General features: G+C 59.8%; 44 protein-coding genes and 1 pseudogene (1 of these 45 only partly in view). 25 read left to right on the forward strand and 20 right to left on the reverse strand.

The window, feature by feature from the left end; translation table 11 throughout:
- Nucleotides 1–1,101, forward strand: a pseudogene (locus MKZ87_RS05500) (hypothetical protein); the annotation flags it as partial.
- 234 nt (nt 1,102–1,335) lie between these two features.
- Here MKZ87_RS05500 and MKZ87_RS05505 read toward each other — a convergent pair.
- The 3 genes from MKZ87_RS05505 to MKZ87_RS05515 form a co-directional block, all read right to left on the reverse strand.
- On the reverse strand, nt 1,336–3,570 hold the full coding sequence (locus tag MKZ87_RS05505) for an autotransporter outer membrane beta-barrel domain-containing protein (protein ID WP_266200386.1): 2,235 nt from the start codon (nt 3,568–3,570) through the stop codon (nt 1,336–1,338).
- A gap of 242 nt (nt 3,571–3,812) precedes the next feature.
- Nucleotides 3,813–5,741: a hypothetical protein gene (locus MKZ87_RS05510; RefSeq protein ID WP_176247744.1), complete on the reverse strand. Its 1,929-nt coding sequence runs from the start codon at nt 5,739–5,741 to the stop codon at nt 3,813–3,815.
- Between the two features lie 166 nt (nt 5,742–5,907).
- Nucleotides 5,908–7,836, reverse strand: a complete 1,929-nt coding sequence (locus MKZ87_RS05515) for a hypothetical protein (RefSeq protein WP_227234797.1) — start codon at nt 7,834–7,836, stop codon at nt 5,908–5,910.
- Nucleotides 7,837–8,379: 543 nt separating this feature from the next.
- Here MKZ87_RS05515 and MKZ87_RS05520 point away from each other — a divergent pair.
- Nucleotides 8,380–11,715: an Ig-like domain-containing protein gene (locus tag MKZ87_RS05520; protein WP_266200387.1), complete on the forward strand. Its 3,336-nt coding sequence runs from the start codon at nt 8,380–8,382 to the stop codon at nt 11,713–11,715.
- Nucleotides 11,716–12,177: 462 nt separating this feature from the next.
- The gene (locus tag MKZ87_RS05525) at nt 12,178–12,555 is read left to right on the forward strand and encodes a DUF6124 family protein (RefSeq protein WP_085700676.1); all 378 of its coding nucleotides are present in this window, start codon (nt 12,178–12,180) and stop codon (nt 12,553–12,555) included.
- A gap of 208 nt (nt 12,556–12,763) precedes the next feature.
- On the opposite strand, the gene MKZ87_RS05530 is transcribed toward MKZ87_RS05525, so the two are convergent.
- The gene (locus tag MKZ87_RS05530) at nt 12,764–20,671 is read right to left on the reverse strand and encodes a retention module-containing protein (protein WP_266200388.1); all 7,908 of its coding nucleotides are present in this window, start codon (nt 20,669–20,671) and stop codon (nt 12,764–12,766) included.
- 531 nt (nt 20,672–21,202) lie between these two features.
- Here MKZ87_RS05530 and MKZ87_RS05535 point away from each other — a divergent pair.
- From MKZ87_RS05535 to MKZ87_RS05545, 3 genes are all read left to right on the forward strand, one after another.
- The gene (locus MKZ87_RS05535; RefSeq protein ID WP_085700673.1) at nt 21,203–22,561 is read left to right on the forward strand and encodes a TolC family outer membrane protein; all 1,359 of its coding nucleotides are present in this window, start codon (nt 21,203–21,205) and stop codon (nt 22,559–22,561) included.
- A gap of 224 nt (nt 22,562–22,785) precedes the next feature.
- On the forward strand, nt 22,786–24,945 hold the full coding sequence (locus MKZ87_RS05540) for a type I secretion system permease/ATPase (RefSeq protein ID WP_266200389.1): 2,160 nt from the start codon (nt 22,786–22,788) through the stop codon (nt 24,943–24,945).
- A gap of 10 nt (nt 24,946–24,955) precedes the next feature.
- Entirely contained in the window at nt 24,956–26,317 is a 1,362-nt protein-coding gene (locus MKZ87_RS05545) for an HlyD family type I secretion periplasmic adaptor subunit (protein WP_227234785.1), read from the forward strand.
- A gap of 141 nt (nt 26,318–26,458) precedes the next feature.
- On the opposite strand, the gene MKZ87_RS05550 is transcribed toward MKZ87_RS05545, so the two are convergent.
- Both MKZ87_RS05550 and MKZ87_RS05555 read right to left on the reverse strand, forming a co-directional pair.
- Nucleotides 26,459–27,052: a tRNA-uridine aminocarboxypropyltransferase gene (locus MKZ87_RS05550; protein WP_085703784.1), complete on the reverse strand. Its 594-nt coding sequence runs from the start codon at nt 27,050–27,052 to the stop codon at nt 26,459–26,461.
- Nucleotides 27,053–27,056: 4 nt separating this feature from the next.
- Nucleotides 27,057–27,950, reverse strand: coding sequence for a LysR family transcriptional regulator (locus MKZ87_RS05555; RefSeq protein WP_007956593.1), 894 nt, complete (start codon nt 27,948–27,950; stop codon nt 27,057–27,059).
- A 312-nt stretch (nt 27,951–28,262) separates the two neighbouring features.
- Here MKZ87_RS05555 and speB point away from each other — a divergent pair, with 312 nt between their 5' ends.
- The 6 genes from speB (at nt 28,263) to MKZ87_RS05585 (ending at nt 33,774) form a co-directional block, all read left to right on the forward strand.
- Nucleotides 28,263–29,213, forward strand: a complete 951-nt coding sequence (gene speB, locus MKZ87_RS05560) for an agmatinase (RefSeq protein ID WP_007956591.1) — start codon at nt 28,263–28,265, stop codon at nt 29,211–29,213.
- A 10-nt stretch (nt 29,214–29,223) separates the two neighbouring features.
- Nucleotides 29,224–29,646, forward strand: a complete 423-nt coding sequence (locus MKZ87_RS05565) for a YybH family protein (RefSeq protein WP_085683062.1) — start codon at nt 29,224–29,226, stop codon at nt 29,644–29,646.
- A gap of 54 nt (nt 29,647–29,700) precedes the next feature.
- On the forward strand, nt 29,701–31,212 hold the full coding sequence (locus MKZ87_RS05570; RefSeq protein ID WP_011332981.1) for a purine-cytosine permease family protein: 1,512 nt from the start codon (nt 29,701–29,703) through the stop codon (nt 31,210–31,212).
- Between the two features lie 79 nt (nt 31,213–31,291).
- On the forward strand, nt 31,292–32,671 hold the full coding sequence (locus MKZ87_RS05575) for a sodium:solute symporter (protein ID WP_085700669.1): 1,380 nt from the start codon (nt 31,292–31,294) through the stop codon (nt 32,669–32,671).
- Nucleotides 32,672–32,755: 84 nt separating this feature from the next.
- The gene (locus MKZ87_RS05580) at nt 32,756–33,481 is read left to right on the forward strand and encodes an MBL fold metallo-hydrolase (RefSeq protein WP_085703785.1); all 726 of its coding nucleotides are present in this window, start codon (nt 32,756–32,758) and stop codon (nt 33,479–33,481) included.
- Between the two features lie 44 nt (nt 33,482–33,525).
- Complete coding sequence (locus MKZ87_RS05585; protein WP_007956577.1) at nt 33,526–33,774, forward strand: hypothetical protein; 249 nt, start codon at nt 33,526–33,528, stop codon at nt 33,772–33,774.
- A 95-nt stretch (nt 33,775–33,869) separates the two neighbouring features.
- On the opposite strand, the gene MKZ87_RS05590 is transcribed toward MKZ87_RS05585, so the two are convergent.
- Together MKZ87_RS05590 and ptrR are read right to left on the reverse strand one after the other, a co-directional pair.
- A complete protein-coding gene (locus MKZ87_RS05590; protein ID WP_003184145.1) occupies nt 33,870–33,998 on the reverse strand; it encodes a PA1414 family protein in 129 nt (42 codons plus the stop codon).
- Between the two features lie 142 nt (nt 33,999–34,140).
- The gene (gene ptrR / locus MKZ87_RS05595; protein WP_085703786.1) at nt 34,141–35,034 is read right to left on the reverse strand and encodes a putrescine utilization regulator PtrR; all 894 of its coding nucleotides are present in this window, start codon (nt 35,032–35,034) and stop codon (nt 34,141–34,143) included.
- A 104-nt stretch (nt 35,035–35,138) separates the two neighbouring features.
- Between ptrR and MKZ87_RS05600 the strand changes: the two genes are divergently transcribed.
- Nucleotides 35,139–36,320 carry an MFS transporter gene (locus MKZ87_RS05600; RefSeq protein WP_085703787.1) on the forward strand — a complete coding sequence of 394 codons (1,182 nt, stop codon included), beginning with the start codon at nt 35,139–35,141 and terminating at the stop codon, nt 36,318–36,320.
- Here the strand turns inward: MKZ87_RS05600 and MKZ87_RS05605 are convergent.
- The 3 genes from MKZ87_RS05605 to MKZ87_RS05615 form a co-directional block, all read right to left on the reverse strand.
- Nucleotides 36,265–37,197, reverse strand: a complete 933-nt coding sequence (locus tag MKZ87_RS05605; RefSeq protein ID WP_085703788.1) for a DMT family transporter — start codon at nt 37,195–37,197, stop codon at nt 36,265–36,267. The two genes, MKZ87_RS05600 and MKZ87_RS05605, sit on opposite strands and share 56 nt — an antisense overlap.
- A 217-nt stretch (nt 37,198–37,414) precedes the next feature.
- Nucleotides 37,415–37,819, reverse strand: coding sequence for a DUF2177 family protein (locus tag MKZ87_RS05610; protein WP_085703847.1), 405 nt, complete (start codon nt 37,817–37,819; stop codon nt 37,415–37,417).
- 45 nt (nt 37,820–37,864) lie between these two features.
- Nucleotides 37,865–38,701: a S1 RNA-binding domain-containing protein gene (locus MKZ87_RS05615; protein ID WP_085700664.1), complete on the reverse strand. Its 837-nt coding sequence runs from the start codon at nt 38,699–38,701 to the stop codon at nt 37,865–37,867.
- A gap of 351 nt (nt 38,702–39,052) precedes the next feature.
- On the opposite strand from MKZ87_RS05615, the gene MKZ87_RS05620 reads away from it, so the two are divergent.
- The 3 genes from MKZ87_RS05620 (at nt 39,053) to MKZ87_RS05630 (ending at nt 41,120) form a co-directional block, all read left to right on the forward strand.
- On the forward strand, nt 39,053–39,241 hold the full coding sequence (locus MKZ87_RS05620) for a hypothetical protein (RefSeq protein WP_016985943.1): 189 nt from the start codon (nt 39,053–39,055) through the stop codon (nt 39,239–39,241).
- Nucleotides 39,242–39,456: 215 nt separating this feature from the next.
- Nucleotides 39,457–40,173 carry a TorF family putative porin gene (locus MKZ87_RS05625; RefSeq protein WP_085703789.1) on the forward strand — a complete coding sequence of 239 codons (717 nt, stop codon included), beginning with the start codon at nt 39,457–39,459 and terminating at the stop codon, nt 40,171–40,173.
- Nucleotides 40,174–40,250: 77 nt separating this feature from the next.
- Nucleotides 40,251–41,120, forward strand: a complete 870-nt coding sequence (locus MKZ87_RS05630) for a DUF6279 family lipoprotein (RefSeq protein ID WP_085700662.1) — start codon at nt 40,251–40,253, stop codon at nt 41,118–41,120.
- A 54-nt stretch (nt 41,121–41,174) separates the two neighbouring features.
- Here MKZ87_RS05630 and MKZ87_RS05635 read toward each other — a convergent pair whose 3' ends face one another.
- Nucleotides 41,175–41,567 (reverse strand): transcriptional regulator, encoded by a 393-nt coding sequence (locus tag MKZ87_RS05635; protein WP_085700661.1) that lies wholly within the window; start codon nt 41,565–41,567, stop codon nt 41,175–41,177.
- A 176-nt stretch (nt 41,568–41,743) separates the two neighbouring features.
- On the opposite strand from MKZ87_RS05635, the gene MKZ87_RS05640 reads away from it, so the two are divergent.
- The 4 genes from MKZ87_RS05640 to MKZ87_RS05655 all read left to right on the forward strand — a co-directional run bounded on the left by MKZ87_RS05640 (nt 41,744) and on the right by MKZ87_RS05655 (nt 44,280).
- Nucleotides 41,744–42,478 (forward strand): DUF899 domain-containing protein, encoded by a 735-nt coding sequence (locus tag MKZ87_RS05640; RefSeq protein WP_085703790.1) that lies wholly within the window; start codon nt 41,744–41,746, stop codon nt 42,476–42,478.
- Nucleotides 42,479–42,558: 80 nt separating this feature from the next.
- Nucleotides 42,559–42,834, forward strand: coding sequence for a hypothetical protein (locus tag MKZ87_RS05645; protein ID WP_085703791.1), 276 nt, complete (start codon nt 42,559–42,561; stop codon nt 42,832–42,834).
- 249 nt (nt 42,835–43,083) lie between these two features.
- A complete protein-coding gene (locus tag MKZ87_RS05650) occupies nt 43,084–43,668 on the forward strand; it encodes a papain-like cysteine protease family protein (RefSeq protein ID WP_085700658.1) in 585 nt (194 codons plus the stop codon).
- Between the two features lie 12 nt (nt 43,669–43,680).
- Nucleotides 43,681–44,280 carry a hypothetical protein gene (locus MKZ87_RS05655; RefSeq protein WP_085700657.1) on the forward strand — a complete coding sequence of 200 codons (600 nt, stop codon included), beginning with the start codon at nt 43,681–43,683 and terminating at the stop codon, nt 44,278–44,280.
- Between the two features lie 61 nt (nt 44,281–44,341).
- Here the strand turns inward: MKZ87_RS05655 and MKZ87_RS05660 are convergent, their stop codons facing one another.
- Complete coding sequence (locus MKZ87_RS05660; RefSeq protein ID WP_085700656.1) at nt 44,342–45,682, reverse strand: DEAD/DEAH box helicase; 1,341 nt, start codon at nt 45,680–45,682, stop codon at nt 44,342–44,344.
- 191 nt (nt 45,683–45,873) lie between these two features.
- On the opposite strand from MKZ87_RS05660, the gene MKZ87_RS05665 reads away from it, so the two are divergent.
- On the forward strand, nt 45,874–47,172 hold the full coding sequence (locus MKZ87_RS05665; RefSeq protein ID WP_266200390.1) for a mechanosensitive ion channel family protein: 1,299 nt from the start codon (nt 45,874–45,876) through the stop codon (nt 47,170–47,172).
- 150 nt (nt 47,173–47,322) lie between these two features.
- Here MKZ87_RS05665 and MKZ87_RS05670 read toward each other — a convergent pair whose 3' ends face one another.
- Nucleotides 47,323–47,964, reverse strand: a complete 642-nt coding sequence (locus MKZ87_RS05670; protein WP_007956548.1) for a hydrolase — start codon at nt 47,962–47,964, stop codon at nt 47,323–47,325.
- 170 nt (nt 47,965–48,134) lie between these two features.
- Between MKZ87_RS05670 and MKZ87_RS05675 the strand changes: the two genes are divergently transcribed.
- Complete coding sequence (locus MKZ87_RS05675) at nt 48,135–49,022, forward strand: LysR family transcriptional regulator (protein ID WP_085703793.1); 888 nt, start codon at nt 48,135–48,137, stop codon at nt 49,020–49,022.
- Here the strand turns inward: MKZ87_RS05675 and MKZ87_RS05680 are convergent.
- From MKZ87_RS05680 to MKZ87_RS05705, 6 genes are all read right to left on the reverse strand, one after another.
- Nucleotides 48,985–50,583: a bacteriocin immunity protein gene (locus MKZ87_RS05680; protein WP_227234766.1), complete on the reverse strand. Its 1,599-nt coding sequence runs from the start codon at nt 50,581–50,583 to the stop codon at nt 48,985–48,987. The two genes, MKZ87_RS05675 and MKZ87_RS05680, sit on opposite strands and share 38 nt — an antisense overlap.
- Nucleotides 50,584–50,604: 21 nt before the next feature.
- Nucleotides 50,605–50,880 carry a bacteriocin immunity protein gene (locus MKZ87_RS05685; protein WP_085703794.1) on the reverse strand — a complete coding sequence of 92 codons (276 nt, stop codon included), beginning with the start codon at nt 50,878–50,880 and terminating at the stop codon, nt 50,605–50,607.
- Nucleotides 50,870–53,536: an S-type pyocin domain-containing protein gene (locus MKZ87_RS05690; RefSeq protein ID WP_266200391.1), complete on the reverse strand. Its 2,667-nt coding sequence runs from the start codon at nt 53,534–53,536 to the stop codon at nt 50,870–50,872. Before MKZ87_RS05690 ends, MKZ87_RS05685 begins: the two co-directional genes overlap by 11 nt.
- Before the next feature lie 98 nt (nt 53,537–53,634).
- Nucleotides 53,635–54,501, reverse strand: a complete 867-nt coding sequence (locus tag MKZ87_RS05695) for a carboxylate/amino acid/amine transporter (RefSeq protein ID WP_085703796.1) — start codon at nt 54,499–54,501, stop codon at nt 53,635–53,637.
- 280 nt (nt 54,502–54,781) lie between these two features.
- Nucleotides 54,782–55,381, reverse strand: a complete 600-nt coding sequence (locus tag MKZ87_RS05700; RefSeq protein WP_007956545.1) for an FMN-dependent NADH-azoreductase — start codon at nt 55,379–55,381, stop codon at nt 54,782–54,784.
- Between the two features lie 160 nt (nt 55,382–55,541).
- Nucleotides 55,542–55,856, reverse strand: coding sequence for a 3-phosphoglycerate kinase (locus MKZ87_RS05705; RefSeq protein WP_085700650.1), 315 nt, complete (start codon nt 55,854–55,856; stop codon nt 55,542–55,544).
- A 49-nt stretch (nt 55,857–55,905) separates the two neighbouring features.
- Between MKZ87_RS05705 and MKZ87_RS05710 the strand changes: the two genes are divergently transcribed.
- The 3 genes in view from MKZ87_RS05710 to MKZ87_RS05720 are tightly spaced (at most 14 nt apart) and all read left to right on the forward strand, a layout consistent with a single transcriptional unit that may run on beyond the window.
- The gene (locus MKZ87_RS05710) at nt 55,906–56,829 is read left to right on the forward strand and encodes a LysR family transcriptional regulator (RefSeq protein ID WP_085700649.1); all 924 of its coding nucleotides are present in this window, start codon (nt 55,906–55,908) and stop codon (nt 56,827–56,829) included.
- 14 nt (nt 56,830–56,843) lie between these two features.
- Nucleotides 56,844–57,647 (forward strand): alpha/beta fold hydrolase, encoded by an 804-nt coding sequence (locus MKZ87_RS05715; protein WP_085700648.1) that lies wholly within the window; start codon nt 56,844–56,846, stop codon nt 57,645–57,647.
- 3 nt (nt 57,648–57,650) lie between these two features.
- A protein-coding gene (locus MKZ87_RS05720; RefSeq protein WP_085700647.1) for a peptidylprolyl isomerase crosses the window boundary here: on the forward strand, nt 57,651–57,671 show its 5' portion. 543 nt of this gene lie beyond the right edge of the window; only the first 21 of its 564 coding nucleotides appear in the window; it begins with the start codon at nt 57,651–57,653; its stop codon lies off the right edge, out of view.

Below are 57,671 nucleotides of genomic sequence, written 5' to 3' on the forward strand. Positions count from 1 at the left end.
CCGCACAACGGCACCACCTTCGACACCAGCGTCACCGTCACCGGCAAGGCCAGCCCCGGCCAGACCGTGCAGCTCTACGACGGCAACACGCCCGTCGCGCCTGTCACCAATGTCGATGCCAACGGCGACTGGAGCAAAACCTTCACCGGCCTCAGCGTCGCGCCACACAACATCAAGGCCAGGGCACTGTACGGCACGCAACCGGAGTCGGCGGTTCGGACCTTTACCGTCGCGGTCGCCTCAGCTCCGTCCATCACCAACGTCACCGACTCCAAGGGCAGCGTGCCGCACAACGGCACCACCTTCGACACCAGCGTCACCGTCACCGGCAAGGCCAGCCCCGGCCAGACCGTGCAGCTCTATGACGGCACCACCGCCGTCGCGCCCGTGACCAATGTCGACGCCAACGGCGACTGGAGCAAAACCTTCACCGGCCTGAGCGTCGCGCCACACAACATCAAGGCCAGGGCATTGTATGGGTCACAACTGGAGTCGGCGGTTCGTATCTTCACCGTACGCCAACGACTTACCGTGGATCCTTCCACCCTCATCCTGAACGGGCGCAATTACACCATCGCTGGCACAGGTTTGAATTGGGTGACTACGGGTAATGACCCTGCAGGTACCGCAGGGCGGAAAACCGTGTCAGGCGGTCAGCCCCCCTACACGTTTAAATCGTCTTCCCCAACAATCGCGTCCGTTGACAACACCGGCTTAGTCAGAAGCGAAGGTAATGGGATTGCCACCATTATCGTCGAGGACAGCGCTCAAAACTCTGTCACCTTCTCCGTTCAGACATCTAATGTGAGACAGATACTGGTCAATCATCAGCAACACTCAGCCGCTCAAGCGGCTGCGTGGATCTCAAGTATGGGCGCAACTCAGATTGATTCAGGTGCTGGCTGGCAATCTTTCTCCACCGTAGTTCGCACGAAATATACTCGCGGCCCGGGATTCGTGACCGAACACTATTTCACAGGAGGTAAAAATGGAAACAACTCGTATCACGTATCTGCAGTTGCTCATAACACCCATCCAGAGGGTTGGATCTATTTGACTTTTTCTGCAATAGCCACCCTCAAGGTCATCTGTGAAAAATAGCTCAGTTGAACTCATTCAAGATTCACGAGATTCAAATTGAGCGAGTGATGAGCGCCCGCTACGAAAGGTCTTTCTGGAAAAGGGCCCCCGCACCTGTGGCTAACGCAATTCAGGTTGCACAATTGTGGTTCATTACGCGCCCGCATCCGCTGAAGTAAAGCGTATAAAAACCAAGCGAAAAAAAGCCGCTACCCCCTCAAGGGGTAGCAGCTTTCTGATACTCAAGACCGTGACTTACCAGCTATACCTCACCCCAACATTCCCCCCCCAAGGCTGTTCGATATGCTCGCCATTGGCGTAATCCAGATCGACATGCACCTGCCATTTGTCCGACAACGCCACCGCCACACCCGTACCGAACTCCGCCCGTGAACCCGACAGGTCGTTGTTGAACACGTTGTTGTTGATCTTCACCTCATTGTTGTTCGCAAACTCATGAGCAATGGCCGCGCGCGCATAAGGTTGCGCCACAGCACCGTTGCCGATATCAAAATTGCGCCCGAACGTGGCGCCAGCCTTGCCCAGGAATGAGCGAGTGCGATCGCCATCGGCCTGCATGTCGTTGTCCAGGCTGAAGCGTTTGCCCTGGATCTGCGCGGCTGAAAACTGCGCGAAAGGTTCGATGAAGTAATCGTTGCTCAACTTGATGTGACGACCAGCCTCAACCGATGCACTGAAACCCCAGTTATCGTAATCGCCCTTGGCACGCGTGCCGTCACTCATTCCAACCTTGGCCTCATTGCGAAAGCGGTTGAATTTCAGCACGCCATCAACGTAGTAGCCGGTGTCGCGGTCCATCCACGTCACGTAAGGCCCGAAGTAGTAACTCTTGACCGTGCCCGAGGTGCCGTGTTCAAGACTCAGGTCCGATTGACTGTAACCACCCATCACGCCCACCAGAACATCGCTGTCATTCACCCGGGCATCAGCTCCGAGGGAAAGCCCTTGCTGGTTCTGCCTGTACGCCACACCGGAGCTTTCTGACACGTTGTACTGATTGCCATAGGTGCGTGCCCAGGCGCCCGACTGGCCACCGTTGAAGCGCAACTCACCCATGCGGCTGCGCAGTGAACTGGCTTCTCCGTACAACAGGGTGATCGGAGAGTTGAACAGGGCCAGCACCGCACTGGCACCAGGGCTGATCACCTGGGTGGTCGGATCGAGGAACCATTCAGTGCCGCCGGTTCCAACCGGTCGCTGGGCCAGGTCATAGGACCAGGTGCCGAGATCCACTCGCCCGCCTGTCAAAGCAAATTGCGCATCGCCAGCGGCGGTGTGCACCAGGGTCAGTTGCTGTGGATTGACTGCGTCCAGACCGGACGCCGCCACCAGCAAACCGAACTGCCCGGTCGCCACACCGGTGACGTTGAGGAAGTCATGCTGCCCCGTGGCGAAGTTGCCCTTCATGGCGAAAGTGCTGGAACCATCGGGCGAGCCGGCCAGCGTACCGACGTTCAACTGGTAAAAGGTATTCGGCACATCCTGCGCACCAAAGCGAACCGTCCCGCCATTCATCGCGAGCGTTCCTACGGTGTCGTTGCCCGTCAGGGTCCAGATCGAACCACTGTTGACGGTCACGGCATTGACCTTGTCGAGACGGCCGGTGAACTGCGAACTGTTCTGCAGGGTGACGTTGGCGGTCGAACCGTTTTCGACCAGCACATCGCCGGTCATCCGGCCTTGATCGAAGGTCAGGTTGCCGGTGCTGTTGCCGGCGATGTTGATGTTGCCCTGCAACTCGCTGTTGGCGACGGTCATGGCGGCGGTGGAGGCGCCCTGGACGTCGAGCAGATTGTTGTTCCCGGCGAACAGGCTGGCGCCGTTCGACAAATTGATGGTGGCATTGGTCCCGCGATCAACCAGAACTGCAGATCCGTTGATGCCTTGAACAGTGGCGTTATCCAGCGAGAGCGTACGGGCGCCGACATTGGCCGTATCGTTGACCATGCGCACGCCTGTCGCCTGACCGGTGATGACCGTCCCGGCGGAGGCGTTCAACGCGCCGCCAAGAAGATTCGCACCAATGCCATTGCTGCCAGTACCGGTCACTTGCGTATTGGCCAGCGACAAAGTGCTGAGCCCCGTGACTTGCGCGCCGAAAACATCACCACGGATCTGACTGTTGGAAACATCCACAGTAGAGCCGCCAGCGGCAATCGAAGAACGGTTGACGGCCAGACCGATGTCGTCGCTGGTCACATTGGCCTGGTTGATGGTGCCCCGGCTGCTGGTGACCAGAATGCCTTCGACGCCAGGATTGCTGACGACCGTGGCGCCATTGATGGTCAGTGTCGATCCGGATCGAATGGTAATTGACTGGGTGGTGGCACCATTGACATTCAACACTGCGTTGTTACGCACCAGATAATCGATCGGCGTTGTCGTCGAATCGATATTCAGCGTCGTGTTATCGACAATGGTGGCTGCCAGTATGCCGCCGCTGGAAATGGAAATGGCTGGCATGACCATCAGAATACTCAACGCGTCTTTTACAGAAAGACGTTCAAGCCGCCCGCCAAATATTCTCATGACTTACCCACCTCTGATATACCCGTGCAAAAGTGCGAAATGCATTTTCGTAAAGAAATAGAGCGCGAAAACTAATCGGATTCCTCAAAAAAAAATGTAGGACAAGTCCGATAAACAAGGAAGAAAAATCCCTGACACTGATTTTATAAAAACGGGAGGCAACAGCCTCCCGTTTTTTTCTTTCAAATACTACAAGGTGTCGCATCACCATGCCTCATGAGCACCCTGACCAGGTGTCGCACTGACGGTGTAGGCCGCCCATCAATCACGGCTTCATAACTCACCGCCCCCCATGCATTTCCTGTATCAAGAAACTGCTGATACGGAAAGCGTATGGTAAAACCATTTTGCACATCCGAAGAATCCGGCTTATATGTAACCTTATCGTTATTACCCGGTATCTCAGTATTACCAGCGGAATCACTGTAGCCCTGATAAGTAAAAGTCAACGTCTGACCTTCCAGTTGCGGTTCTCCCCCCGGAATAAAAACCTCGATACATTTTATAAGCTCTGGATGGCTTTGCAATGAAGGGCAATTCAAATAACCAAAATCCGGATCGAGATGCTGGAAGGTTGCCTGAGGCACACTCCCCGGTCTGATGAACACATCTACATCCCGCGGCAGTGAGCGCTCTTCGTTATCGTTCACATCAGGATTGGTGACCTTATAAGTCACTGGAACTTCAGTGCCGTTCCCACCAGCATCTACAACTGACCAATCAATTGTCCAATCCAGGTCAGTCTCCGTACCATCCAACTGAAGAACACCGCCTTCAGCGTCTGTAACTTCAACTCCGTTCCAGATCAGAGTGGCAATATCCTTATCCTTGATACCCAGGTAAGCGGCCACTGTTACGTCAACATCCTGATCCTTGTCCAGCACCGTCAAAACGTTTATCGGATTGCCGCCCGCCCCTTGAACATCGACTGGAAGAAAATCGGGATTTGGGTCATCTGGACCTTCGCCGTCCCCTGGCCGGCGCAGATCGACTAGTACAGCGTCGTTTTTGGGGGGATTACTGGCAGGATGTCGAACCGTTCCACGTTTTATTTGATAGCTGACCTCAATGGTTTTTTCTCCGAGATCACCGTTATGCCAGTACGAATAAGGAATCTCTACATAAGTAGGGAAGCCAGCGATTTTTTGTGCTGGCACTACAACGCCATCGACGGTGACCTCAAGTTCATCACCCTCCACAAAATTGTCGTACTCAGCTTCGATCCCTACTCCAGGGCGCATCCGAGCGTCGGCGAGGTCGATCTTCTTCGGTGCCATGTCGTTATCAAACAGCGGAATACTTGGAGGTAGCAGATTTGCTGGAGGGTCCGTCAATGTTACGTTCACTCGTTTGAAAGGCGAATTTAGACTTCGGTTGCCTTTCCGATCCGTACGATAGTAAAAAATCGCTCTCTCACCCTCTTCATTTCCGACCATTGCGGTCGTCAGATTAAAGGTAACGGGATCAAGAGAATCGACAACAGTAAAATCTCCTACGTGTACCGGTGTCGGAAATGTCGAGCCAAAATAACATTCATACTTGTCCCCTATTTTTATATCGGCGACCCTTGGCATGGTAATCAGGACAAAACCGTTGGCATCCAGATAAGGCTTGGTAATCCCGTTGGCCTCCACCTCCGGAGGAAGAGAAACAAGACCGCTGACATCAGGTGGCGCAGTGTCGATATTGATGAGCAGATCCGGAATATCTTTAGTGTTCCCGCCATGATTGAGTACATAGCTCAACAAGTGCGGACCCGAGACATTCGTAAGCCCTGCTGGCAATACCATTGGAATTTCAAGAATTACAGGATCAAGAGGGGTTCGGTAGGTATACCGGGTGCCTTGCCGAGTGCCATTCCAAGTCAGATCTATAAACCCGTCAACGGGAGGATCATCGTCAGACCCGTCGAACCTGAGGACATTCACTTTCAATGCAAAACCCTGATACTGTTTGTGCAATTGATTCGGTTCATCGTCCATCTCATCAGGCAGCAGAGGATTATCATCATCCAGCTCAGGCGCTTCATAGCCCGCTTTCGGTGAATTTCGGAGAATACTCAAATAACGCTCACGACTTTGTACCGGGGTCAACTTAATGACATTTTTCATTTTGCTCATCCTTTCAATGACTTGATTAAATGACAAAGGGTATTGCATCCCCGTGCCAGAACACCTGGAACCAACCGCAAATCAAAAAACACTGCATTGGCACGACTGTGCGCATCAGCAGTTATTACACGCACAAACTTCCTGAAACACTTGCCCTTCGGGGAAATCACTCATTACAAAGATCCTTATCCGGTCCACAGACTTCCCCGCTGGGCATGGTTCTATTGATGATTACAAAATCCGGCCTCGACTCTCCCCGCCCACCATTGCTCTTTCTCAAAAAATAACGACAGAGCGCCGATCCGTTATTGACCATGGGCGCAATCAACTTTTGATAGTCCGTCACCAGCACGTCAAAACCATTGCGTGCCTCATCAATACTCAGCGTTTTCGGGAAAGAGTCTGCAGCGCCCGCAATAGGAGAAGTACCGTTGGGGCCCAGACACCCTTGCCAATGCAGCTCGACAACGTCGTTCTCGTCGAACGCGTCATTCCCTTTGACATGAACTTTTACATGCACCCACAACCGCGGGTTGGCGCAGCAATTGAGTAGCCCTTGTCGCCCGCCATCCGGGAAGGTCGGCTCGGGCAGATTCCTGATGATGATGATTGCCACGTTCACCAGGGTCGTCGGGGCCAACTGCTGATTCACACCGTTATCGGTGACGTAGCGCACGGGTAGTACGGGGTTTTCCTTGTCCAGGTCGATAAACGCCCAGGGGATGCTGAAGAAAATGATCTTCCCGGCCGTGTCCCCAGGCTGAACCTCGTACTCCGCGACGGGTGTGCTGATGGCTCCCCAATACAGAAAGACCTTTTCCCCCGGTACGGGATCGTCATGAAGCGCCAGTTGCCCTTCGGCAGGCAATTCGTAGTCATCGGGCAGCAGCTTGTTCAGCTCTTTTGAAACGGCGCCGTAAATCTCGACCTTTGCCAGCCTGGTGTTCAACAGTGCAGGTGCGTCGGGATGGTCTTGACCTGCGACTGTAAAGTTGTAGGGCACGGTTGTTTCAGGTGACGGCAGCGTCGGTATCCCGCCCCGGCTGACGCGGTAGTCGACATGCGCGTCCATGGGCCCGAGCCCGTCAGCCGTCAGCGTTGCCCAGGGCACGGTCGCGGTGAGTGGAAATGCCGCAGGATCGACATCAAGCGGTGCAAGATCATGACCGTTCCACCGGATCAGAAGTTCGTCGGAAGCATCCGGGTTGTCATAAGGGTCGATTTCGACCGTAACAGCCTTCTGGTTCGTGGCCCCTTCGCGGGCATGCTCGCGGTCGATCAATCCCCGGATCGACAAGGGCACACGAGGCGGCTTGAGGTTGCCGGGGCCGGGTCTCAGATCGACAAACACCGGCAACAGCGTGGCGCGCGGCCCGATGTTGCCGGCCCAGTCACGCAACTTGTAATAAAAATATCGTGGGCCGTGCCCTCTGGCCCGAATGTCCGCTTCATAAATCGTGATGATCAACTGTTTCTGATCGATGTCCGGCTGGCTGAACTCTTGCTCGCGAATTTCCTGCTCCGAATCCGGCGGATTGTCGCTGTCGGTCAGGAAATAGATCGCACGATCCCGTGCCTTGGCATCCACATAAAACGGGACTTGAAACCTGACCTCGCCAAAACGGGTGAGATAGTCGTCGGTAATGACGTCACCGGGAACGTTCAGCAATATCAGGGCTCCGGGGCTTTGCCCATCATCCGGAGGCAGCCGATCTACCGTCACTCGAGTATCAAAGGAATTTTTCTTGTTCCCACCGTAATTCAACTCGTAGGACAAGGCGTAAATGCCATGCGCCAGCTTGTCCCGCGGGACTTTCAAGACCTTCTCACCCGGCGTATCGAATGTATCTTTGTACACCGGAGTGAAAGAGCCGCCCTCCAGCACCCAACTGATGGTAATGATGTAAGGGATGGGATCAGCGAAGGGGGGCGGTATCCAGTCGGGGACAATCACCTGCAGATCATCGCTTAAAGCACTGCGCGGCAGCAGCCCATCAGGACTTTCATCGCCGTTCTCATCCTTGAGGATGATCGGAACCCTGGGTTTTTCCAGTTCGGGATCTACAGAGTCGATCTGGTTTGGAGTCATCGGCATTACGGACGCCCTCTCACGAAATGGCCACGCCTCTTGAACATCTGCACGTTATCTGCAGGTTCATGATTCGTTGCTCTGACGTGATTTAACGGCGTTGCACATTCGCCGGCTACTGTCAGAAATTACAGGTTTTACTACCGTTCGTCGGGGATTGGGCTTGCAGTCAATTCGGCAGAGCGGCATAAACAGAAATGTTTAACAAACATACTCAGTGGCTGACCGACTCAGGCTACCCAGCCTCGCGCCGATGCCTACGCATCCTCCAGAATCCGCCGGTTTAGCGATGAGGCGTGGCGGCTCCGTCCAATCACGGAGATTCGCCATGATCAAACCCACGCCAAACCCGCCGGAAGTCGATTCGATTCGCCCTACGAAACCCTCGATTCAAAGAAACTCCATGGGACGGCGGGTTTTATCATTTCAGCCTTCAGGTCAACCGTTCGTCTTAAACCCGCCCGCACCTGTAATTTCTGACAGTAGCCAGCCTCGGTTCAGCGCCATTCAATACCTCCATCGCCCCGCCATTCGATCGGAGTTCGCGCCATGACTGTCAACATTCCCGCTGGTTCATCACCCCTGCTGCTCAAAGCGCTCGACATTCCCGGGAGAACCGGCCCCGTGTCGCAATCGCCGGATGTCTGGGGCCTCAACCTTGCGGCCGTGCGGGACAACTTCCCCAAACAGGGCCTGTTGTGCCGCGCCGGGCCGTGGGGGGCCATGTACCGGGGCGACCGGTTGGTGATTTATTTGGACGGCCAGCCGGTGTTCAACAAAACCGTCGACGATCATGAGGTCGGCACGGCGCTGTCGATGTTTGTGCCCGCCGCGCGCTTCAGTGATGGCTCGTCCACGCTGTCCTACGCCGTCACCCGGCAGGGTGGAACGGCCGAGCCCTCCGAAGTGATGCAGGTGCTGATCAAGCTCACCCGCCCCGGTGGCCATGACACCGACGAAGGGCCGGGGCACTCGAAACTGAAAATGACGATCCCCAGGGAAATTCTCGATGGCGGCATCGACAAGGACAACATCGCCGCCGGTGTGCCGATCACCATTGGTCCCTCCGACGACGGCCCGCAGCCTTACGCCAATGCAACGGCCGGCGATTTGGTTCAGGTGACCTGGGGCGGGGTGTTCGTCATCCACGGGCCGCTGACTCAGGAGGAGGCCGACGGTACAGCGCCGCTTGTCGTGCAGATCACCGAGGCAACCATTCGCGAGGCGGGTGACTCCGCAGATGCCGGTCTCGCCGTGGCCTTCGAGCTCTACGACATGGTCGATAACCGCTCCGAAGACTGGAGTTACGAGCAGCGTGTCAGGGTGGAGTCCGATACCGACAGACTGGCCGCCCCCATCTGCAAGGAAGCGGTGAATAACGAGCTGGATGCCGACAAGCTGGGGGATGCCTGTGGCACGGCGCAGATCCTTGCCGTGGACAGCAACAAGTTCAAGGTGGGTGACACCCCCATCGTCCGGCTCAAGGGCACACCGGTTGAAGGGGCACCGATCGACATGGAAATCACCGGCGAGGCGCTGGCCAGTGTCCCCAGCATCCCCGAGATCCCGATACCCAATGCCGCGCTGCGGCAGTTGGCCAAGACCCAGATCAGCCTGTCCTTTCGCCTGAAAAAAGCCGACGGTTCCGCCGACCTGCTGTCCAAGACCCAGTTCATCAATGTCATCGGCGAGATCCAGCGGTTACAGGCCCCGGTCGCCCTCGACGCGGCACAGGGCGCGCTCGATCCGGACTTGGCACAGGCGCGCATCGAGATTCCATTCGACAGCGCCTTTGCGGCCGGCCAGGCGATCAAGCTGATCTGGCTCGGCACCCGGCCTGACCTGAGCACCTACCTGCCTGACCTGCCGCTGCGCCCGATTACCAATGGCGATATCACGGCCGGTGTGCCCTTGCTGATCAACGTCCCGGGCCTTCATCTGAAACAGATCGAAGGCGGCACGCTGGATCTGTATTACCAGTTGCTGATCGACGACGCGGTGCTGGGAACGATGAACCGCGTCAACGCCACCCACGCCATCCGCGACTCGATTCACGCCGAGATCCTGAACGTCGGCGAACCGAGGAAAGAGCTGCCGGAGCCGAAAGTGGACGGCGTGGTGGACGGCGTATTGCCGGCGGACACGGCCGGCACCACGTTGACCGTTGAATACCTGAACACCGTCAAGGATGACGAGGTGACCGGTGTGTGGCTGGGCTCGAAAACCGGTCGGTATGACGACTCGCTCAAGCTGTCCTCGTTTACTGCCGGTCAACCGGTGCCGTTCCCCATCAACGCCGAGTTGATCAAGGACAATGAAGGGGGAACTGTCGAGGCGTTCTACTCCATCAAATGGGCGGATGGACGGCCGACCAGTTATTCCGATGAGAAGGCATTCAGTGTGGGTGTGGCGCTGGACCTGACGGCACCGCGCATCAAGGAAGCGCCGAATGACCTCAGCCTGATCCCGAATAACGCCAAGGATGCCCTGACCGCCATTGTGGATTACGCCGGCATGCAGCTCGGTGACAAAATCATTGCCACCTGGACCGGTGCGGCGGGCACACCAGCAGGAGGCTCACACACGGCGCCGGAAAAAACCGTCACCGTGCTCGGGGCGCAGGAGATACCGCTGGCCAAGAGCGTGGTGGCTTTCAACCTGAACAAAGCGGTGACGGTCAGATACACGGTGAAACGCGGCAGCGGTGAGCCGTTACCGTCGGATGTCCTCCCCTTGGCGGTAAAGGCACTGGAGTTGAATCAGTCGAACGTGCCGAAGATCCTTCAGGCGGCCAACGGCGGCGACGGACCAGAGCTGGATCTGAGTGTGATCAAAACTGCCGCCACTTTTCGCGCCCCCAACTGGCCACTGATTGCCCTGAATCAATATGTGTGGCTGTGGATCAAAGGCACACTGACCGATGGCAACAAGTACGAAAAACTCCTCTGGACACCGCCAGGATCTCAAACCAATCCAAACTGGATCACGAGTCACTACGATTACAACACTCCCGCAGCGATCTTGAACGAACTTCAGGGGCTCAAGCATGACACGCCGTTCACCCTCGAACTCAAGGCAGCGTTGGGGGGGAGTCTGACCGAAGCCGAAGCGGTGTCCTTCCCGCTGCGAACCTATACGGTCAAGGCTATCCAGGATGTAAAACCGGTCATCACCCGAGCGGAGGATTCCGAAGGCGTCGAAATCCCCGACGGCGGCGTCACCGTCAAAACCAGCGTGATCCTGACCGGCACCGCCGCCAGTAATCAGAAAGTCGAGGTATTCGATGGCACGACATCCAAAGGGCAGCCTCCCGCCGATCCGACGACCGGGATCTGGACGCTGACAGTGACCGACCTGACCGTAGCGCCTCACAGCTTCACCGCCAAGGCGTTGTATGGTTCCGGCCAGACGTCGGCAGCGCGGACTTTCAACATCGTCGGCTTGGTCTTAGGTCACGAAAATTGGATTAGTTCCCTTGGTTATAACTTCGAACTTGCCGTTCCCAAGACTTTCCCTAGTGGACTCACCGTAACTGTATTGCGCAACGTTACCTACAGAATTTATCGCGTGCAGATCTATATATCCGCCCCTTTACTACTGGTTGTATGTACGTCTCATACATTATTTACCTTTGGAAGGGTTTCGCAGGGCATCAGTTTGAAGTATTCGGCCCTGCATCGTGATCGGCCTACGGTTCGACTACGGGCGCTGGATAACTCTATCGTTTATGAAGGGGCTCTTCCTATTACGGGTGATGGTTCTAAAACGTTCTCCCACATATTGTCAGCCGGCCATTTTGCGAGCATGGAGATTGAAGCGGGTATGGAAGAATCTAGTGGTGGGGACGCTGGTTTCGTCATAGATGAAATCATCTGGACTGCCTAACTTAAATAAAAATTGGAATAAATGGGGACGCATTTATTTACCAGTCCTCACTATAAAAACCCGCGCTCCTCTTTAATTGGGAGCGCGGGTTTCGTTGTTTTCGGTCTTCAAAAACACTCGTTGAAGAGTGTTTAAGGTTATGTCCGCAAAGCCACACAACCTTGCGCCTTTGCCTACGCATCCGCCAGAATCCGCCGGCTTGTGCGCCTTGGGGGCGGGTTCTATTGTTTGGCGGTCGCTGAAAAGCAGCGATCGGGTTTAGCAGCCCGGATCTACTCTAGACGCACAATGCCGTTCGTTCGTGATCAGGCTCACGCCTGTCCGTTCACGTTATGGCGGCTTTGCGTGGGGCACTTCGGTGCGCCGGGTTCTAGAGTCCTGGTCTGCTAACCCGCGTACGGCCGCCACCTCTTTCGTTTAGCAGCGAAGCGTGGCGCCTCCACTACTCTAGAGGCTTTATCCATGATCAAACCCACGCCAAACCCGCCGGAAGTCGATTCGACTTCCCCCTACGAAACCCTCGATTCCAAGAAATTCCACGAAGCCGCCGAACGCGCCCTCGATCATTACCTCAATCCGCTGCTCCCCCGCAAACCGCTGCTCAAACCCAACACTCGCTACCTCATCGCCCCCGGCATCGACAGCGAAGAACTGCTGGCCGACGCCTGCGAAACCCTGACCTCGGCCAAGGTCATGGCCAATGACTTCGCCGGGCTGGTGGACGGCTCGCATCGGCATGTGCTGCTGGGAATTGCGCAGCTGATCATGCTGGGTGAGCTGGCGGTGAACCGGGTGCTGGATAATCTGGAGGTGAAAGCTGAGGCGCCCGCTGTAGCCTGATCGCCTGATCGTTCCCACGTCGAGGCGTCGAACCGTCCGCGTGGGAATGCAGCCCGGGACGCTCTGCGTCCCAAAGAGCGGACGCAGAGCGTCCATTGAGGCATTCCCACGCGGAGCGTGGGAACGATCGAGCCTCTGTCGCCTGAGCAAAGAAAAACCCGCCGTCCCGTTTGATCGGGACGGCGGGTTTTGTCGTTTCAGCTCCGGCTTACACCGTATCCACCTTCAACGAATGATCATTCAACATGCCGTTGATGATGGTCGCCGTGTCGTGCCCGCTGGCGATCAGCCCGCCCGCCCCCGGCGTCACGCCGTAATGGCTGGCGAGGTTGACGCCGGCCAGGTCGATGGTCTGGTTCGGCGTGGCGCCGGCCATGGCGCTGACATTGATGCTGGTCATGACAGAGGCGCCGCTGCCGGTGACGGTGAAGTGCAGGTAGTCATCCAGTGATGCCGACGTGCCGTTTTCACCTTGCAGCAGTTGCGACAGGTCGAGCTTGTCGGTGCCGGGGGTGAAGTCGGTGACGAGGTCATGGCCGCTGTTGCCCTTGAGCCACTGGAAGGTGTCGGCGCCCGGCCCGCCGGTCAGGGTGTTGTTGCCCATCCCGCCGATCAGCAGGTCATCGCCCCCGCCGCCGTTGAGGATGTCGTTGCCCAGGCCACCGTTGATGACGTTGTTATTGTTGTCGCCGGTCAGGGTGTCGTTGAAGTTCGAGCCGACCAGATTTTCGATGCCGGTCAGGGTGTCCGTCCCGGCGCCAATGGTGTTTTGCGCACCGAGCAGGCCGAGGTTGACCGTCACCCCGGCGGTCGCATGGGCGTAGCTGGCGGTGTCGATGCCGCTGCCACCGTCGAGCAGGTCGTTGCCCGGGCCGCTGTAGAGCAAGTCGTTGCCGGCGCCGCCGTGCAGTTCGTTATTGCCGGAGCCTGCGGTCAGCACGTCGTTGCCGTCGCCGGCATTGATGATGTTGTCGCCGGTGCCGGCCACCAGTACGTCATCGCCCGAGGTGCCGGTGAGGGTGTAGCCGTCCTGGTAGCTGATGGTCACGTTCGCCGTATCGCTGCCGCCATGGTTGTCGTTGGCGGTGTAGGTGCCGTGGTAGTCCGGGGTGATGTCGTGGGCCCCGGCGTAGTTGAGGGTCATGGTCAGCTGGTAGTTCTCCGCCGCATTGGCGTTGCTGCCCGTGGTGTTGGTGATGTTGGTGATGTGGATCTGATAGACGCCGTCGGACGTCGCGGTCAGGGTCTGGCCGTCCGCGAGGGCGATGTACGCGCCGCCGTTGATCGAGTACTCCATGGTGATGTGACCGGCCGCCAGGTTGTGGTCCAGGTTGAGGGTTTCGCCCTGGCGCAGGTTGACGGTGATGCGGTCTTCATCGTTGGCGTTGGTGTTGGTCACCGCACCGAGGTAACCGCTGACCACCAGCACGGCGGTCATGGTCGCGGCGTTGGCGCTGAACGCATTGCGCACGTTGGCCAGGTTCTGGTTGGCGGCGGTGTTGGCATTGGTGCCGGTGAAGCTGATCGCGCCAGTGCCGGTGAAGTCTGCCGATTTGGAGATCCAGCCGGTGTTGAACGAGGTTGGCGTGGCGTTGAGGGTGTCGCCGTTCGGATCGGTGTCGTTGGCCAGCAGCAGTTCGCCCGGCACCACGATATTGCCCGACAGCACGTTGGTGATGATGTGGTCGTCCACCGCCACCGGAGGCGCGTTGGGGATCACTTTCACGGTCAGGGTCGAGCTGGCGAGGTCGCCGTCGTTGTCGCTGAGGGTGAAGCCGATGTTCTCGGTGATCACCGTGGTGGTGGTTTTCTGCGAGGTGTAGCTGTAGTCGCCGGTATCGAGGTTGACCACCAGCGTGCCGCTGTTGTTGGTGGCGATGCTCAGGGTGTTGTTTACCGTGTTGAAGGTGCCGTGGTTGGCGCCGCCGCTGGCGACCAGTGAACCCTGGCCGCCGTTGGCTTTCGGGTCATAGGTGTAGGTGGTGCCGTCGACCACGATGGACTTGATGAACCCGCCATCCGCGCCGAACGTGCCGCCCTCGCCCAGCAGCGAACCGGTGACCGGCGCACCCTCGACAGTGCCGGAGAGCACCGAGTTGAGCTGGTTGAGATCGGTGACCACCACCGCATTGGTGTTGGTGTGCGTGATGCCGTCGTAGGCCAGCGGATCGAGGTTGGCGTTACTCACGCCGCTGCCCAGGCCGATCGCGTAGTTCTTGATGTTGTTGGCATCGAGGAACGCCTTGAGCGTCGCCTCGTCGGCGGTGCCGATGTCACCCTCGTTGGGTTTGCCGTCGGAGAAGAAATAGCCGACGTTCTGCGCCCCGGTGAGTTTGCCGGAGGTGTTGAACGCGTTGTACATGGTCGCCACGGCCGCATCGTAGTTGGTGCCGCCGCCAGCGCTCAGGCCGGCCAGAAGGGTCTTGGCCGTGGCGACATCGACCCACACCGAAGTGCGGTCGGTGGCGTTGCTGCTGAAGGTGACGAGCTGCACTTTCACATCACCCAGATCGTCGTACTTGTCGAGCAAGGCACTGATCGCCTGCTTGGCCAGGTCCAGCCGCGACAGGCCCGGCACGCCGGAGGCGTCGGCCATGCTGCCGGAGATGTCGAGGACGATGAGGATGTTGGAGTCGATCTCCACCGCCGCCACCGAACGATCCGACGCTACCGCTTTGGGCACGTCGTCGACGATGTTGACCACGAGGGTGCTGGTGGTGCTGTTGCCCAGCGCATCGGTGGCTTTGTAGGTGAAGCTTTCGCTCAGGGTGTTCGGCCCGTCGTTGGCGTTCGGCGTGGTTTTCGGCGCCGAGGTCAGGGTGTAGGTGTAGGTGCCGTCGGCGTTGAGCTGGATCTGCCCGTAAGTGCCGGTGGCGCTGCCGACCAGGGTGTAGGTGATCGCCCCGCTGCCGCCGCTGACCGAACCGACCAATGTGCCGCTGGCAGTTTCGCCGGTATTGGAAGGATCGCTGCCGGTGACCGTGCCGGGGGCCAGATCCTGGCCGTCCTTGGTCAGATCGAGGGCTTTTTCGTAGACGGTCACGTCCTGATCGGTCGAGGCCACGAGTTTGCTGTCGGCGACGTTGACGGTGATGGTGGTGGTGCTTTCGTCGCCGTCACTGTCGCGGATGGTGTAGGTGAACGTGTCGGTGGCGCCCGGCGGGCTCACCGAGTTCGGGTTGCTGTGATAGACCGCGTTGCCGGCCGCATCGAGGGTCAGGTAACCGTAGCTGCCGTTGATGTTGCTGTTGAGCCCGCCGATGGCCGAGGTCGCAGTGTCACTGCCGGCACGCACGCCGACCACGACGGCCGCACCATCGGCACCGCTGACATCATTGCCCAACACGCTGATGTTGACCGTGCCGCCCTCCGCCACCGAGCCGGTGTCGGCCTTGGCGGTCGGCAAGTCATCGATGATGTTGACGTTGATTTGCCCGGTCGCAGTGCTGCCATCGGTGTCCGTCGCCACCACATTGAAGTTCTCGGTGAGGCTGTTGGCGCCGTTGGCGTTCGGGTGGGTTTCGTTATCGACCAGGGTGTAGCTGTAACTCACCACGCCGGTAGCCGGGTTGTAACCGGTGATGGTCAGCGTGCTGCCCAGCGGAGTGACGGTCGATTGCGGGAAGCCGGCCGCCACGCCGTTGGTTATCACGGCGATGCCGCCCACGGTCAGGGTTTGCAGACCGTCGAGGGCGGTGACGGTGAAGGTGCCGCTCTGGGTCAGCGCCGGGGTGTCGGGACTGGTGCCGTCGCTGAGGTTTTTCTCGTAAACGGTCAGCTCGCCGCCATACACGTCGAGGCCGTTGAGGACCACCGGATCGTCGTTGTTGTGGATGTTCAGCACCAGATTCGCAGTGCTGGTGTCGCCGTCGGCATCGGTCAGGGTGTAGGTGAAGGTCTCGGTGCCATTGCCACCGCCGTGCAGGTTTTTGAAGTCCGCATCGTTGGTGTCGAGGGTGTAGGTGTACGTGCCGTTGGCGTTCAGCACCAGGGTGCCGTAAGTGCCGATGAAGGTGCCGGGGGTGATCGGGCCGGCATTCGGACCGGTCGCCACCACGTCGGCGCCTTGCACGTCGTTGGTCAGCACGTTGCCGTTGAGGGTCAACTGGGTTTCCGACGCGGTGCTGGCGTTGCTGTCGTTGATCGCCTTCGGCACGTCATCGACGATGTTGACCACGATGGTGCTGGTGACGACGTTGCCCAGCGAATCGGTCGCCTGGTAGGTGAAGGTTTCGGTCAGGGTGTTGGCGCCGTCATCGGCGTGCGGGGTGGTGCTGGCCGGTGAGGTCAGGGTGTAGGTGTACGTGCCGTTGGGGTTGAGCACGATTTGCCCGTAGTTGCCGGTGGCGCTGCCGACCAGCGCATAGCTGATCGCACCGACTGCGCCGGTGACCGAGCCGACCAGCGTGCCGGACGCGGTTTCCCCGGTGCTGGCCGGATCACTGCCGGTGACCGTGCCGGCGGCCAGATCCTGGCCGTCCTTGGTCAGGTCGAGGGCTTTTTCGTACACGGTGACGTCGTTGTCGCTGACCGCTTTGAGGCAGCTGTTGTAGACGTCGATGGTGATAGTGGTGGTGCTTTCATCGCCATCGGAATCGCGCACGGTGTACACGAATACGTCCACCGCACCCGGGCCGCTCACGGCATTCGGGTTGCTGTGATAGACCGCGTTGCCGTTGGCGTCGAGGGTCAGGTAGCCGTAGGTGCCGTTGATGTTGCTGTTGAGGCCGCCGATGGCTGAGGTCGAGGTGTCGGATCCGGCGCGCACGCCGACCACGGCACCGCTGACAGCCGGGCCGTCGGCGCCGCCGATGTCGTTGTCCAGCACGTTGCCGCTGACGGTGCCGCCCTCCTGCACTGACGTTGCGTCAGGCTTGGCGGTCGGCAGGTCATCGATGATGTTGACGTTGATCTGCCCGGTGGCGGTGCTGCCATCGGTGTCGGTCGCCACCACGTTGAAGTTCTCGGTGATGCTGTTGGCGCCGTTGGCGTTCGGGTGGGTTTCGTTATCGACCAGGGTGTAGCTGTAGCTGACAACGCCGGTGGCCGGGTCGTATCCGGTGATGGTCAGCGTGCTGCCCAGCGGCGTGACCGCCGATTGCGGGAACCCGGCCGCGACGCCGTTGGTGATCACGGCAATGCCGCCCACGGTCAGGGTCTGCAGACCGTCGAGCGCGGTGACGGTGAAGGTGCCGCTCTGGGTCAGGGCCGGAATGTTGGGGCTGGTGCCGTCGCTAAGGTTTTTCTCGTAGACGGTGAGTTCGCCACCGTTGACGTCGAGGCCGTTGAGGTAGACCTGATCGTCGTTGTTGTGGATCTGCAGGACGAGGTTCGCAGTACTGGTATCGCCGTCGGCGTCAGTGATGGTGTAGGTGAAGGTCTCGGTGCCATTGCCGCCGCCGTGCAGGTTTTTGAAGTCCGCATCATTGGTGTTGAGGGTGTAGGTGTAGGTGCCGTTGGCGTTCAGCACCAATGTGCCGTAAGTCCCGGTGAATGTACCCGCCGTGATCGGGCCGGCATTGGGGCCGGTCGGCACGCGGTCGGCGCCTTGCACGTCGTTGGTCAGGACGTTGCCAGTCAATGTGAGGTTGGTTTCCGAGGCAGTCCCGGCGTTGCTGTCGTCCACACCTTTTGGCAGGTCGTCGACGATGTTCACGTCCAGCGTGGCGTTGGCGGTGGTGCCGTTGTCATCGACCACGGTCACGGCGAACTGCTCGTTCAGCACGTTGGCACCGTTGGCGTTTGGATGCGCTTCGTTGTCGACCAGGGTGTAGCTGTAGCTGACGACGCCGGTTGCAGCGTTGAAACCGGTGATGGTCAGCGTGCTGCCCAACGGCGTGACGATGGATTGCGGAAAACCTGCGGCTACGCCATTGGTGACCACGGCGATGCCGCCGATGGTCAGCGTGGTGACGCCGTCCAGCGCGGTGATGGTGAAGGAGCCGCTCTGGGTCAGGGCCGCCGAATCCGGCGCACTGCCGTCGCCGAGGTTTTTTTCGTAGACGGTGAGTTCGCCACCATTCACGTCGAGGCCATTGATGATCACCGGATCGTCGTTGTTGTGGATCTGCAGGACGAGGTTCGCGGTGCTGGTATCGCCGTCGGCGTCGGTGATGGTGTAGGTGAAAGTCTCGGTGCCATTGCCACCGCCGTGCAGGTTTTTGAAGTCCGCATCGTTGGTGTTGAGGGTGTAGGTGTAGGTGCCGTTGGCATTCAGCACCAGCGTGCCGTAAGTCCCGGTGAATGTACCCGCCGTGATCGGGCCGGCATTGGGGCCGGTCGGCACGCGGTCGGCGCCTTGCACGTCGTTGGTCAGCACGTTGCCAGTCAATGTGAGGTTGGTTTCCGAGGCAGTCCCGGCGTTGCTGTCGTCCACGCCTTTTGGCAGGTCGTCGACGATGTTCACGTCCAGCGTGGCGTTGGCGGTGGTGCCGTTGTCATCGACCACGGTCACGGCGAACTGCTCGTTCAGCACGTTGGCACCGTTGGCGTTTGGATGCGCTTCGTTGTCGACCAGGGTGTAGCTGTAGCTGACGACGCCGGTGGCCGCGTTGAAACCGGTGATGGTCAGCGTGCTGCCCAACGGCGTGACGATGGATTGCGGAAAACCTGCGGCTACGCCATTGGTGACCACGGCGATGCCGCCGATGGTCAGCGTGGTGACGCCGTCCAGCGCGGTGATGGTGAAGGAGCCGCTCTGGGTCAGGGCCGCCGAATCCGGCGCACTGCCGTCGCCGAGGTTTTTTTCGTAGACGGTGAGTTCGCCACCGTTGACGTCGAGGCCATTGATGATCACCGGATCGTCGTTGTTGTGGATCTGCAGGACGAGGTTCGCAGTACTGGTATCGCCGTCGGCATCGGTCAGGGTGTAAGTGAAAGTCTCGGTGCCATTGCCACCGCCGTGCAGGTTTTTGAAGTCCGCATCGTTGGTATTCAGCGTGTAGGTGTAGGTCCCGTTGGCGTTCAGCACCAATGTGCCGTAAGTCCCGATGAATGTACCGGGGGTGATCGGACCGGCGTTCTCGCCGACTGGTACGCGGTCGGCACCTTGCACGTCGTTGGTCAGCACATTGCCGGTCAGCGTCAGTTGAGTCTCTGTTGCCGTGCCATTTTGGTCATCGAACGCTTTCGGCACGTCATCGGTGATGTTGACGTCCAGCGTGCCGGTCGCGGTGTCGCCATTGCTGTCGCCGGCGATCACGGTGAATTGTTCGCTGAGGTTATTGGCACCGTCGCCCGCCGCGTGGGTTTCGTTGCCGTTGAGGGTGTAGCTGTAGCTGACCGTGCCGGTGGCCGGATTGTAGCCGGTGATGGTCAGGGTGTTGCCCAGTTGCGTGGTGATCGATTGCGGGAAACCGATCGGCACGCCACCGACAATCACGTTGATGCCACCGATGCTCAGGCTGCTCAGGCCATCCGGCGCCGACACCGTGAAGCTGCCGGTCTGGGTCAGCGCGCCAGGGTTGGCAGCGGAACCGTCGGGCAGATTGGCTTCGTTGAGGGTCAATTCGCCGCCGGGTACGGACAGGCCGCCGAGGGTCACCGGGTTGTTGACCGGCGGTGGTGGCGGAACAATCGGGGCGGCCTGGCCGTCACCATTGTCGATCACGGCGTTATGCCGCTCTTCGGGAAACTCCGGAATGCCGTTGAACCCGGCCGTCGGGAAACCGATGACCGGATCGACCCGGCCCGCCACTTCGGTCAGCAACACAAAACTGTGGCCGCCGCCCAGCGCACCCGGCACGCCACCGGTGGCTCCGGGGCCGGCCGCCGTCGCTTCGGCGGTTTGAGTCGGGTCATCGCCGGCGGCAATGGCTTTCTGAATCTGTTCGACGTCGGTCAGTTGCGACTCGCTCGGGGTCACCGCTTCCGGGGCATTGACGTGGGCGGCCTGATCGGCCAGCAACTGGCCGCTCATGGTCAGGCTGCTGTCGCGACCGAGGGTCAGTTCCTGGCCATTTTGCAGATGGACGGCAACCGCCCCTTCTGCCCCGGTGATCAATTGATCGCCTGCAAACAGACGATCACCTTCGACCAATGGGCGCCGACTGCCGTCTGCCGATTGAGCGAAAACCTGACCAATGACTTTAGTGACGATCCCGATGAGCGTTGCCATGTGCATTCCTCCGCTGCCGACCACCGTCGGCGCTGGTTCGCGAAGCAGCCCATGGCTCAAGCGGGTTGTCGGGGCGACGCTCGCACCTCGACAGTTCGTTTCGCAGGTTGCACAAATCCAGAAACGCCAATGCCATCAAGCAGTTGGAGTCTCTGTTAAATGCTGCATTCCCACTAGCGCTACGTAACGGTGGTGAATCACCCGAGTGACAAAAAACTGTCGCTCATCAGCCGCTACGCGTCCCTCCCCTTTAGCAGTACTTCGCCGTATGTCGCAAAGTGAGTGGAACTTTCCTCAAGCCTTTCTGTGCTCCCTAACGCGCATAAAACAAAGGCTTTCGAGTGGAACAATGTGCTGGATTTGGCGAACCGCATAAGTTTTTTTTGGCATAACCCATATGAAAATTTTTTCTTAGCTACGCTTCAGGATGTTCTTAGCTCTGTTGTTACAGGCATGAAACGCTTTTTACTAAAAATATCGTCAATAAATTGGCGACAGCGAAACACCATCAGGACTCAGGGAGATGCACCCATGCGCGTACTAACCCCCCTCTGCAGCGCGGTTTTGCTGGCCATGGCTTGCACTTCCCAGGCACAGGCCATGAACCTCACCGAAGCGATCCAGAGCACTCTCGCCACCCACCCGGAACTTGCCTCACGCGTGGATGCGCGTCTGTCGGCTGATGAACAAGTGAAGGTCGCCAAGGGCGGCTTCTATCCGTCGGTGGATCTGAACGCTGCTTACGGGCGTGGCTACAGCGACAACACCAACACCCGGGCCTTCGGTAACCACCACACCGAAATCCTCAATTACACCCAGTCCGAGCTGCGTCTGCGGCAGATGCTGTTCGACGGTTTCAACACTGCCAACGAAGTCGAACGCACCAAGGGCGTTTCCAACTCGCGCGCGTATTACGCGCAAGGCACCGCTCAGGACCTGGCCCTGCGCACCATCGAGGTCTACCTCGAAGTGCTCAAGCGCCGTGAACTGGTGACCCTGGCCAAGAACAACCTGCAGGCGCACTTGCGCGTCAACGACCAGATCGGCCTGCGTACCGAGCGCGGCGTGGGCAGCACCGCCGACTCCGATCAATCGGTTGCCCGTAAGGCGCTGGCGCAGAACAACCTCGACACCGCCGAAGTCGACCTGGCGGACGCCGAATCGAACTTCTACAGCGTGGTCGGGCGCATGCCCGATGAGCTGGAAACGCCCGCCTCGACCCGTGGCGAGTTGCCCGCCACCCTGCCTGAAGCCCAGCAGAGCATGGTCGAGAACAACCCGTATCTGAAATCCGCCCAGGCCGACGTGCAATCGGCCGAGAGCCAATACGAAGTCGCCAAGTCGCCGTTCTATCCACGCTTCGATGCCGAAGCCGCGGTTGGCGCCAACAACAACGTGCAGGGCGACGAGGGCCATGACAACGAATGGCGGGTCGGTGTGGTGATGAACTACAACCTGTTCCGTGGCGGCAGCGACAAGGCGCGGCTGGCCTCCGATGCGCATCAGATCAACCAGGCGATGGACATCCGCAACAACGCCCTGCGTCAGCTCAACGAGAACATTCACCTGGCCTGGAACGCCATGGTCAACGCCAAGAAACAGACCCCGACCGCCCGCGAATACGCCGAGACCACCAAGCGCGTGCGCGCCGCGTATCAGGATCAGTTCGGCCTCGGCCAGCGCACCCTGCTGGACGTGCTCGACAGTGAAAACGAGCTGTACAACGCCAACCGTCGCTACACCGAAATCCGCTACACCGAGGAATATTCGATGTACCGCGTGCTGGCGAACATGGGCCAGTTGCTGAACAAGCAGCGGATCGTGCTGCCGGCCGATGCGATAGCCGCGACCGAGGTGAAGAACGAAGCGCGCTTGCCTGAACTGAAGTAGTCCCGCGTGCGGGCGCTGCCGAAGGCCGCAACCTGATCGTTCCCACGTCGAGGCGTCGAACCGTCCGCGTGGGAATGCCTCTGGGGACGCTCCGCGTCCAGTGACGCGGAGCGTCACGGGCTGCATTCCCACGCAGAGCGTGGGAACGATCAGTACGGTTGAACGCCTCGCAGTAACACAGGGTTGATGTGGATAGCCGAGCCAGTTCAACGGGAGCGATCAATATGACCAGCATGCAACCCGGTAACACCGGGATCGATCCGCGGCTGAGCTTCGATGACCCGTTGCTCGACGGTCTGTTGATCCTCTGCAAACTCCATGGCGCGACGGTCAGTCGCGCCAGCCTGAGCGCCGGCCTGCCCCTGGACAAACAACGCCTGAGCCTGGACCTGCTGCCCCGCGCCGCAGCCCGGGCCGGGTTGCAGGCGCGCTTGCTGCGCCGGGAACTCAACGACATTTCACCGCTCAACCTGCCGGTGCTGTTGCTGCTGGGCAACGGGCGTACGGCAGTGCTGCGGCGGTTTGCCGAAGACGGCAAGGCGCTGATTCTGCCGAGTGAAGCCGACGGCGGCGAGCAATGGGTCAGTCGTGAAGAACTCACCGAACACTACAGCGGGCAGGCCCTGTTCGCCCGGCCCCGGCATGAACTGGAAGACCTGCGCTCGCCTTTGGTGCCACGAGTGCAGGCGTGGTTTCGCGACACTCTGAAGCTGTCGAAATGGCTGTACAGCGACGCGATCCTCGCCAGCTTCCTGATCAACCTGCTGGGCCTGATGGTGCCGCTGTTCGTCATGCAGACCTACGACCGCGTGGTGCCGAATCAGGCCACATCGACCCTGTGGGTGCTGGCGATCGGGTTGTTGATCGGCACCGGTTTCGAACTGGTGCTGCGGGTGGTGCGCGCGCACCTGCTGGACACCGCCGGCAAGAAGACCGACGTGATCCTTTCCGCGACTTTATTCGAGCGCATCACCGGCATGGCGATGAAGGCCCGGCCGGCGACCATCGGCGGATTCGCCCAGAGCATTCACGACTTTCAGGGCCTGCGGGAATTTCTCACCGCCGTGACCCTGACCAGCCTGATCGACCTGCCCTTCGTGGTGTTGATGCTGGTGGTGATCGGCCTGCTCGGTGGCTGGCTGGTGGTGATTCCGCTGCTGGCGTTTCCGATCACGATCGTGTTCGCGATGATCATACAGGCCCGTCTGCGCGATACCGTGCAGAAAAGCCTGAGCCTCGGCGCGGAGCGTCAGGCATTGCTGATCGAAACCCTCGGCGGCCTGGAAACCCTCAAGGCGTGCAGCGCCGAAAGCGAGCGCCAGCACAGATGGGAAAGCACCCACGGCGCCCTCACCCGCCTCGACAGCCATGCGCGTAATCTCTCGGCGCTGGCCACCAACGGCACGCTGTTCATCCAGCAATTTTCGGGAATGGCGACGATTGTGGCCGGTGTCTACAGCATCATCGCCGGTAACCTCAGCGTCGGTGCGCTGGTGGCCAGTTACATGCTCGGCAGCCGCGTGCTCGCCCCGTTGGGCCAGATCGCCGGGCTGATTACCCGCTATCAGCAAGCGCAACTGACCATGAAAAGCACCGACGCGCTGATGTCCCTGCCCCAGGAGCGCGACGGCAAACAGCGGCCGCTGGAGCGCACGCAACTGCAAGGCGCGCTGGACGCCAACGCAGTGACCTTCCACTACAACGGCCAGAACGCCCCGGCCCTGAGCAACGTCAGCTTCAGCGTCAAACCCGGCGAACGGATCGGCATCATCGGTCGCAGCGGCTCGGGCAAAAGCACCCTGGCGCGGCTGGTGATGGGGTTCTACGAACCGGAAGAAGGCCAATTGCTGCTCGACAACCTCGACCTGCGGCAACTGGACGTCGCCGACCTGCGCCAGCAAATCGGTTATGTCGCCCACGACCTGCCGCTGCTGGCCGGCAGCCTGCGTGACAACCTGACCCTCGGCGCTCGCTACATCAGCGATTCGCGGATGCTCGAAGTCGCCGAACTGACCGGCGTCACCGAACTGGCCCGCCAGCATCCGCAAGGCTTCGATCGGCCGGTGGGTGAGCGCGGTCAACTGCTGTCCGGTGGCCAGCGCCAAGCGGTGCTGCTGGCCCGGGCGCTGTTGCTCGACCCGCCGATCATGCTGCTCGACGAACCCACCAGCGCCATGGACAACAGCAGTGAAGACGTCCTGCGCCAGAAGCTGCACGGCTGGGTGCAGGGCAAAACCTTGCTGCTGGTCACCCACCGCACCTCGATGCTGAGTCTGGTGGACCGGTTGCTGGTACTGGACAACGGCCGGATCGTCGCCGACGGTCCGAAAGAAGCGGTCATCGATGCACTGCGCAAGGGCCGGGTCGGCTCGGCAGCGGTCTAGGAGTTGCCCCATGTCTGCTTCGTCTTCTTCAAAACCGCGCGGTTACTTCGACAGTTTCGGCAAAAGCGCCGAAGCCGAATTCATGCCGGAAACCGCCGGCGCCTCGTTGCAGGACGCACCGCGCTGGTCGCGCATCACCGTGTGGCTGGCGGCAGCGCTGTTGATCAGTGCGCTGGTCTGGGCCAAGTTCGCGGTGCTCCAGGAAGTAACGATGGGCGAAGGCAAGGCGATTCCGTCGAGCAAGGTCCAGGTGATCCAGAACCTCGAAGGCGGGATCGTCACCGAGATCTTCGTGCGTGAAGGGCAAATGGTCAGCAAGGGCGACACCTTGCTGCGTCTGGATGACACGCGGTTTCTGTCGAACAAGGGTGAGAGCGAGGCCGATCGTTATGCCCTGACCGCGCAGGTCGAACGCTTGTCTGCCGAAGCCGAAGGCCGCCCGTTCAAGCTTTCGGACGAGGTGATCGCCAAGGCTCCGCAAGTGGCCGAGGACGAGCGCGCGCTGTATGAACAACGGCAACGGCGGCTGGCCAGCGAGCAGCGGACACTGTCGGAACAACTGAGGCAAAAAACCCAGGAACTGGCGGAGTTTCGCTCGAAAGCCAGCCAGTACAGTTCGAGCCTGGCGCTGGTCAATCAGGAAATGAACATGTCCGAACCGCTGGTCAAGACCGGTGCCGTGTCGCCGGTGGAGATTCTGCGGCTCAAGCGCAGCGCCGTGGAAATTCGCGGTTCGTTGAATGCCACGACCCTGGCGATTCCCCGCGCCGAATCGGCCATCGCCGAGATCCGCAGCAAGATCGACGAATCGGAACAGACCTTCCGTTCCGAAGCGGCCAAGGAGCTCAACGAGAAACGCACCGACCTGTCGAAAATCACTGCGTCGAGCATCGCCATCGACGACCGCGTCAGCCGCACCACCGTGACCTCGCCGGTGCGTGGGGTGATCAAGCAGATGAAGGTCAACACCATCGGCGGCGTGGTGCAGCCGGGCAGCGACATGGTGGAAATCGTGCCGCTGGAAGACAACCTGCTGATCGAAGCCAAGGTCCGGCCGCAGGACGTGGCGTTCCTGCATCCGGGCCAGAAAGCCATGGTCAAGTTCAGTGCCTATGACTACACGATCTACGGCGGGCTCAGCGCCAAGCTTGAGCTGATCGGCGCCGACACCATCACCGACGACAAGGGCAACAGCTTCTACCTGATCCAGGTGCGCACCGACAAAAACCATTTGGGCGGGGATGTGAAACCGCTGCTGATCATTCCGGGGATGGTGGCGACGGTGGACATCATTACCGGGGAGAAAAGCGTGCTGGATTACCTGCTCAAACCGGTGCTCAAGGCCCGGACCGAAGCGATGCGCGAGCGCTGATAATTAACCGGATTTTTGATCGTTCCCACGCTCTGCGTGGGAATGCATCCAGTGACGCTCTGCGTCACCGTCGCGAAGGGACGCGGAGCGTCCCGGGCGGCATTCCCACGCGGAGCGTGGGAACGATCAGGGCGAGTGCGATCAGCCTCCGTGATTCTTTTGGAAAGTCTCCTCCCCCATCGCCGCAATCTGCCCCTCGATCAACGCCTCGAACGGCTTGAGCAACGGCTCGAAAGAGGCTGGTGCTTCCAGCGTCTGCAACGTCTGCACAATCGCCTCAATCGTCGACAACGCCCCCGGCCCCGGTGCCTTGCGCAGCCGATACCGGGAAACCCCGCCCTCGGCCAGCGTCACCCGTGGCAACGCCGCCAGCAGCGGATTGAGGTGCAACATCTTGCGCGCCTTGCGCCACGTGCCGTCCGGCACCACCAGCAGAAGCGGTTCATCGGACGCGGTGTACGCCTGCATCGGCTGCGCATCATCCGCCGGGAACAGCAACCGCGCCTGATAGCCCGGCCGGTTCAGCAGCGCGGGCAGATCCTTGAACACCTCGCCGACAATCAGTTCGGCATTGTTCAAACCGAGCGCCGCCAGCCGTGCTGTGTTGAGCGCGTGGCTGACCTCGCTCGGGTGCTGCAACAGCAACACCCGGGTGCGGCTGTCGAGGCTGGGGATCAGCGGGCACAGGCAATGGGTTTGTGGGCGCAGGCAGCGCGGGCATTGGGGTCTGGACATGTGCTTATGCCTGATTGAGCTGCGCTTTGAGCAGATCGCGGAAAGTCTGGATCAGCGGCTCGCGGCTGCGGCCACGGCGCATGATCATGGAAAACGGCGCCTGATAACCGAAGGTCGCCGGCAGCAGCACCCGCAGGTCGCCCTTGTCGGCCCAGGCCTGGGCGTAGTGCTCCGGCAGGTAGCCGATGTAGGCGCCGGACAGCACCAGAATCAGCTGCGCTTCCATACTTTCTACCGTCGCAGCACTGTGTTTGAAACCGTGGCGCGCCAGTTCGGCCTGGCTCCAGTAGCCCCGACCGACCATGCGTTGCTGAGTGATGACCTGCTCGGGAATCCGCCGCTCGTTGAACAACGGGTGACGGCTGCTGCAATACAGCCAGTGCTGTTCACGGTACAGCGGCATGTACACCAGACCGCTCATGCGTGTGGAGAATGCACCAATGGCCAGATCGAGGCGGTTGTCCTGCACGCCAAGTTGCAGTTCGTAGGGACTCATCACCGACAGATGCAAATGCACCGCCGGGTGTTCCTGGCTGTAGGCGCCGATGGCTTCGGCAAACGGCAGGGCTTTGTCGCTGACCGTGGAATCGATCACCCCGAGGTTGAGCGTGCCGCGCAATTCGCCCTTGAGCGCGGCGGCGTATTGCTCGAAACCTTCGAGTTCGGCCAGCAGGCGCAGGGTTTCCTGATGGAACAGTTCGCCCTTGCTGGTCAGGCTGAAACCGCCACGCCCGCGGTGGCACAGCACCAGACCCAGCGCGGCTTCGAGCTGGCTCATGTAGGTGCTGATCGCCGACGTCGACAGGTTGAGTTCCTGCTGCGCGTTGGCAAACCCCTGATGACGCACGACGCTGACGAAGATGCGCAAAAGTTTCAGGTCGGGTAAAGCGTTGGCCATGTTTACTCCAAGGATCGTTCTGCGTAGATCGTTCCCGTGCTGCGCGTGGGAATGCCGCCTTGGACGCTCTGCGTCCGCTTCACGGCTGTGACGCGGAGCGTCACCGGATGCATTCCCACGAGAGCGTGGGAACGATCAGCGAGAAGTCTATCCACCTCCCTGGCATTAGTTTAGAAAATTCTGAACTAAGTATTTGCCCGTAGCGATTCTTCCGCCGCACTACATTTCGCAGAATCGGCCCACAGCGGTGCCCGTGACCTTGCGAATGCGGCGCGCCGACATAAATAAAACAAAGACGATGAGGCCCTACCCGTGGACAAGATTCTTCACCAACCACTGGGCGGCAACGAAATGCCGCGCTTCGGCGGCATCGCCACCATGCTCCGACTCCCCCATGTACCGACCGCTGCCGGCCTGGACGCTGCCTTCGTTGGCGTGCCACTGGACATCGGTACTTCGCTGCGCCCCGGCACCCGCTTCGGGCCGCGCGACATCCGCACCGAATCGGTGATGATCCGCCCGTACAACATGGCCACCGGCGCTGCGCCGTTCGACTCGCTGTCGGTTGCCGACATCGGTGACGTGGCGATCAACACCTTCAACCTGCTCGACGCCGTGCGCATCATCGAAGAAGCCTACGACAACATCCTCGAGCACAACGTGATCCCGATGACCCTGGGTGGCGACCACACCATCACCCTGCCGATCCTGCGTGCCATCCACAAAAAGCACGGCAAGGTCGGACTGGTGCACATCGATGCTCACGCTGACGTCAACGATCACATGTTCGGCGAGAAGATCGCCCACGGCACGACCTTCCGTCGCGCCGTCGAGGAAGGTCTTCTGGACTGCGACCGTGTGGTGCAGATTGGTCTGCGTGCGCAGGGCTATACCGCTGACGACTTCAACTGGAGCCGCGATCAGGGCTTCCGCGTCGTTCAGGCCGAAGAGTGCTGGCACAAGTCGCTGGAACCGCTGATGGCCGAAGTGCGCGAGAAAGTCGGTGGCGGCCCGGTGTACCTGAGCTTCGACATCGACGGCATCGACCCGGCCTGGGCGCCTGGCACCGGCACCCCGGAAATCGGTGGTCTGACGACCATTCAGGCGATTGAAATCGTTCGCGGCTGTCAGGGCCTCGACCTGATCGGCTGCGATCTGGTAGAAGTCTCGCCCGCTTATGACACCACCGGCAACACCTCGCTGCTGGCCGCCAACCTGCTGTACGAAATGCTCTGCGTACTGCCGGGTGTGGTCCACCGCTGAGGGTCGGGTCATGAACGAACGTGATCAGGTTCTGAAAGCGGCCGCCGATCTGGTGTCCGCCTTCGCCCGCAACGATCGCGAAGCCTACTTCGGCGCGTTCAGCGCCGATGCGAGCTTCGTGTTCTACACCCTCGAACAGCCCCTGCTGTCGCGCGATGCCTATCAGGCGTTGTGGGACAGCTGGCGCGCCGAGGATGGCTTCGAGGTGCTGTCGTGCACCTCGAGCAACGCCTTCGTCAGCCTGCAAGGTGATGTGGCGATTTTCATCCATGACGTGGCCACCGAGCTGCGCATGCAAGGGGAGCAACACTTCAGCCAGGAGCGCGAGACGATTGTTTTCAGAAAACAAGCGTCGAGCCTAGAACAACAAGGCCATTGGCTGGCCTGCCACGAACATTTGTCCGCAATGCCGGAAGGGCTGCCACCCCCTTAGCCAAACAGGTGACGCTCACGCACGATGAGCGCGCCTTTGTGATCGGAGCAGATCATGAATAACAACAACAAAGACCAAAGCCTTACGCAGATTGAAACCCACGGGGTCGAACAGATCCCGGACAACGAACGCACCGCCGGTCCTGTGGACTTGTTCCGCATGATCTTTGGCGGCGCGAATACCTTTGCCACCGCCGTGCTCGGCAGTTTCCCGGTGCTATTCGGCCTGTCCTTTCAGGCGGGCGTCTGGGCGATTGTTTCGGGCGTGCTGCTCGGCTCGCTGATCCTCGCACCGATGGGCCTGTTCGGTCCGCTCAACGGCACCAACAATGCCGTGTCGTCCGGTGCGCACTTCGGCGTGCACGGGCGGATCGTCGGTTCGTTCCTGTCGCTGTTGACCGCCATCGCCTTCTTCTCGCTCTCGGTGTGGAGTTCGGGAGATGCGTTGATCGGTGGTGCGAAACGCCTGATCGGCCTGCCGGAAACCGACCTGACCCTGGGCCTGGCCTACGGTCTGTTCGCGATTCTGGTGCTGACCGTGTGCATCTACGGCTTCCGTTTCCTGCTGTGGGTGAACAAGGTCGCGGTGTGGAGCGCGAGCCTGCTGTTCCTGCTGGGCATCTTCGCCTTCGCCGGTCCCTTCGATTCGCACTACGCCGGCACCGTCAGCCTCGGTCAGCCGGGCTTCTGGGCCGCGTTCATCGGCGCCGCGCTGGTGGCCATGAGCAACCCGATTTCCTTCGGCGCGTTCCTCGGCGACTGGGCCCGCTACATCCCGCGTGAAACTTCGCGTCAGCGGATCATGGCGGCAGTGATTTTCTCGCAGATCGCCACCTTCATCCCGTTCCTGTTCGGCCTGACCACCGCGACCATCGTGGCGATCCAGGCGCCGGACTACATCGCGGCCAACAACTACGTCGGCGGTCTGCTGGCGGTGTCGCCGAGCTGGTTCTTCCTGCCGGTGTGCCTGATTGCGGTGATCGGCGGCATGTCCACCGGCACCACGTCGCTGTACGGCACCGGGCTGGACATGTCGAGCGTGTTTCCGCGCCTGCTGTCGCGGGTCAAGGCGACGTTGCTGATCGGCGTGCTGTCGATCGCCTTCATCTTCATCGGGCGCTTCGCGGCGAACCTGGTGCAGAGCGTGTCGACCTTCGCCGTGCTGATCATCACCTGCACCACCCCGTGGATGGTGATCATGATCATCGGCCTGGTGGTGCGTCGCGGCTTCTACTGCCCGGACGACCTGCAAGTGTTCACGCGCGGCGAGCAAGGCGGACGCTACTGGTTCAGCCACGGCTGGAACTGGCGCGGTCTGGGCGCGTGGATCCCGAGCGCGGCGGTCGGCCTGTGCTTCGTCAACCTGCCGGGGCAGTTCGTCGGCCCGCTGGGTGAACTGGCCGGCGGCATCGACATCAGCCTGCTGGTGACCCTGGGCCTGGCCTCGGTGATGTACCTGATGCTGCTGAGCCTGTTCCCGGAACCGGCGCTGGTCTACGGCCCGAAGGATCCCCGGAGCAAAGGCGCCCATGCGCCGGCTGAAGCGGCGCTGCGTCAGGCCGCCTGAAGAAACGAATCGCCTGTGGGAGTCAGCCTTCTCCCACAGTGTTCCACCTCATAAAAAAGACAATCGGAGACACGCCATCATGGCTTTGGATTTATTCGTCGTCCTCATCTACGCGGCCGGCATGCTCTTGCTCGGCTACTTCGGCATGCGCAAGGCCAAGACCAACGAGGACTTCCTCGTCGCCGGACGTAACCTCGGCCCGAGCCTGTACATGGGCACCATGGCCGCGACCGTTCTCGGTGGCGCGTCCACCGTCGGCACCGTGCGTCTGGGCTACGTGCACGGCATCTCCGGTTTCTGGCTGTGCGCGGCACTGGGTTGCGGCATCGTGGCGCTGAACCTGTTCCTGGCCAAGCCGCTGCTGAAACTGAAGATCTACACCGTTACCCAGGTGCTGGAAAAACGCTACAACCCGATGGCCCGCTCGGCGAGCGCGGCGATCATGCTGGCCTACGCGCTGATGATCGGCGTGACCTCGATCCTCGCCATCGGCACCGTGCTGCAAGTGCTGTTCGGCCTGCCGTTCTGGGTCTCGGTGCTGCTCGGCGGTGGCGTGGTGGTGGTGTACTCGGCCATCGGCGGCATGTGGTCGCTGACCCTGACCGACATCGTCCAGTTCATCATCAAGACTGTCGGCCTGATGTTCATCCTTCTGCCAATCTGCCTGTACCGCGTCGGCGGCTGGGATGAGCTGGTGCTGAAACTGCCGGCGACGGCGTTCAACTTCACCACCATCGGCTGGGACACGATCATCACCTACTTCATGATCTACTTCTTCGGCATCCTGATCGGTCAGGACATCTGGCAACGGGTGTTCACCGTCAAGAACGAAAAAGTGGCTCAGTACGCCGGTAGCCTCGCGGGCATCTACTGCATTCTCTACGGTCTGGCCTGTGCTCTGATCGGCATGGCGGCACACGTACTGATTCCGGATCTGGACAACGTCAACAACGCCTTCGCCGCGATCGTCAAACTGTCGCTGCCGGACGGTATCCGTGGCCTGGTGATCGCCGCTGCCCTGGCCGCGATGATGTCCACCGCCAGCGCCGGCCTGCTCGCCGCGGCCACTACCCTGACCGAAGACCTGCTGCCGAAACTGCGTGGCGGCAAACAGTCGAGCCTGGGTGTGAACCGCCTGTTCACCCTGCTGACCGGTGCCGTGGTCCTGGCCATCGCGCTGGTGGTCAACGACGTGATCAGCGCCCTGACCCTCGCTTACAACCTGTTGGTGGGCGGCATGCTGATCCCGCTGATCGGTGCAATCTTCTGGAAACGCGCAACCACCGCCGGCGCCATCGCCAGCATGGGTCTGGGTTTCGCCACCGCCCTGCTGTTCATGTTCAAGGACGGCCTGGACGCCAACACGCCGATCTACTACAGCCTGGCTGTGGGTCTGGTGAGTTTTGTGGTGGTCAGCCTGATGTCCCGTCGCCCAAACGCGGTGGCCAGCGCGATCTAAGCTGAACACAACGACTTGATGCTTTCTTCGGCGGGTGTGGCGTCGGTTGCCACACCCGTTTTTTTCGTCTGGAGAAAATGCTTGATGAAGATTGTTTCTCGCGATCAGTGGTTCGAAGTGCAAACCCTGAGTGACGGCATTCGGCTGATTCACGAGCCGTACATCCGCCCGTTCTATCGCTGCAACCTGTGGCATGTTCAGGGTCGGGACAAGGATCTGCTGCTCGACAGCGGTTCCGGGCTGGTCAGCCTGCGCGAGCAACTGCCATGGCTGACCGAGCGGCCGCTGGTGGCGGTGGCCAGTCACTGCCATTTCGACCACATCGCCGGGCATCACGAGTTTGCCGAACGGCTGGTGCATCCCGCCGAGGCGAACATTCTGGCAGCGCCTAATGGCGAGAACGATCTGAGCCGGGCCTTCGTCGGCGATGACATGTTCGAAGCGCACCCGGATTGCCCGTTGTGCTACGCCGAATACCGGGTCAAGGCAGCGCCCGCTACCGGGTTTGTCGAGGAAGGCGATGTGCTGGACCTCGGCAATCGCACGTTGCAGGTGCTGCACACGCCGGGGCATTCACCGGGCGGGATCAGCCTCTACGAAGCGGCCACGGAAACCCTGTTCAGCGGCGACATCATTTACGACGGCCAGCTGATCGAAGACGCCTACCACTCCAACCTCGACGACTACGCCGCCAGCCTGCGACGCCTGCAGGCGTTGAAGATCCGCACGGTGCACGGCGGGCACTTCGGCAGTTTCTCGGGAGAGCGCTTACGTTCGATGATTGACGAATGGTTGCGCCGACACGCCTGAGGCCTGCTGTACTCCAGTCAGACCAACAACCATAAATATCTGCCATGAGAAGAGCTGCCGTGCGTGCTGCCGTGCACCGGTTCATCCTGCGCCTGCTGGAAAATCGTGAATTCGACGACAACACCAGCCTCGCGCAGCTGGGGCTGGAAAAAGCGGATATCGAGGATCTGATCTTCCATCTGGAAGATGAATTCGGACTGACGGCCTTCACCGCCGAAGAGGACCGGATGCTCAAGACCGCGAAAACCGCGAATGACCTGAGCCGGTTTCTGATGGAAATCGGGCGTCACTGAAAAAACAAAAGATCGCACCCGGTCGCCACTCCATGGAATGGCGACCGGGTGCGATCTTCTGTCGTTTAAATCCTTTGATCCTTCAAAGCGGGGCATTACCGCCGACGTGGCTGACGCCGACGCTGTTCGTCATCGGTGCGAATCGGGACCGGTTGCAGAGGCGGTTCGATCAAGCCGAGGGCAACACCCAAATCGTGCAGCCAGTTTTGAATTTTCTCTTTCATCGTCATGCCCCCTTCAGGGTGGTGCTGAGCGTCCGGAATTCTGAGGCCGCTTCGCACTGATAATAGTCCGAAGTCCTACGCAATGCTCGGCCAAATCCGCAATGATCTGTTACTGAATTGATCCAAATCCCTGACCGTTCGTTCAAGCCGTTTCCCGCACGTCTTCGCCAGCCACGGGATAGAGCGCCTGCTGCTGTTCGATCCACGCATTGAGGTTGGCCCCAACCATGCCCCGCCGCCACATCAGCCATGTTGTCGCACTGGCAAAAGGCTCGGCCAGCGGATGCACCGCCACGCTTTCGCGCCCCGGCAGGCTGGCGAGCATCGACTCCGACATCAGCGCCACGCCACTGCCGGCAATCACGCAGGCGAGCATGCCCTGATAGGACTCGATCTCCATCGCCCGGCCCATCGCCGCCTGATAGTGGGCGAACCACGCTTCCAGCCGCGCGCGATAGGCGCAGCCATGGCGAAAGGTAAACACCGCCCGCCCTTCAACATCCCTGGCGCTGCGCACCGGCGGGTGATCGGCCTCGCTGATCAGCACCAGCCGCTCATTACACAAAGGCACACCGTCGATCCCGGCCAGTTGCGGCGGGCCGTCCACCAGTGCGGCGTCGAGGCGTCCGGTGAGCAGGCCTTCGAGCAATTCACCACTGGGCCCGGACTGCACCTGAAGATTCACCGCCGGATACTGTTTGTGATAGCGCGCCAGCAACGCCGGCAGATGAATCGCTGCCGTGCTGTACAACGTGCCGAGCACGAAATCCCCCGCAGGTTGCCCGCCCATCACCGCCGCACTGGCCTGATCGCGCAAGGCGAACAGTTTGCCGGTGTAGTCCAGCAGGACTTTTCCTGCAGGCGACAACTGCAAACGCTGACGCTCACGGACGAACAATTCGACACCCAGTTGCTCCTCCAACTGCTTAAGCCGGGTCGACAGGTTCGACGGCACGCGGTGCAAACGTTCGGCGGCGCGGGTGATCGAGCCCTCCTGCGCCACGGCCTGAAAGATCCGCAATTGGCTGAACTCCACAACCTTTCTCCTGAACAGAACAAGTTGCTCACTATTATTCAATTTTAAAGAAAGTCAATCAGTCCTAGCCTGACGGTCATTGAACCACCAACGGAATTCAGACCATGTCCCCGCTGATTCGCTTATCCGCCTGCTTCATCGCCCTGATGATGGCCATGGGCATCGGGCGTTTCGCCCTCACCCCGCAATTGCCGCACCTGCTCAGCGAAGGCCAGATCGACCTGACCGCCGCCGGTCTGATTGCGGCAGCCAACTACCTCGGCTATTTGCTTGGTGCGGTGGATGCGATGTTTTCCCGCCGGCCGGATCAGGTCCAGCGTCGCCTGCACGGCGGTCTGTGGTTGTGCGTGCTGCTGACGCTGGCGTCGTTCTGGGCCAACGGTTTCTGGTCGCACCTGCTGCTGCGCTTCGGCACCGGAGTGGCGAGCGCCTGGGTGCTGGTGATGATTACTGCGTTGAGTCAGCCGCTGGCTGCGGCCACAGGTCGTCCGCGTCTGGGAGCGCTGGTGTTTGCCGGGCCCGGGCTGGGGATTTTTCTGACGGGACTGCTGGCTCTGTTCTCACATCTGGCGCAGCAGACTTCCGCGACTCTGTGGCTGATTTACGCTGCTGTGGCGCTGGGGATGTTGCTGGCGATCGTGCGGATCCTGCCGCAACCGGGCGTCGGTGTGCCGACCGCACCGACCGCCGTGAATTCGTCGAATCGCGGCATCGGGCGCTTGGCGGTGGTGTATGCCTTGTATGGTGTGGGCTACATCATTCCGGCCACGTTTCTGTCGCAGATGGCCAACGCGCAGTTTCACGGGCAATGGCAGGCCGATCTGTTCTGGCCGTGCTTCGGCCTCGCCGCTGCGATCGGGGTTTTGCTGGTGAGTTTGCGTCGGCATGATCCAGACACCACCCGGCACTGGTTGATGGCGACGTTGTGGCTGCAGGCTGCAGGGGTTTTCGCTTGCCTGCTGGGCAGTGGCCTCGGCCTGGCATTGGGCGTGATCCTGTGCGGCACGCCGTTCCTGGCCTGCATGCAACTGGTGATGCAACGCTCCCGGGAACTGGCGCCCCACGCCACCCAGCGCAACGCCGGCCTGCTCACCGCGTGCTTCGCCGTCGGCCAACTCAGCGGGCCGTTGCTGGCGGCGCTCAGCAGCCATTTCAGCGGTGGCCTGCAACCGGCGCTGGTGATCGCCGGCAGCGGCCTGTTGATTGCCGGCGGTCTGGCGTGCAAATCGATTACGGCTGACCGAGGGCTTTGCGCAAACGCCGACGCACCCACTGTTCCGCGCTGACGAAGGTGATGCCGAGCAGCACCAGCACGGCGCCGATGATGAAGTTCAGGCTCAGTTCTTCGCCGAGCAACACCACGCCGAAGGTCACGCCGAACAACGGCGTCATGAAGGAAAACACCGCGAGGTTGGCCGCCAGATAACGGCGCAGTAACCAGAACCAGGTCAGGTAACTGAAGAACGACACGACCAGGCCCTGAAACAGCACGCTGCCCACCGCCACGACGGTCAGGCTGACGTGGGTGATCTGGCCGCTGAGCAGCGCAATCAGCAACAGACCGATGAAACCGACGATCAGTTGATAGAACAGGGTCAGCGTCACCGGAGCCTCCGACAGACGCGAGGCGCGCACCACCACAGTGGTCGCGCCCCAACTGGCGCCGGCCAGCACGCCGAGGGCATCGCCCATCAACATGCGGCGGTCGAGGTTGGCCCACGACACACCGCCGGCAAACGCGATGGCAATGCCGACGAACGCGAGGAAAATCCCCAGCCATTGCACCGGCCGCAGACGCTCGCTGGGCAACAGGAAATGCACGCCAAGCGCGGTGAAGATCGGCGCGGTATAGAGGAACACCGACATGTGCGCGGCGGTGGTCAACTGCAAGCCTTCGGAGATGAACAGGAACTCGAGCCCGAACAAGGCACCGGCCAGCAAGCCGCCGCGCCAGGTCGTGCCGACCTGATCCCAGCCACCCTTCCAGCAGATCAACAGTCCTACCAGCAATGCGGAAATCCCCGATCGCCCCGCCGCCTGCATCACCGGCGCAATGTCGGTCGCCGCCCACTTGATCATCACCTGCTGTACGCCCCAGATCAGGCACAGGCCGATCATCACTTGCAGGGCAAAACCGTCGGCACTGCGCCGACTGACGCTCACCTCGACACCTCGAACACACAAGACATGGCAGTTTTTCCAATGGTCAAACAAAGCCCCGGCTCTTCGTCCGGGGCGAAAAATAGTGAGTGAATTATTAACCAGTCAGCCAGAAAAAGCCGTCTGGAAAAGACATCTGATGCTCCTGCAACGTCAGCGGCGAATGGCTGACGGCTGCACCGTCAATCGCTGGCAAGGCGTCAGTTCAAACAACCAAAAATCAGCGGGTTGATCTGCCAAACCGGCCAGCCACAACAAATCCGACCGAACAAGCCAGCGCCGTGGCAAACGTCCCCCAGGCCCAATCCATCAGCGACACCTGCGCCGACCAGCCGCGCAGCGTCGCCCAGTTGGTCAGGTCGTAAGTGCCATAAGCGACCACCCCTAGCAGCGCCCCCATCCGGGCGGCGCGTTGCCAGGTCAGCGACGGCATCACCACAAACACCACACAGCCGAAAACGTACAGGCAATAAAAAACCGTTGCCGGCACCAGCAACGGTTTATCGAGCATCAGCGAACCGAGCAGTTCGCGATAGGTCGGCGCCATCAACACACCGAGCCAGAGCCCGTCGAGCAAAAGAAACGTCAGCAGCGTGGCGACGTAGGCAATCAGTGCTTTTTTCATCTGCCCGACCTCGAGTAAGCCCATGCAACATGGGCCACGGGAGACTCAGGTTAGTTCAATGCGATCGGCGTGAATGACGATCTTGCCTTCCTTGTACAAGGAACCGATGGCCTTTTTGAAGTTGCCCTTGCTGACACCGAACAGGCTGCTGATCAGCGCCGGATCGCTCTTGTCGCTGACGGCCAGGGTGCCGTTGCTTTCGCGCAACTTGGCGAGGATCTTCGAACTCAGGCTGCTGGCCGCTTCCTGCCCTACCGGTTGCAGGCTCAGGCTGATCTTGCCGTCGGCACGCACTTCCTTGATGAAACCTTTCTCGCGCATGCCGGAACGCATGAACTTGAAGATTTCGTTCTTGTGAATCAGCCCCCAATGCTTGTTGTTGATGACTGCCTTGAAACCCATGTCGGTGGCTTCGGCCACCAGCAGATCAACTTCCTGGCCCACGCTGTAATTGGCCGGGGTCTTGTCCAGATAACGATCCAGGCGCGCGGTGGCGGTGATGCGGCGGGTGTGCTTGTCGAGGTAGACGTGCACCACGCAGTACTCGCCAGCGGTCATCTGGCGTTTTTCTTCGGAGTAAGGCAGCAGCAGATCCTTCGGCAGACCCCAGTCGAGGAACACGCCGATGCTGTTGACTTCAACAACTTTCAAACTGGCAAATTCACCGACCTGAACTTTTGGTTTTTCAGTGGTGGCAATAAGTTTGTCATCGCTGTCCAGATAAACAAAAACATTGAGCCAGTCTTCATCTTCGCTGGGAATATCTTTAGGGATATAACGGTTGGGCAAAAGAATTTCGCCGTCGGCACCGCCGTCCAGATATAAACCGAAGTTAGTGTGTTTAACCACTTGCAAACTGTTGTAACGCCCGACTAAAGCCATTTCCAATACCCTCATTGCGTGGGCGGCATTCTACCCGGTTTTGCCGGGTTCGTTGGTCGCCAGATCGGAGGACCGAATGAAAATCCGTGGGAAGCCTTGATTTTCCTGGATTTCGCGCCGCACATGTGCCATTCGTCAGGCCAGCGTGGCGGCTTTCGCCTGGTCCCGACGTAGCGCGGCATCCTCACATCGAATAAATGTTGTTATTTAAAACAGCGGGTTAGCGGGATATTTCGAATAATTAATCAAGAATAATCCACCTGCCCGCTGGGTTATTCCGGGGGATATTTACCAAGCAATTGTCAACTTATTCCTGTACGATGCCTGGCCGAGTTACTTTTCTACAGGTTAATGGCCGCCATGCGTGTAAAAGCATCCACCAGCAAAGCAAAGCCAGCTCCAGCCGTTGAAACCAGCGAATCGATCAACGATCAGATCGCTGCATTCCTCAAGTCCGGCGGCGAGATCCAGCAAATTGCCAAGGGCGTCAGCGGCCAGACGTTCGGCCCGTCCAAGCAGATCAGCCTGGGCAAGAAGTAACCCCCGCAGCACACCAGTCCAAAGGCGCTTTGAGCTTCGAAGCGTCTGGACCGGATCCCTCGCAAGAACTCTCTGGCGTTTAACCAAACATTCAAAACTACAGAAATCGACGAACGGCCATCGATGCCGATCATTCGCCGGTATCCTTGCACGCGTCTGGATCAAGCGTTTCAGCAGGTTTATCCGCCCTGCGCTCGCTGCTCACGGAGTGACGCATGTTCAAATATTCCTGTTTATTACTTGTAGGCCTGCTGGCGAGCCCTGCGGCGCACGCGCAGATTTTCCAGCGTGAGCTCGGCGATTTCGACCTCAAGCTCGGCACCACGCCCAGCCGCAGCATGGCTCAGGGGCTGGTCAAACCTTCGGCGGTCGGCTCGTTTCACGGCGGCCTGGACCTGAGCCACGACAGTGGCCTGTATGTCGGCCAGTACGCACCGAGCATGGGTCTCACGCCGGGGAAGAATCTCGAAATCGATTCCTACATCGGCTTTAAACAACCTTTCGATCAGACCCTCGGCTACGAAGTCGGGATGATCCATTACAGCTATCCCAAGGTCGACACCCTCGACAGCCAGGAATTGTTCGGTGGCCTGACCCTGCTCGGCAGCCGGATCGGCATCGCCCTGAGCAACGATCCGGATAAACAGAACAACACCCTGTTTGCCGACCTCGGCGGCAATGAGCCGTTCGGCATCGGGATCAGCATGAAATACACCACCCATCAGCTCAACACGCCGGTCTCGGTTGACGGGGGTTATGTCAGCAGTTTTACCGATTGGTCGGTGAAATTTTCCCGCCCGTTCATGGGCATCGACCTTGACCTCATCTACAGCAACTCCAGCCTCAGCGGCAGCGACTGCTCAGCCTATTCCGGGCATAACAGTCAGTGCGACGGGCTGGTCACGCTCAAGGCCGAACGCGCGTTCTATTGATTGGCTGAACTGCCGGGTCCATCCTGCGTTCACATGAGAATCAGACCCTCAAGGCTGGCTTTCGCAAGGACTCGCCCATGTCTAGCTGGTTCAAACGCCTCGCCGTTCTACTGATCCTGACCCTCGCACTCGGTGCCTGCAGCCGTGTCGGGCTGGCCTATCGCAATCTCGACGTGATCATTCCGTGGACGCTCAGCGACTACCTGGACATGAACGGCGAGCAGAAAGGCTGGTTCAACGAGCGCCTCAAGGAACATTTGAGCTGGCACTGCACCACGCAGTTGCCGGGTTATCTCGACTGGCTCGATCGCCTGCAAACCATGGTCGAGACCAATCAGGTCACCGACGACGCCCTCCAGGCCCGTACCGAAGAAGCCAAGCAGGCGATCGCCGAAACCGCCCGGGAAATCACCCCGTCGGCGATTGAATTGCTGCAAGGGCTGGACGACCGGCAAGTTGCCGAGATGAACGATGCCTTCGCCAAGGACCTGCAAAAGCGCCAGAAGGAATATCTCAAACCGCCGCTGTCGCAGCAGATTGCCGAACGTGGCGCGCGCATGGACAAGCGTCTCAACGACTGGCTCGGCCCGTTGAGTCCTGCTCAAGAGCAACGCGTGATGGCCTGGTCAACTGCACTGGGCGATCAGAATACTCAGTGGATCGCCAACCGCGCCCATTGGCAGAAGCAGTTCAGCGCGGCGGTGGCGCAACGCAAAAGTCCTGAATTCCCACAGCGGATCGAGACGCTTCTGGTCAATCGTGAGCGTTTATGGACAACGGATTACCAAAAGGCCTACGCCAATACCGAGGCGCAGGCCCGTTCGCTGTTCGTCGATCTGATGGCTGACAGTACGCCGCAGCAAAGGCAGCGCCTGTTGAAAAAGATCGAGGGGGTGCGCAAGGACTTCAATGATTTGAAGTGCCTGAAGGCTGCGCAGAAGAGCTGAGACGCCGCAGAAAGTGGGAGCGAGCAAGTTCGCTCCCACTTTTTGTACAAAGCCTCAGGCAATCTGCGCCTTGGAAGCGACCTCATCGAACGTCAGTTCATCCAGCGCATCTTCTTGGTCATCCAGCACTTCACGCGGATGATCATTGCCGGGAATGCTGCTGTCGATCAGGCTCAGCAGGCTGGAGCCGCGCGGGGTCAGGCTGAAGTTATTGCCGGTGCTGCCTTCGTCATCGCCACGGGGCTGGATGTAACCGCGCAACAGCAGCAGTTGCTCATAGTCGCAGGCCAGCGTTTTCAGGTGATCCAGATTCTCGATCGGCTGGCCCGCCGCCGCTTTTTCCGCCGCGTAGTCTTCGGCAAAAGACCGTGGCGCAAAGCTGTGGCCCGCGCCGTTCTGCACTTCATGCAGCAGGCGTTCAATCAAATCCCAGTTATAAGTCGTCATCCTGATTCAACCTCCGGTGCGCGTGATTTTTTGGCGCGTTCACAGGTTGTGACCGGAGCGTTGCGCCACCGTTCAGGATTATTCGGCGCCCCGACCGACCGGCGGTCTGTCGATTCCCCGGCGTGTTGAACGACTAGTCTGAGACAGACGGCTTCAACCCCGCAGGAGAAATCATCATGAACGTTGAGAATCATCCGGTGGTATCGCGCGAAGAATGGCTCGCCGCCCGCAAGCAGCATCTGGCCGATGAAAAAGCCTTTACCAGGGAACGCGACCGCCTCAGCGCCAAACGCCGCGCCCTGCCCTGGGTGAAGGTCGACAAGGATTACCGCTTCATGGGACCGAACGGCGAAATAAAGCTCGCGGATCTGTTCGGCAAACACAGCCAGCTCGTCGTCTACCACTTCATGTTCGCCAAGGGCTGGGAAGAAGGCTGCCCGGGCTGTTCATTCCTCAGCGACCACATCGACGGCGCCAACCTGCACCTGGCCCATCACGACATTGCGCTGGTGGCGGTGTCCCACGCACCGTTCGCCGAATTCCAGGCGTTCAAGCGGCGGATGGGCTGGAAGTTCGACTGGGTGTCGTCGGACGGTTGCGATTTCAACTACGACTTTGGCGTGTGCGCCCGCGCTGAAGATGTTGAAGCAGGCAAGGCTACGTACAACTACGAAAAGACCGACAGCGTCGAGGAAGAAATGCCCGGGCTCAGCGTGTTTTATCGCGCCGACAACGGCGAGATTTTCCACACTTACTCAACCTACGCGCGAGGGCTGGACATGCTGGTCGGCGCCTACAACTACCTCGACCTCACGCCCAAAGGCCGGAATGAGGACGAAATCATGGAGTGGGTGCGGCATCATGACCGGTATGACGGGGCAGCAAAATCCAGTTGCTGCCAAGGTGACTGAGCCCCAAACACACTGAACTTTTCACGGGTGACAGCCCTCAACCGGTTAACCCGCCTTAACCGGAACTGAGGCCTGCCCCCATGAAAATCCTGCTCAAACTCACTCTCGCCGCCACGCTCGCCTGCGCCCTGCCCGTCTGGGCCTGTACGCCGGAAGAAGCCACCGCCAAACGCGAACAACTGGCCCAGGAAGTCGCGAAGCTCACCGAGCAAAACCCGACCAAGGCCAAGGAAATCAACGCCGAGTTGCAGAAAATGGACCTGGGCACGGCCTCCGCCGATCTGCCGGACAAATGCCAGTTGATCGATCAGCGCTTGAAGGAACTGGGTTCGGCCGAGAAGAAAAGCGAGGGGTAACACCCGCTCAGACAACGGCAGGCTTTGGCATCGATCAGGCTAAATCGATACCAAAGCCTGCTTCCTTTCGCTCGGAATTTGCATTAGTGCATTTTGTTATTTGCATAAATGCATATTCAGACCTAGGGTTACCCCGAGCCTGATCGGAACCCGCCATCGGAGATGGCAACCGTTGAACACCGATTGCTCGGCAATACCGTTATCCCCGCAAATGCGGAACGTTTGTTTTCATTCATGGAGGATTGAAAAATGTTAACCACTGAAACAACGGCATTCACCGGCAATACCCTGCCCGAATGTCTGATCGGCCATCTGCTCGACCCGCAACTGGTCGAGGTCGAAACGGCTTTACAACAACGCGATCTGGCGGCCGCCAGCCTGAACTTCACGATGCAGCAACAAACCCGGACCAACTGGTGCTGGGCCGCCGCTTCCGCCTCGGTCGGCAATTATTACGGCACCGGGTCCTGGACCCAATGCGCCGTTGCCAGCGCCGCGCTGGATCGCAATTGCTGCAATCAGCCGGGGCCGTGCAACGTGTACGGCTATCTGGACGTTGCGCTGAAGATCACCCGCAGTTTCAACGGCATGAATTCGGGTTCGCTGCAGATGTCGGCCATTCAGAACCAGATCAATATGGGCCGCCCGATCGGCCTGCGCTGTGCCTGGTACGGCGGCGGTGCGCACTTCCTGACAATCTATGGCACCAATGGCAACTACGTGCTGGTCGCGGACTCGATCTACGGCTATTCGACCCGCGCACTGAACTCGTTCCCCGGTTCCTACAACGGCGGCGGCAACTGGACCCACACTTACTTCACGGCAAAAAATTAGGAGGGCGACATCATGCAACTGACTTATCCAAAGGCGCCTTCCAACGGCGTGCAGACATTGCGTCCGGTGCTGCAGGCTGCGTTGCAGACCCAGGGTTTTGGCGTCAATCGCCAGTTCGCCAGTGCTGCGCCCGCCGGGATCAGCCTCAGCGAAGCCTATCGCGGCTATTCGCTCAGCCTGGACGACTTGAGCCAGGGCAAAGGCCTGAAGCAAGCGCGAGTGGGTGACTGGCATTACCTGGTGTTTTCCGGCGGGGTGTCGATTGCCGATGCGCAATTGGCCGAAGTACGCGGTCACGTCGAGTTTGCCTCGTTGAACCACGGTAACCTGGCGAGCGCCACGGTGGATGCGCTGAAACTGGCGGAGCAATCGCCGCAACTGCAGGGCAAAACCGTCGAACTGCGGATGCTGTTTGTGTCGGCGCTGCACCTCGTGGCGATCTGGCTGCACGCGGCGGGCGAAGACGTGCTGATCCCGATCGAGCCAACCCCCAAGGAACTGGCACTGACCGGGCTGTACAGCGAGGCCGCCCTGCTCGCTCAGCTCAAACCGGCAGCCGATCAGGCCAAGCGGCGCTTTGATGCCGACACCACTGGTCTGCTGGGTAGTTGATAAACGCTGGCAATAAAAACCCGGACCATGTCCGGGTTTTTCTTTGCGTGCCTGAAACGGCTTATTCAGCCGCCGGCGCTGTCGGCTTGCGGCGCTTCAGCGGGGCCATGCCGTCACTGCTCACCAGAGAGTCCGGCTTTGGACGGTTGGCGCTCTTGCGCTTGGTCGGGGTCTTGGCGGCGGTTTTCTTCTTGTCACCCTTGGCGTCGGTCTTTTTCTTCTTCACGCCGACGGCTTTGCCCGAGGCCTTGACCTTTTTCGGCCCACCGTAGGTGCCTTTGACTTCCTTGATGGTGCGGCGCTCGAAGCTCTGCTTCAGATAGCGCTCGATGCTCGACATCAGGTTCCAGTCGCCATGGCAGATCAGCGAAATCGCCAGACCGTCGTTGCCGGCACGGCCGGTACGACCGATGCGGTGCACGTATTCGTCACCGCTGCGTGGCATGTCGAAGTTGATCACCAGATCCAGACCGTCAACGTCCAGACCACGGGCCGCCACATCGGTGGCCACCAGAATCTTCACGCCGCCCTGCTTCAAACGGTCGATCGCCAGTTTGCGATCCTTCTGGTCTTTCTCGCCGTGCAGCACGAACGCCTTGTATTCCTGAGCGACGAGGCGACCATAGATGCGGTCGGCCATGGCCCGGGTGTTGGTGAAGACGATGGCCTTCTGGTAGGTCTCGTTGGCCAGCAGCCAGTTCACTATCTGTTCTTTGTGCTGGTTGTGGTCGGCGGTGATGATCTGCTGACGGGTGGTGTCGTTCAGCTGGCTGACCGCGTTGAGCTGCAGGTGCTCAGGATTGTTCAGCACCTTGGCGATCATCTCGCGCAGGCCGGAACCACCGGTGGTGGCGGAGAACAGCATGGTCTGCTGACGGTTCGGGCATTCGTCGACCAGACGCTGCACGTCTTCGGCGAAACCCATGTCGAGCATGCGGTCGGCTTCGTCGAGCACCAGCACTTCGACTTCCTTGAGGTCGAGGTTGCCGGCGTTCAGTTGCTCGATCAACCGGCCCGGGGTGCCGATCAGGATGTCCGGCACCTTGCGCAGCATGGCGGCCTGGACCTTGAAGTCTTCACCGCCGGTGATCAGGCCGGACTTGATGAAAGTGAACTGCGAAAAGCGCTCGACTTCCTTCAGGGTCTGCTGGGCCAGCTCGCGGGTCGGCAGCAGGATCAGGGTCTTGATGCTGACGCGGATCTTGGCCGGGCCGATCAGGCGGTTGAGGATCGGCAGGACGAAAGCGGCTGTCTTGCCACTACCGGTTTGTGCCGTCACCCGCAGGTCACGCCCCTGAAGCGCCAGCGGAATGGCCGCGGCTTGCACAGGCGTTGGCTCGACAAATTTCAGCTCGGCCACGGCTTTGAGCAGGCGTTCGTGCAGGGCGAATTGGGAAAACACGGGTGCTACCTCGAAGATATGCAAAAAATCAGCTGCATAGGTTACCGGTTTCGAGCGCTCAGGCCGAGTTTCTTTATGAAATACGCTGTAATCCGTGGCTTTTTTGTTGCTCGATTTGTCTCCAACGGTAATACACAGTGTCTTAAATGCTCTAATCCCCCGTCGTGTCTTACAGAAGAATCTTCTCTCTCATGGATTTCAAACAGCTCTGGCTCAACGCCCAAGACCTCTGGGGTACCCTCGAACAGCACCCGCTCCTGCACGCCGGCCTGGCTTTGATTCTGCTGCTGGTGATCGCGCTCATCCTCGGACGAGTGGCGCGCTACCTGATCCTGCACGCCAGCCGCATGCTCGGTCGCCAGCCCGCGCTGCACTGGATCAACGACTTTCGGCATAACAAGGTGTTTCAGCGTCTGGCGCAGATGACGCCGTCGCTGGTGATCCAGTTCGGCCTGCACCTGGTGCCGGAGCTGAGCAAGACCGCCACAGTGTTCCTCGGCAACGTGGCGCTGGCGTTCACCATTCTGTTCCTGCTGCTGTCGGTCAGCGCGTTGCTCAACGCCCTGCTGGATATCTACGCACGCACCGAACACGCACGCACCCGCTCGATCAAGGGTTATGTGCAACTGGCGAAAATGGTTCTGTACGTGTTCGGCGCGATCATCATCGTCGCTACCCTGATCGACCGTTCGCCGCTGTTGTTGCTGTCGGGTCTGGGTGCAATGTCGGCGGTGATCCTGTTGGTCTACAAGGACACCCTGCTGTCATTCGTCGCCAGCGTGCAACTGACCAGCAACGACATGCTGCGGGTCGGCGACTGGATCGAAATGCCGCAGGTCGGCGCCGATGGCGATGTGGTGGATATCACGCTGCACACGGTCAAGGTGCAGAACTTCGACAAGACCATCGTCTCGATCCCGACCTGGCGCCTGATGTCCGAGTCGTTCAGAAACTGGCGCGGCATGCAGCAGTCGGGTGGGCGACGGATCAAACGCAGCCTGTTCATCGACGCCAGCGGTGTGCGCTTCATCCGCGACGATGAAGAAGAAAAACTCTCCCAGGTGCACCTGCTGACCGCGTACATGGGCCGCAAGAAAGCCGAGCTCAAGGCCTGGAACGAAGCGCAGGGCAACGTCGCGGCAATGTCGGCCAACCGCCGGCGCATGACCAACATCGGCACCTTCCGCGCCTACGCGCTGGCCTATCTGAAGAGTCATCCGGAGATCCAGCCGAACATGACCTGCATGGTCCGCCAAATGCAGACCACGGCCCAGGGCATTCCGCTGGAAATCTACTGCTTTACCACCACCACGGTGTGGGCCGATTACGAGCGGATCCAGGGGGATATCTTCGATTACCTGCTGGCGGTGCTGCCGGAGTTTGGATTGAGTCTCTATCAGCAGCCGAGCGGCGGGGATTTGCGTTCCGGGATATTGCCGGCAGTGTTGGGTTCGGCGCATATACCCGAGGCTGAAAAGTACCTTATGTAACACCACCGATCAAAAGTGGGAGCGAGCTTGCTCGCGAATGCAGCAGGTCATTCAACGCAACTGTCGACTGACCTGACGCCTTCGCGAGCAAGTCGAATCGTCGCACCGTCGCTCCCACAAGTACTGCATCTATTTCGAAATGCCGACTTGTCAGGCCTGCCGTTGCGGTGCCTTGTGCACCATGGTGTAGGCGTAATCGACGCCCATGCCGTACGCGCCGCTGTGTTCCAGCACCAGGTCCATCACCGCTTGATAAGTGTCTTTGTGCGCCCAGTCACGCTGGTACTCGAGCAACACTTGCTGCCAAGTCACCGGCACTGCACCGGCCTGAATCATCCGCTGTACCGACATGTCATGAGCTTCTTTGGTGGTACCGCCGGACGCGTCGGTGACGATGTACACCTCGTAACCTTCGGCCAGGGCTTCCAGGGCCGGGAAGGTCAGGCAGACCTCGGTCCACAACGCGGCGATGATCAGCTTCTTGCGCCCGGTGGCCTTCACGGCGTCAACCAGCGCCTTGTCTTCCCAGGAGTTCATCGAGGTGCGCTCGATCGGCTTCTGCTCCGGGTGTACCGCCAGCAGTTCAGGCCAGATGTAGCCGCTGAAGCTTTCGGTTTCGACCGAGGTGTAGATGGTCGGTACGTTGAAGATCTTCGCTGCCTTGGCCAGGCCGACGGTGTTGTTCTTCAAGGTCTGACGGTCGATCGACTGCACGCCGAAAGCCATTTGTGGCTGGTGGTCGATCAGGATCAGGGCGGAGTTGGTTGGGTTGAGCAGTTCACGGATAGACATGGCGCGTTCCTTTTGATGTCGATTCAAAGTTTCGATTGGGTATTGGGTGAGTCGAGGCGTTTTGCCGTCTTCGGCGTTGTTGTCTCGGCTTGGATGTCACTTTAGGGGCTAGCCGATAAAGGGACAATTACCTAAAATCGAGAATCATTGATTCTAAAAAAGGGACAATCATGGATCGCATCGAATGCATGCGCGCCTTCGTAGTGACGGTCGGCGAGAACGGCTTCGCGGCCGCCGCCCGGGCCATGGACGTGCCCCGCTCGAAAGTCAGCAAACAGATTCAGGCGCTGGAAGAAGCCATCGGCGTGCAGCTGCTGCAACGCACCACCCGCAGCCTGCACTTGACCGAGGCTGGTGCCGAGTATTTCGAAGCAGCGCGGGAAGTGATTGCGGCACTGGACGAGGCCGAGCAGCGGGCGCGGGACGGGGTGGGTGAGTTGCGCGGCGTACTGCGCGTAAACGCACCGATGTCGTTCGGCCTGCGGCGACTGGGCAAGCTGATTCCGCTGTTCCACGAACAGCACCCGAACATCGAGCTGCAACTGGTGCTCAGCGACCAGCAGGTCGATCCGGTGCGCGGCGGGTTCGATGTGACGATCCGCATTGCGAGCATGCCCGACTCGACCATGATCGCCCGGCAACTGGCGCCGGCCCCACGCATCATGGTCGCCTCCCCCGCTTATCTCGAACGTGCGGGCACACCGCAGACACCGCAGGATCTGCGCTCACATCAATGCTTGAACTACGGTTATCTGCAAAGCGGCGTCAGCCTGCAACTGTGCAACGGCAAGGAGACCCAGCGCGTCAACGTCACCGGGCCGCTGCACGCCAACAACGGCGACTTGCTGGCGCAAGCGGCCGAGGCCGGCATGGGCATTGCGCTGCTGCCGGACTTCATCGTCGAAGAAGCGCTGGCGGCCGGGCGACTGGTGCCGGTGCTGTGCGAATGGCAAGCTCCGGCGATCACCATCAACGCGGTGTATTCGTCTGCGCGGCGGGTGCCGCAGAAGACGCGCGCGTTTATCGAGTTTCTGGTGGGGCAACTGGCGCCGAAATAATACCGGCAGGGTTTCTGAACATCACATACAGGGGCTCGAAGCCCGAGCCCTGAGGGAAAACCACCACATAGTCATCAAATCGAGCAGTTACCGAATCGCTGATTGTCTCCAGCACAGGCACTGGACTCGAGCGCAGAAATCCCAGCCGCGGCTCCCTTGCATCGTAAGGTGCCGGGGACGTTTCGAGTGTTTCGAGAGGGCACCAGTTTACGGTCAGCAGCCCGGCTTCATCAGTGGTGAAAGAGTAGGCTCGCACATGTTCATTCCATAACGCACCGCGCACTCGCACATGAGATAACGATTGGTTTGATGCCAGTGTCACCTGATGCAGCGTCTTGATCTCCCTAATACCTCGGTGCATGGTTTTCGCGGGAACGGTGTAACTTCCGCTGCTCATTCTGAAGGGCATCGCAACGGTTCCTGCCGTCACCGCCAGTTGCTGCCAATCCAGCCCCTCAAGCGGAAGGAATTCGGCCAAAGGAACGCATACGCCATACCAGCCCACCTCGGCTCTGCTGGAAAAGTCGAACTGCAGCACCGCTGCATGTTGACGCCGAGTGGCCTCTGCGCCCGAACTGACTTGCCAGGTCAAGTCTGCCACGACTGAACGAATGGACTTTTGCAGTTCGATTCGATGCTCTTCCAGTGATCCTGACAAAGCACCGTCGAGCATGATCGCCGGGCGTGCGTTAGCGTGCGCGAGTGGTGCAAACAGGTTTACTGGCAACCGCAGCGACCCGACTCCCTGATTACGCTGCTCGATCAGACATGCCTGCGCAGTCGTCAACAATGACTCTGCTTCAATTTGAGCCACTGACAAACGCTGATAGAGATCATTTGACCTAGCCGAAAAGCGGTCGCCCGTGGTACTGACTTGCAGGGCAATATTTTGCCATTGCCCCTGCTCTGAACGAGCGAACGTCACGTCACGCTGGGCACTCTCTCTTCGGAACTGAATACGCATTTTCCACGAGCCATATCGAGCCACGGCGGCACGCGAGTCGGCTTCCGCAACTTCCAGAGCACGAATATCCGCCTCTCTTTCAAGGAGATCCAACTGGGCACTTTGCCTCTCGCGCATCTGCCGGATTCGTTGTTGCAGTAAAACAAGAGAGGCCTCTGCAGTCTGTTCTGCTGCAGCCAGTTCCGCGTTCATTTTTTGAACATCCACCAGACTCTGGGCAAGACGCTGCTGCGCCCAGTTCGTTGTCACTGGAGGACTTGCAACGTTGGCCAGAGCCTGCCCTTTGAATATGGCTCGCCCCTGTTGGTGATGCCACGCCTTAAGGTATTCGACAACGGACTCGGATGAGTTGGGATTCGAAGTATCCTCCGGATAGAACAGCAGATCGGCCCCTTTGGCGTGACCTGAAATCTGATCGAAATGATTGATCAACCGGTCGTGGTCGACTTTTGCCAGATCAACTGCCCAGATCCGGTCAACCAATGCCTTGAACTCGGTTTCTGTATATTCATTGAGAGCGGGTTTCAGCTTCATACATTTAAACTTCCTTGTTTTTTGCACGTCGCCATGGATGACATCCAGAAAGGTGTCACCCATGAAGGCTCATTTGATATGAAATTACTCTGGTTTGAATCCAGGCTTGTTATTGAGTGCGCGCCACTCCTTCACTTCTTTCAGGATGCCTTCGGGGCTGTCTTCACGTCCCTCCTTGGGATAGAAGATGACGTCCGAGCGGTCGGGGTGTTCGGTGACTAGCTCGAAATGAGCGACAAGTTTGTCCAGATGGGCCTCTAACGCTACCCCCTCTAACCCGCTGGGAAAGTGCACGAATCCTTGTAGAAAAGATAAAAACTCGGCTTCGGTGTAGTACTCAAATTTATCTTTAAATTTCATTTCCTTTTTTCTCCTGGTGCAGTTGTATGTGTCGCCGTGGCGTCATCACCAAAATATTGTCGATCCCATAAACCTCACCTCCGCTTATAACTTCCACATCATGATGAAGTTCAAACGTCTTTCTTCCTCCTCTCTGATCTGCAACCGGTGGGAAAGGAGCAATGCCGGCCTGCATTCGCCTCAAATTGTGATCAGAAAACTGAAAGCTGAGATCTGAATCAGCAGCCACAGCCCTCCAAAACGCCTCTCTGAACCGATGAAAATTGGCAAACTCCTTCCCTCTCAACTGATCGGCAATCTGCACAGGAATTGACGCCCCCACAGTTCTCGCCGCCTCCCCCAACCAAACTCCGGTAACCGTTTTTCCGATTCCCGTCGCAACCCCCGGATCATCCCTTCGATCCAGAAACAGCACATCCGGCGAAGGCAGCTCCATATCCCCCGGGAACCCCGGAATACTCGCACCCGCCTGCCCTTCATCAACAGCCGGAAACGTCTCGTTTGCCGGTAGGATCGGGATGAGCGGGTTGCCGGGATAAGCCGTGGGGGTCGAGGGGGAAATCGGTGTGGTGGTCGGCCCGAGGTGTTCGCTGCCCGGTGGCACCAGAGGAGTCCAGGTTCCAATCCCCACCGGGGGAATCGGCCATGGCTGGACGGCAGGTAGAACGCCACGTCGACCGTGGGCACTTTGCGGCACGACAATGCTGATTCGGTCGAGATTGAACGGGTTCTCACCGACTGATGCATCATCCTGAAAGCGCAGTTCGAACTCCCGGCGTTCGCCCACCCAGGTGCTTTTCGGCGCATAAGGGGCGAAACCTTGCTCGACGCGCTTTTTGTTGACCTCATCGAATTGGCTGGTGAGCGCAGGTTGCTCACCCAATGTCCGCCACAGCGCGTCGCCAAATGCGCCGAACGACTGAATCTCCCGCCCGCGCAACTGGTCGCCGATCTGACTGGGAATGGCTGAACCGGTGCTGCGGCTGGATGTGTTCCACCAGTCAGCCTTGGCGGTTTGCCCCTTGCCGGTGACGACGCCCGCGCCCAACGGTGGCAGGTTGAAGGACAGGTACATCGGCGCCGAACCCGGCACGCAGATGATGCAGTCCTGAATGCGCAGGTCGACGCCCTTCGGCAAGTCCTGAACAACCGGTGGTAGCAGTGCTATCCGGCCCTGGCTCGAAACCTCTTTGGCGATGCTCGTATCAGGCGTGAACTGCAGGTGTCGGGCCGGTGAACCGGGGACTTCTGCGGTGTAGTTGCCCGTCAGCGGATCAAGCACCGCGTTGATGACCGGCACACTGGGGCTGATCTCGTTACCGGTGGTGACGGCAATGACGGCGGTGCCTTGTGGTACGGCCTCGGGTTTGAGCCGATAAGGCATCTCCACTGATCCGCCGGTGTCAGCAATCGAGCGCAGCGCCTGCTCATCAGAAAGCCCCAGCGCCTGGGCAGGCACGGCGACGGACTGAAACAATCGTCGTCGCTGCTCCGGTGTCAGTTCTCCATCGCCCAGCGTTGGCGAGTACACCATCCCGGCGACGAACACCGTGAGCGGCTTGGGAGCCAGAGTCGCAAGGGAAGAAAGGGAAAGATGTCTGACCGCTTGCTGTACAGCAGCCTCGATGATTTTGCCCGTTTGCTGTGCAGCGCCCTCAATGATCTTGCCCGCTTGTTGGGCAGCGCCCTCAATGATCTTGCCCGCTTGTTGGGCCGCCAGCGCCCCGGGGTTCGTCAAAACCATCGCGCCGTGCGTCATCGACGACATCGGAACGGTCAGCGTATTGGCCTGCCGGGTTCGACTTACCCGCGCATCTTCATCAGCCTGTTGCTTGAATCGAACCCGTGCCTCGCGTTGCGCAGCGTGTTGGCGCTGAGCCTCCCAAACCGCTTCCCTTGCACGCCAGACCACGGTCTGCTCGGCGTGATGTCTGGCCATTGCTGCGGACTTTTCCCGCAGGGCATGGATCTGCGAGGTGAGTAATCGCGCCTCATGGGCGGCGGTGTAAGCGCTTTCCCAGATCCGGAGGCCGTCGTCGAGCGCCTGGCCGAACTGGCCGAGTCGTGTCAGATAGTCATGGGACGAGCGCGTCAGCGGGTCATGACCATCAAAGGAAAGGGCTGCCGCGTTCTTTGCATCGAGTTCCGCGGATTTGCGGGCGAGCAGCCCGTCGATTTCGCCTTTTTCCTTTGTGATCAGGTAAAGCTGCCAACGCTCACTGTCATCGCTGTTCGGTGGCTTGCGCGAAGCGAGGACTTCTTGCTCCAGTGATGTCGAGAGTTGACTGGCCCTTTCGGCAAATCGACGATCGACCTCGGCCCTGATGGCGTCATGTCGCTGCGCCAATCCCGCCAGGAACTGCATCAGCGCTTGTTGACGCGCCTGTTCCTGAACCTGTGCGGCGGCTGCCTGTGCCTGTGCCGCTTCGGCTTGTGCCTTGGCTGTTGCCTCAGCCTGCTCTTCCTGCTTTTTTTGAGCTGCCTCGGCTTTGGCCTTGGCCCGAGCCTTTTGTTTGCTCTTGCTGACCTTGCCGAAGCCGCCCGATACCCCGCCACCGCCGCCAAAACCACCGCCCGATCCGCCACTCGAAGCGGGCGGCCCGGTTCGGATGACGACGCTTCCCGACGTTCCATCGTTGAAATTGTTCTGTGCCATACAGTCACTCCTTGTCTGTAGGGCACAGCGTGTCGATCAAGCAGTAGTCAGGTGCGGTACATACTTATCGCGGTGGAAAAATGGGGTTGATAGGCGATTCAGCCAATGGCCTGCGGCTTGCGAATCCCCAACCGGCTGATCCACACCGCCGCCAGAATCACGCTGCCACCGAGGAACAACCGACCCAGCTCCTCATGCTGATTCCAGATCAACAGGTTCAGCAGCAAGCCCACCGGCACGTGCAAGTTGTTCATCACCGCCAGGGTGCCGCCGTTGACCAGGCATGCGCCCTTGTTCCACCAGTACAAACCGAGTGCGGTCGAGACCAGGCCAAGGAACAACAACACGCCCCATTGAAGCGGTGCTTCCGGCAGGAAGTTGGATTTGCCGAACAGCAGGAACGCCGGCAATGCCACCGCCAATGCGCCGAGGTAGAAGAAGCCGAAGCGTCGGTAATGCGGCAGATCGCTCGGGTGTTTCGCCACCAGATGCTTGTACAGCACCTGCCCGGCGGCGTAGGTGAAGTTGGCCAGTTGCAGCAGCAGAAAGCCCATGAAGAAGTCCGGGTTGATCCGGTCGTAGCGAATCACCGCCGCGCCCGCCACCGCCACCAGTGCGGCGATCAGCGCCCACGGGTTGAAGCGTCGGTTGAGCGCATCTTCGATCAGCGTCACATGCAATGGCGTGAGGATGGTGAACAGCAACACTTCCGGCACCGTCAGTACGCGGAAGCTCAAATACAGGCAGACGTAGGTCACGCCGAACTGCAACGCGCCGATCAGCAGCATGCCGCGCATGAACGCCGGCTCCACCGAGCGCCAGCGCGTCAGCGGGATGAACACCAGCCCGGCCAGCACCACCCGCACCAGTACCGCGAAGTAACTGTCGACATGACCGGCCAGGTATTCGCCGATCAGACTGAAGGAAAACGCCTGGATCAGCGTGACAAAAAGTAGATAGCCCATGCTCGCCTCGATTTCGAATGGCGGCGACGATAGCGGTTTTTGCTTCTGATCGCGAACCCTCAGACAACGGTGGCCCCTGTGGGCGCGGGCTTGCTCCCACAGGGGATGTGCTGCGTTGCAAAAAATCCCGGGCAAAAAAAAGCCCGATCTCGCTAAAGCGTTCAATCGGGCTAGAGCACTCAGGAGCAACAAGTGCAAAGGGAGGTTCGATGCGCGTAGAGCCTTGAAGGGGTTGCGCCAGGTCACTAGAACAATCGGCGATTATCTGGCGATTAACTTATCAAGCGACCTGAGACAGTTTGGCATTGGCCTGGTTGAGGCCTTTCTCCTGGAAGTCGCCGCCCAGGTTCATGCCTTCGGCGTGGATGAAGGTCACGTCGTGGATGCCGATGAAACCCATCACCTGACGCAGGTACGGTTCCTGATGATCCGCCGGGCCGCCGGCGTAGATCCCGCCGCGAGCGGTCAGCACGTAGGCACGCTTGCCGCTGAGCAGGCCTTGCGGGCCGGTTTCGGTGTACTTGAAGGTCACACCGGCACGCAGCACGTGGTCGAGCCAGGCTTTCAGGGTGCTTGGAATCGCGAAGTTGTACATCGGCGCGGCCATCACCAGCACGTCGGCGGCGAGCAATTCATCGGTCAATTCGTTGGAACGGTCCAGCGAAGATTGCTCGCTGTCGTTGCGTTGCTCGGCGGATTTCATCCAGCCGCCCAGCAGGTTGATGTCCAGGTGCGGCACCGGGTTCACGGCGAGGTCACGAACGGTGATCTGATCGGCCGGATGCGCCGCTTTCCACTGACTGATGAAGGTCTGGGTCAGTTGACGGGAAACCGAGTCTTGCTGGCGGGCACTGCTTTCGATGATCAGAACGCGGGACATGTTGTGTAGCCTCCATCCGAGAATGTTGTAAGTCGATGGAGTGAAGGTTAAACAGAGTCATATCGATGAAAAAGCGCAAATAATTGCTGCAAAGCATCGAAAAATTCGTTTAGATGCGAGCCATACCCTGTGGGAGCTCGCCCCCACAGGGACCGTGACGCTATTTCGGGGTGCAGCTCAACTTGATGCGCAGCTTGATGATGGTCCGGGTGAACTTGGCCGTGGCGTTCTTGTGCTTGCCCGCAGCCACGTCGATGTTGCGGGTGCGCGGCGCTTCCGGGCCGTTGGTGAACACCACCTTGCAGGTCGCGTCGACGTCGCCGTAGTTGTTGACCTGGATGGAGCCGATGTCGCTATCGGTGTCGAACGCGTTGTAGTCGATCTTCAGGCCGTTGAGATCCTTTTCCACATCGATCGGGTACGCGAACGCAGTCAGCGGAAGCAGCGCCAGCAACACACAACAGAATTTTTTCATTCGGCAGTCTCCATGAGGGACCGCCAGCTTAGGACAAGAGGAGCTATTGATGAAAGCGCCCCGCGTGACCCTTGATCAATGGCGAACGTTGCAGGCCGTGGTCGACCACGGCGGATTCGCCCAGGCCGCCGAGGCTCTGCACCGCTCGCAATCGTCGGTCAGTTACACCGTCGCCCGCATGCAGGATCAGCTCGGCGTGCCGCTGTTGCGCATTGATGGCCGCAAGGCTGTGCTGACCGAAGCCGGCGGCGTGTTGCTGCGCCGCTCGCGACAACTGGTGAAACAGGCCAGCCAGCTGGAAGACCTCGCCCACCACATGGAACAGGGTTGGGAGGCCGAAGTGCGGCTGGTGGTCGATGCCGCCTACCCGAGCGCCCGCATCGTGCGCGCGTTGACCGCTTTCATGCCGCAGAGTCGCGGCTGTCGCGTGCGTCTGCGTGAAGAAGTGTTGTCGGGTGTCGAGGAAGTGCTGCTCGAAGGTGTCGCCGATCTGGCCATCACCGGACTGAGCATTCCCGGTTACCTCGGCGCAGAGTTGAGCGATGTCGAGTTTGTCGCCGTCGCCCATCCTGATCATGCGCTGCATCGGCTCAACCGCGAGCTGAATTTCCAGGACCTGGAAACCCAGATGCAAGTGGTCATTCGCGACTCCGGCCGCCAGCAACCCCGGGACGTCGGCTGGCTGGGCGCCGAGCAACGCTGGACCGTCGGCAGCCTCGCCACCGCAGCGACATTCGTCAGCAGTGGCCTGGGTTTCGCATGGCTGCCACGACACATGATCGAGCGGGAACTGAAAGACGGCTCACTCAAGCTGCTACCGTTGGACAGAGGCGGCAATCGCAACTCCAGTTTCTATCTGTATTCGAACAAGGACAAACCCTTGGGTCCGGCGACGCAAATCCTTATCGAACTGCTGCGTACCTTCGACACCATGCCGCTGGACGCACCGTTCGCCGCCCCCGAACAAGCCTGACACGGAGTTCACCGATGGCGTATTTCGAGCATGAAGGTTGCAACCTGCACTACGAGGAATATGGCCACGGCGATCCGTTGCTGCTGGTTCACGGTCTGGGCTCCAGCACCCTGGACTGGGAAATGCAGATTCCCGCGCTGGCCGCGCACTACCGGGTGATCGTCCCGGACGTGCGCGGTCACGGTCGCTCCGACAAACCCCGCGAGCGCTACAGCATCGCCGGTTTCAGCGCCGACATCGTCGCCCTGATCGAGCATTTGAAGCTCGGCCCGGTGCATTACGCCGGGCTGTCCATGGGCGGCATGATCGGCTTCCAGTTCGCTGTCGATCAGCCGCAGATGCTCAAGAGCCTGACCATCGTCAACAGTGCGCCTGAGGTCAAAGTGCGCAGCCGCGACGATTACTGGCAATGGTTCAAACGCTGGAGCCTGATGCGTGTGCTCAGCCTCGCCACCATCGGCAAGGCTCTTGGCGCCAAGCTGTTCCCCAAACCGGAGCAGGCCGATTTGCGCCAGAAGATGGCAGAACGCTGGGCAAAGAACGACAAACGTGCTTATCTCGCCAGCTTCGATGCGATTGTTGGCTGGGGGGTCCAGGAACGACTTTCCCGGGTCACCTGTCCAACCCTCGTCGTCAGCGCCGACCGGGACTACACCCCCGTTTCGCTGAAAGAAACCTATGTCAGACTGCTGCCCGATGCGCGGCTGGTGGTGATCGCCGATTCGCGCCACGCCACCCCGCTCGATCAGCCCGAACGCTTCAATCAAACGCTGCTGGAGTTCCTCGCCACAGCCGATAACCACCCTCAGGATCACTGACCCATGCTGAAAAAACTCGCCCTC

This window comes from Pseudomonas sp. MCal1 (assembly GCF_026341415.1).
Classification (GTDB): Bacteria; Pseudomonadota; Gammaproteobacteria; order Pseudomonadales; family Pseudomonadaceae; genus Aquipseudomonas.

Bases quoted from the DNA above. Each gene is read 5' to 3' on its own strand.
- MKZ87_RS05535 (WP_085700673.1), top strand. From the start codon at position 21,203: ATGCGCGTACTAACCCCCCTCTGCAGCGCGGTTTTGCTGGCCATGGCT.
- MKZ87_RS05545 (WP_227234785.1), top strand. From the start codon at position 24,956: ATGTCTGCTTCGTCTTCTTCAAAACCGCGCGGTTACTTCGACAGTTTC.
- MKZ87_RS05655 (WP_085700657.1), top strand. From the start codon at position 43,681: ATGCAACTGACTTATCCAAAGGCGCCTTCCAACGGCGTGCAGACATTG.
- MKZ87_RS05555 (WP_007956593.1), bottom strand. From the start codon at position 27,950: ATGGCCAACGCTTTACCCGACCTGAAACTTTTGCGCATCTTCGTCAGC.
- MKZ87_RS05680 (WP_227234766.1), bottom strand. From the start codon at position 50,583: ATGGGTGACACCTTTCTGGATGTCATCCATGGCGACGTGCAAAAAACA.
- MKZ87_RS05610 (WP_085703847.1), bottom strand. From the start codon at position 37,819: ATGAAAAAAGCACTGATTGCCTACGTCGCCACGCTGCTGACGTTTCTT.
- MKZ87_RS05550 (WP_085703784.1), bottom strand. From the start codon at position 27,052: ATGTCCAGACCCCAATGCCCGCGCTGCCTGCGCCCACAAACCCATTGC.
- MKZ87_RS05715 (WP_085700648.1), top strand. From the start codon at position 56,844: ATGGCGTATTTCGAGCATGAAGGTTGCAACCTGCACTACGAGGAATAT.
- MKZ87_RS05530 (WP_266200388.1), bottom strand. From the start codon at position 20,671: ATGGCAACGCTCATCGGGATCGTCACTAAAGTCATTGGTCAGGTTTTC.
- MKZ87_RS05670 (WP_007956548.1), bottom strand. From the start codon at position 47,964: ATGTCTATCCGTGAACTGCTCAACCCAACCAACTCCGCCCTGATCCTG.
- MKZ87_RS05515 (WP_227234797.1), bottom strand. From the start codon at position 7,836: ATGCCGATGACTCCAAACCAGATCGACTCTGTAGATCCCGAACTGGAA.
- MKZ87_RS05630 (WP_085700662.1), top strand. From the start codon at position 40,251: ATGTCTAGCTGGTTCAAACGCCTCGCCGTTCTACTGATCCTGACCCTC.
- MKZ87_RS05645 (WP_085703791.1), top strand. From the start codon at position 42,559: ATGAAAATCCTGCTCAAACTCACTCTCGCCGCCACGCTCGCCTGCGCC.
- MKZ87_RS05525 (WP_085700676.1), top strand. From the start codon at position 12,178: ATGATCAAACCCACGCCAAACCCGCCGGAAGTCGATTCGACTTCCCCC.
- MKZ87_RS05540 (WP_266200389.1), top strand. From the start codon at position 22,786: ATGACCAGCATGCAACCCGGTAACACCGGGATCGATCCGCGGCTGAGC.
- MKZ87_RS05640 (WP_085703790.1), top strand. From the start codon at position 41,744: ATGAACGTTGAGAATCATCCGGTGGTATCGCGCGAAGAATGGCTCGCC.
- MKZ87_RS05620 (WP_016985943.1), top strand. From the start codon at position 39,053: ATGGCCGCCATGCGTGTAAAAGCATCCACCAGCAAAGCAAAGCCAGCT.
- MKZ87_RS05675 (WP_085703793.1), top strand. From the start codon at position 48,135: ATGGATCGCATCGAATGCATGCGCGCCTTCGTAGTGACGGTCGGCGAG.
- MKZ87_RS05520 (WP_266200387.1), top strand. From the start codon at position 8,380: ATGACTGTCAACATTCCCGCTGGTTCATCACCCCTGCTGCTCAAAGCG.
- MKZ87_RS05700 (WP_007956545.1), bottom strand. From the start codon at position 55,381: ATGTCCCGCGTTCTGATCATCGAAAGCAGTGCCCGCCAGCAAGACTCG.
- MKZ87_RS05510 (WP_176247744.1), bottom strand. From the start codon at position 5,741: ATGAAAAATGTCATTAAGTTGACCCCGGTACAAAGTCGTGAGCGTTAT.
- MKZ87_RS05570 (WP_011332981.1), top strand. From the start codon at position 29,701: ATGAATAACAACAACAAAGACCAAAGCCTTACGCAGATTGAAACCCAC.
- MKZ87_RS05625 (WP_085703789.1), top strand. From the start codon at position 39,457: ATGTTCAAATATTCCTGTTTATTACTTGTAGGCCTGCTGGCGAGCCCT.
- MKZ87_RS05615 (WP_085700664.1), bottom strand. From the start codon at position 38,701: ATGGCTTTAGTCGGGCGTTACAACAGTTTGCAAGTGGTTAAACACACT.
- MKZ87_RS05580 (WP_085703785.1), top strand. From the start codon at position 32,756: ATGAAGATTGTTTCTCGCGATCAGTGGTTCGAAGTGCAAACCCTGAGT.
- MKZ87_RS05665 (WP_266200390.1), top strand. From the start codon at position 45,874: ATGGATTTCAAACAGCTCTGGCTCAACGCCCAAGACCTCTGGGGTACC.
- MKZ87_RS05635 (WP_085700661.1), bottom strand. From the start codon at position 41,567: ATGACGACTTATAACTGGGATTTGATTGAACGCCTGCTGCATGAAGTG.
- MKZ87_RS05710 (WP_085700649.1), top strand. From the start codon at position 55,906: ATGAAAGCGCCCCGCGTGACCCTTGATCAATGGCGAACGTTGCAGGCC.
- MKZ87_RS05685 (WP_085703794.1), bottom strand. From the start codon at position 50,880: ATGAAATTTAAAGATAAATTTGAGTACTACACCGAAGCCGAGTTTTTA.
- MKZ87_RS05600 (WP_085703787.1), top strand. From the start codon at position 35,139: ATGTCCCCGCTGATTCGCTTATCCGCCTGCTTCATCGCCCTGATGATG.
- MKZ87_RS05705 (WP_085700650.1), bottom strand. From the start codon at position 55,856: ATGAAAAAATTCTGTTGTGTGTTGCTGGCGCTGCTTCCGCTGACTGCG.
- MKZ87_RS05690 (WP_266200391.1), bottom strand. From the start codon at position 53,536: ATGGCACAGAACAATTTCAACGATGGAACGTCGGGAAGCGTCGTCATC.
- MKZ87_RS05695 (WP_085703796.1), bottom strand. From the start codon at position 54,501: ATGGGCTATCTACTTTTTGTCACGCTGATCCAGGCGTTTTCCTTCAGT.
- MKZ87_RS05650 (WP_085700658.1), top strand. From the start codon at position 43,084: ATGTTAACCACTGAAACAACGGCATTCACCGGCAATACCCTGCCCGAA.
- MKZ87_RS05565 (WP_085683062.1), top strand. From the start codon at position 29,224: ATGAACGAACGTGATCAGGTTCTGAAAGCGGCCGCCGATCTGGTGTCC.
- MKZ87_RS05505 (WP_266200386.1), bottom strand. From the start codon at position 3,570: ATGGTCATGCCAGCCATTTCCATTTCCAGCGGCGGCATACTGGCAGCC.
- MKZ87_RS05590 (WP_003184145.1), bottom strand. From the start codon at position 33,998: ATGAAAGAGAAAATTCAAAACTGGCTGCACGATTTGGGTGTTGCCCTC.
- MKZ87_RS05585 (WP_007956577.1), top strand. From the start codon at position 33,526: ATGAGAAGAGCTGCCGTGCGTGCTGCCGTGCACCGGTTCATCCTGCGC.
- MKZ87_RS05575 (WP_085700669.1), top strand. From the start codon at position 31,292: ATGGCTTTGGATTTATTCGTCGTCCTCATCTACGCGGCCGGCATGCTC.